Consider the following 57,671-nt stretch of genomic DNA (forward strand, 5'->3'; position numbering starts at 1 on the left):
GTTACCCATGTGAGAGTAAGTCATCGCCAGCATTTAATTCTAAAGCCTCCCAAACAGGGAGGCTTTTTTTATGCATGCAATAATATAATTAGAATTAGACCATTGAATTGTATAATTTATATAAATCTTATGATATAAAAAATAATAACGGCATAAAATTTGCTAGTACACTGAGGTTTGTTTATGAAGCTATCGCTTGGGCTAAAAGTAGCTAATTCTTTATCTTTGACACCTCAATTACAACAAGCAATACGCTTATTGCAGCTATCTAATCTCGAGTTAGAACAAGAAGTTCAGTTGCAGCTTGATAGTAATCCTTTGTTGGAGGCTGTTGATACGGCATCTGAAGAAAATACTATTGTTGAAAAACAGGAAGTAGATCTATCGGATCAATTACAGGTAACAGATATTCCTGAGGATTTACCTATAGATACTCAGTGGGATGATATTTATACGCATCAGCCAACAGCATTAGGTATAGCAGATCTAGATGAGAGAGAAGCGCAATATTCTAAAGAGATAACGCTACAGCAACATTTACAGAATCAAATTAATTTACTGAATTTCTCTAAGCTTGATAAGTTAATAGCAATTTGTATTGTAGATGCATTAGATGAAAAAGGTTTTTTAATCGCTGAGATTTCAGAAATTAAAGAGGCTGTTTTAGGCTTGTTGGAAAATATTAGTTTTAATGAAGAAGATATAGATGATGAAGAAATATTTGTTGTATTAAAACATATACAGCAACTTGATCCTATTGGTGTAGGTTCGCGGAACTTAGTTGAATGTTTGTCTATTCAATTAAAATCACTACCAGAGTCAGTACAGTATAAATCTGAAGCTTTAAAAGTCTTATCATATTATCAATTTCTAATAACGAATGATGTTCAGAAGTTACTGAAAGCAACAGGATTAAAGTTACCAGAGCTTAAAGAAACGCTAAATTTAATAAAAACGCTAAAACCATATCCTGGTAGTGATTTTGTAGAAGGTGAAACAGAGTACCAAATTCCAGATGTTGTTGTTCTTAAGAAGAATGATGTCTGGCAAGTAGGGCTAAATCCAGATGTTGCCCCAAAGCTAAAAGTAAATTCATATTATGCGAGTTTTATTAAGCGTGCAGATCAAAGCGAAGACAATCAATACTTGAAAAATCAATTATTAGAGGCAAAAAACTTTATAAAAAGTATTGATGAAAGGCATAAGACATTGCTAAAAGTTGCAACTTGTATCGTTAAATACCAACGTGATTTTTTAGAATATGGTGAAGAAGCGATGAAACCTCTAATACTGAGAGATGTTGCAGAGGAGGTTGAATTACATGAGTCAACGGTTTCACGTGTGACTACAAATAAGTATATCTTGACACCCAAAGGGTTGTTTGAATTGAAATACTTCTTTTCGAGCCATGTATCAACAACGACAGGCGGAGAGTGTTCCTCAACTGCTATTAGAGCAAGAATTAAAAAGTTAATCTCAGCTGAAAGTCCGCAGAAGCCTTTATCTGATAATAGTATTGCTAATCTATTAAAAGAGGAGGGAATAGATGTTGCGCGTAGAACAGTTGCAAAGTATAGGGAATCATTACATATTCCATCTTCTTCAGAGAGAAAAGTACTCCTTTAATATTATAATTTAGTTCCATTAATACTGAATAAAACCAAGTTGATTATTAAATAAGTGAATAGCATGTTTATATTAGAGATGAGATGTAGGTAACTTGTCTCAAGATCTCATTTTAAATAAAGCTTTTCATCTTTTTTGTTTCAAAATTATTTAGACTTAATGAATTATTTTTATGATTTATAGTAAAATATCCGACTTTTAGCCGTAGGTCCAAAGCGAGGTCTTTGATAATGAATAGCGAACAACTCACAGAAATTTTAAAACAAGCATTCCCAAATGCAGAAGTAGTTGTGAGTGGACAAGCAGGCAAGTTTGACCTACGAGTTGTTGATGATCAGTTTGAAGGGAAACGCCCTGTTGCACGTCAGCAGCTTGTATATGCACCACTAAATAGTTTTATTGCAAGTGGTGAAGTACATGCAGTAACAATTAAAGCAATGACAAAAGAAGAATGGCGTAAAGCCAGCATGTTCGGAGTATAAAATATAAATGGATAAATTTCTTATTCAAGGCGGTACGCAATTACGCGGTAAAGTGCGTATTTCGGGAGCTAAAAATGCAGCATTACCATTATTGGCTGCAACAATTTTAGCTGAAACGCCAATAACAATTACGAATGTACCTAATCTTAAAGATGTAAATACATTGGTTGAATTAATTGCTGGCTTAGGTGTCACGATTTGTTATGAAAATGGACATCTCGTTAAAGCAGATACATCAACATTAGATAACCAGTTTGCACCTTATGAACTTGTTAAGACTATGCGTGCATCTATTTTAGTTTTAGGTCCACTGTTGGCACGTTATGGTACAGCACGTGTTTCTTTACCTGGTGGTTGTGCAATAGGTTCTCGCCCAGTAGATCAACATTTAAAAGCTTTAGAAGCACTTGGCGCTACTATTGAAGTTGAAAACGGTTATGTAAATGCACAGGTTGATGGTCGCTTAAAGGGTGGCGAAGTCATTTTTGATATGGTAACTGTTGGTGGTACAGAAAACATTCTGATGGCAGCCGTACTTGCCGATGGCGTGACTACAATTCGTAATGCAGCAAAAGAGCCTGAAATTACCGACTTAGCCCAAATGCTTGTGAAAATGGGTGCGAAGATTGAAGGTATAGATACTGATACACTTATAGTGACGGGTGTTGATCATTTAAATGGTTGTGAGCATGCCGTTGTTGCTGACCGTATCGAAACAGGTTCATATTTAGCTGCAGCAGCAATTACAGGTGGATGTGTTAAAACAACACATACAGATCCAAAGTTACTAGAGGCAGTTTTAGAAAAGTTTGAAGAAATGGGTGCTGAAGTCACACGTGGTGATGACTGGATTGAATTAGATATGCAAGGGAAACGTCCTAAAGCCGTGAGTTTTAGAACACTTCCACATCCTGAATTTCCAACAGATATGCAAGCCCAAGTCATGGCAGTAAATACGATTGCGCAAGGTTTTGCAACTGTTTCAGAAACGATCTTTGAAAATAGATTTATGCATGTACCAGAGCTTTCTCGTATGGGAGCAAATATTCAGGTAGAGGGTAATGATGCTGTTGTTACTGGTGTTGATAAATTATCAGCAGCTCCAGTGATGGCGACAGATTTACGTGCATCTTTTTCTTTAGTTTTAGCTGCACTTGCGGCTGAAGGTGAAACTTTAGTGGATCGCATCTATCATATTGATCGTGGATATGAAAAAATTGAAGAGAAACTTCAAGGCCTTGGCGCACAAATTAAGCGAGTAAGTGAGTAAATCATGAATGACCTAAGAAACGATGATCCGAATTTTGATGTGATGGGGAATTTTGATCATGGTTTGACATTGGCATTAAGTAAAGGGCGTATTTTAAAGGAAACGCTCCCTTTACTCGAAACAGCAGGTATTAACTTATTAGAAGATCCTGAAAAGTCTCGTAAATTGATTTTCCCAACAACCCATAAGCATGTTCGTATTTTAATTTTACGTGCTTCAGATGTACCTACTTATGTTGAGAATGGTGCAGCAGATATTGGGGTGGCTGGGAAAGATGTGCTCATGGAACATGGTGCTCAAAATGTTTATGAACCATTAGACTTGAAAATTGCCAACTGCCGTCTAATGACAGCAGCAAAAGTAGGTATGGAGCGCCCGAAAGGTCGTTTGAAAATTGCGACAAAGTATGTCAATTTGACACGCCAATATTATGCAAGCCTTGGCGAACAAGTAGATGTCATTAAGCTTTATGGCTCTATGGAACTTGCACCATTGGTTGGTCTTGGTGATTATATTGTAGACGTAGTAGATACAGGAAATACCTTACGTGCAAATGGTTTAGAACCATTGGAAGAAATTTGCCAAGTATCTTCACGTTTAATCGTAAATAAGGCAAGTTTTAAGCGTAAGCAAACCTTGTTGAATCCGATTCTACAACAGCTAGAGCAGGCTGTAGCTGCAAAATAGTCGTAAAATTGATTAAATTTATGAGAGTAAGTCAAAAATATGATGAACTCTTGTAAATTGAATGAGATATCGTGCCCACAAGTGACTTTAAAAAGGTTAAACTTAAGCCTTAATTGTTTAACTTGTGGGTAAATTGATGCGACGTTTATCGACTCAAGACCAAAATTTCAAACAGGTCTTTGCGGATTTATTGGCTTTTGAAACTGTCAATGATCCTGAGCTTCTTTCAACTGTAGATAAAATTATTTCTGATGTTCGTCAGTTCGGTGATGAGCATGTTCTTAAATTAACTCAGCAGTTCGATCGACATCCCGCGCATCATTTTTCTGAACTCGAGTTGACTCAAGAGCAATTAAAAGCTGCATTTGATCATTTAGACTCTGATGTACGTAAGGCATTAGAGCTTGCCGCACAGCGTATCCGTACTTTCCATGAAGCACAGAAGCAAGATGGTTGGAGTTATATTGATGACCTTGGAAATACATTGGGTCAAAAAGTAACACCTCTTGATCGTGTAGGCATTTATGTGCCCGGTGGCTTGGCGTCCTATCCATCTTCTGTATTAATGAATGCTGTGCCTGCACATGTAGCAGGTGTTGCCGAAATCATTATGGTTGTGCCTGCACCAAAAGGCGATCTGAACCCACTTGTACTAGCTGCTGCTTATCTTGCAGGTGTAAGCCGTGTATTTACAATTGGTGGTGCACAGGCTGTGGCAGCATTAGCATATGGTACACAAACCATTCCACGTGTAGATAAAATTACAGGACCAGGCAACCGTTTTGTTGCGGCTGCAAAACGGGCTGTATTTGGGCAATGTGGCATTGATATGATTGCAGGGCCTTCAGAAATTTTAGTCTATGCTGAAGGCAATAATGATCCTAAATGGATCGCAATGGATGTGTTGTCTCAAGCAGAGCATGATACGGTTGCACAAGCTATTCTTATTACACCTGATGAGAAATTTTTAGAAGAGGTTGCGCAAGCAATCGAATCACATTTAGCTGAATTACCAAAAGCAGAAATAGCGCGTACTTCAATTGAGAATCGTGGTGCTTTAGTCCTTGTGAAAGATAGAGCAGAAGCGATTGAGCTGATTAATCAAGTCGCTCCTGAACATTTAGAGCTGTGTTTAGATGATGCTCAAGCAATGAGTGAAGAAATTCGTCATGCAGGTGCAATCTTTATGGGAAGGTATACACCTGAAGCAATTGGTGATTATTGTGCGGGGCCAAACCATGTTTTACCAACTTCAGGTACAGCACGTTTTTCTTCACCGTTAGGGGTGTATGATTTTCAGAAACGTTCTAGTCTGATTATGTGCTCGCAAGAAGGTGTGAAACCATTGGCAAAAGCTGCTGATATTTTGGCACAAGAAGAAAACTTAGATGCACATGCACGCTCTGCACGTTATCGCTATAAATAAGAAAAATAAGGTGGTCTGTAAGACCACCGCACTTTTGAGATAAGTAAATGACTATGACAAATGAAAAAATGCGCTTTTGGAGTCCAGAAGTTCGTGAGCTTGAGCCTTATGTGCCTGGTGAACAGCCCAAAATTCAAAATCTATTAAAGCTAAATACCAATGAAAACCCTTATCCACCTTCACCAAAGGTTGCACAAGCATTAGAAAAACAACTGTCGAATCAGGCTGATCTATTACGTTTGTATCCAGACCCTGATGCGAGTGTTTTGAAGGAAGCGATTGCAAAGCAGCAACATGTTACTGCAGATCATGTATTTGTTGGTAATGGTTCCGATGAAGTGTTAGCACACATTTTTAAAGCATTCTTTCAACAAGAAGAGCCTGTTTTATATTCAGATATTACTTACAGTTTTTATCCTGTATATAGTCAATTTTTCAAGACAAAAACAAAAATTGTACCTTTAAATGAGCAGTTTGAAATTGATATTAAGGACTATCAGCAACCTAATGGTGGGATTATCATTACGAATCCGAATGCACCAACAAGTATTGCATTGCCTTTAACAGAAATTGAAAAATTGTTATGTGATCATCCTGATCGTGTTGTAGTGATTGATGAAGCTTATGTCGATTTTGGTGCTGAGTCAGCAGTCGCTTTGGTCGACCGTTATGAAAATTTAGTGGTGTGCCAAACAACTTCTAAGTCGCGTTCACTTGCAGGGCTTCGAGTGGGTTATGCAATTGCACAACCGCATTTAATTGCTGCGCTAGAAACTGTAAAAAATAGCTTTAACTCTTATCCGATAGACCGCCTTGCAATTGCTGCTGCGGTTGCTTCTTTTGAGGATCAACCATATTTTGAAGAGCATTGCCAAAAAGTTATTGTGAGTCGTGAACAATTGATTACAGACTTAAAAGCTTTAGGTTTTAATGTATTGTCATCTAAAGCCAATTTTATATTTACTTCTCATCAGATTGAAAAGGCAAATGTATTGGCAGAAAAGCTGCGTGAACAAGGTGTTATTGTTCGTTATTTCAATAAGCCAAGAATTGATAACTTCCTGCGTATTACCATTGGTACAGATATTGAAAATAAACGACTTGTGCAAAGTTTGGAAAAAATTCTACATTAATTAAAATAGCTCTAAATTATAAATAGAAGAATAATATGAAAAAAATGACAATTTGTTTAAATATGATTGTCAAGAATGAGGCGAATATTATTGTAGAAACTCTCAATAATATTCGTTCATTTATTGAAATTGATTATATTGTAATTTGTGATACAGGCTCATCTGATGGTACACAAGAGATAATTAAAAGTTATTTAGACAGGTATCATCTGCAAGGTGAAGTCCTAGAGCATATTTGGAAGGACTTCGCCCATAATCGTAATTTAGCTTTAGACGCATGCAAAGGTAAGTCAGATTATATTTTAGTTTTTGATGCCGATGACCGCTTTTACGGAGATTTCATATTACCAAATCCATTATCGTATGATATTTATCATCTTACTTTTAAAAGTGCTGAGCGGGAATTTTTTTATAAACGTAAGTTACTTTTTCGAAATAATGGGCTTGTAAAGTGGGTTGGGGTGTTACATGAAAGTATTGTAAATATAGAGTCCAACCTATCTGAATTTGAGGTTCAAGGGCATTACTATATTCAAACAGGTCATTTTGGTGCAAGAAGCCAAGATCCTCAAAAATATTTAAAAGATGCAGAGGTACTTACGCAAGCATTTGAGAATGAGAAGGATGATCTTCTTTTAAAAGCAAGATATGCTTATTACGCAGCAACATCGTATTATAGTTATAACGATATTAATCAAGCGATTTTTTGGTTTAAGAAAAGAGTTGAGTGTATACCTTTAACACCTAATAAGTTTGAGAGCTATTTGGCTTGTCGCTATTTAGGTGCTATTTATAAAGAACAGCATTGCTTAGATCAAGCTATATTATTTTGGTTGAAAGGATGTAATATTGAACCTTTATATCTTGAGTGTTTTTATGAGTTAAGTTTGCTCTATTCTGAACAGGGTGAATATCAAATTTCTTATGATTTTATTTACTTAGCCAAACAGAAGAAAATACATAAACAGGCTACAGCATCAGAACTACCTATTCTAGATTACGGTATAGATTATCAGCTACTCACAATGGGGGTTAAAGTTGAAGAGTATGATTGGGCTTATCAGGCATGGAAAGATTTACTCAAACAACCTTTTTATTCGAAAGTGCTATCTGAAATAATCTTAAGCTATCATGAGGTATTTCAAGCTCAATTTATAAAGGAAAAAATGAGCGTTAAAACATCTCTACAAGAAAAACTAGAGCTACATAAAAGTTATGTTTGATACCAAGTATTAATAAGGTCAAGCATGGCATCGACCTTATCAAAGCATTCTTGGTATTCCGCTTCTTCTTCTGATGCAATGGTGATACCACCACCTGCCCAAATGGAAAGTTCATCTTGGTACTTTTGAATAGAACGTATCAGAATATTCCAACAACCTGTGCCATCTAAGTTGAAATATCCAAGTGAGCCACAGTATGCACCTCGTGGTTTTTGTTCTAATTCTTCAATAATTTCCATTGCCCGAATTTTAGGTGCGCCTGTAATTGAGCCACCCGGTAATGCTGTAAGTAGCATATGCAAGGGAGAAGTTTCGGCAGTAAGTGTTGCTTGAATTTCACTTACCATATGGTGTACTTGCTTAAAGCTTTCAATCTCAAAGAGTTTTGGGGTTTTTACTGATCCATTTTCAGCATATACACTTAGGTCATTACGTAGCAGGTCTACAATCATTAAATTTTCAGCTTGGTCTTTCTCAGAATCTTTTAATTTTTGTTTTGAAATCTCATCTTGGCTTTGATCTGAAAATCTTGGCATAGTGCCTTTAATTGGACGTGTGCGTATTTCCCGATTGTTATGGAACTCAATAAATAATTCTGGAGAGCAACTGAGTAACTCAAATTCATCTACCTTAAGATAACCCGCATAAGGTGCATTTGTGAGTTGCCAAAAAGCATCTGCTGTGGCAATCAATTGCCCTTGCGCCGTTGCTGAAAATTTTTGTGTAAGATTAATTTGGTAACAGTCTCCTGCACGTATATATTCTTGAATTTTTTGAAAATTTTGATTGTATTGTTGTTTTGACCATTCAGCTTGGCAAGATGTTTCGAGTTTGAATATTTGCTGAGAAAAAGATGCTGTAAGTTTTTTTACTACTAGATCATAGATTTCAGATGCTTTCGCTTCTGTACTATAAAAAATCCACTGGTGATTTTCATATTTTAAGTATGAGTGATATAGACCTAAATATGCAGCAGGTTGGCTATGCTGAGGATATGAGACACTTTGTTGGGTAGCATAGTCATATCCGATAAATCCCATCCATCCACCTGAAAAACCATGCGTATTTTTAGGAGGGTGCTGTAGCTGAATAAAATCAAGTGGACTTTGATTTTCTATCGATTGATAAGAAAAGTTATTTTGTCTTTTAAAGTAATGTGACTCATTTTGCACCAACCAATATCTTTCAGGTAAGAATGCAATCACAGGTTTACCATGGTCTTGTAAGTAGATAATGCCATGCAGTTCTTGTAGTTTTTGCAGTACCTGTGCAGGAGAGAGTGTTAAATCTGAGAGGTTTTTTTGCATAACAAAATCTTAGCCACATTGTAGATGCTATTTTACAAAGAATTGACAGCATAGGGCAACAGAAGTGATTAAAGCTTATGTGATTCAGAGCATATGGTTTCAAAATGCAGAGGGTATTGCTGGCGCTTTCTATCTTTGAAGTAATGGAGCAAGGTTTGTTTTACGCTTGGAAATGCCAATGCATCCCATGGTATATCTTCCTCTTTAAAGAGACGGGTTTCTATGGTTTCAGGCCCGGCCCCAAAAGTACCATTTTGAAGGTTTGCCTTAAACAGTGCGTAGATTTGTCCGATATGTGGAATATCGTACATACAATATAAACTTTCAATATCAATGTTTGCTTCGGCTTCTTCGAAGGTTTCACGTGCTGCACCTTCAGCCATCGTTTCTGCAAGCTCCATATATCCTGCAGGTAGTGTCCATAGCCCATAGCGAGGTTCGATGGCTCTTCTACAAAGTAGAACTTGATCTTGCCAAAGAACCAATGCCCCACAAATAACTTTGGGGTTTTCATAATGAATATTGCCACAAGACAGACAGACTTGACGTTTTTTACTGTCACCTAATGGGATTTTTTCTATTGTTTCATGTCCACATTTTTGGCAGTAGTGCATCATCGTATTTCTTCTATATGGGTAGGTGAATTTGCCGAATTTCATTATTTTGGCATGTCATCTTAAAAAAGTCAGCAATATTCCCGTTACAGTCATTGCTTTTAAAAGAATAAAGATATTTTTTTGATTTATATAAACGATTTATTTGTTGATTTATAGTTGGAATTTCGCTGTTTTCTCATGACTTACAAGGCTAATCGAAGTATCTTAAACACTAGAAAAGGAGAAAAATAATGATGTATAAATATAATGGTTATGTGCCAACAACTGCATGTATTCCTTGGGATGGTTGGATTGAAGAAACAGCAAATATTATTGGTGATGTTCATTTAGGGAGTAAAGTGAATATTTGGTTTGGTGCAATTGTAAGAGGGGATACAGGTAAAGTACGTATTGGGCATTATAGTAATGTTCAGGCTTATAGCATTTTAGATATGGGATGTGCAGATCGTTTAGATGTAGGTCAGTATGTGAGTATCGAGCATCATGTGACATTACGTGGTTGCAAAGTTGGTGACTATACATTAATTGGTATGCACAGTATTGTTTCAGAGCATGCTGTGGTTGGAAGCTATTGTGTGGTGGAAGCCAATACAGTGATAGAAGAAAATCAGATTATTCCTGATTATTCAGTTGTTGCAGGTGTACCTGCGAAAGTCATTTCAAATGTGACAGAAAAAGATGTACAAAAGATTAAGCATAAAGCATATGCATCTTTTGAACTGATTGAAAATTATAGAGAGCTAGAACCTTATTGGTTTAACGATAACGAATAATTATAAAGAGGGTATCGCAAAGCTTTTTAGAGTTGCGTATGATACCTTAAATTTTTAAGTTTCTTTCACAATAAGGGCATGCATGAAACTGCTAGCACTCGAAACCGCAAATGACCAATGTTCTGTTTGTTTGATGCGTGATCAAGATATTTTATTTAAAGTTTTAAGTGATCAAGCAAGAATGCAAACGCAAACCCTGCTACCTATGATTGAGCAAGGCTTACAAACGTGTAATTTAACGACTGAAGTATTGGATGTGATTGCATTTAGTCGTGGGCCAGGCTCCTTTAGCGGTGTTCGTATTAATGCGGCTGTTACACAAGCACTTGCTTGGGCAAATGACTTACCCGTAATTGGTGTGTCTACATTACAAGCATTGGCACAGGCAGCATATCGTGAGCATGGTTTGATGGCTGTTACTGCTGTGATTGATGCAAGAATGAAAGAAGTATATATCGCGAATTTTGAGTTAGATGATCGCGGTGTGATGCAAGCTGTTGATGCAGAACAACTGTTGAGTTATGCAGATGCAATGCAACATATTCAATTTACACCTGTAGGTTCTGGTGCAAATTTGTTGCAAGAAAGTGCAATGTTTACTCAAGTTAAAGCCTCTGCTGAAGATATTGCAAAAATTGCTATGTCGCTCGCTCAAGAAAAAAAATGGGTGAGTGCTGAAAATGCCTTGCCTGTATATTTACGTGATAATGCATGGAAAAAAATTTCTGAACAAGGCAAGTCTTAATTCATGGATCTTATTTTACTTTTTAAAGCCGCGATTATGGGTTTGGTGGAAGGTGTAACCGAATTCCTACCAATCTCTAGTACGGGGCATCTTATTTTAACTGGTCAGTTACTCGATTTTTGGACACCTGAAAAGCGAGATATGTTCTCTGTTGCTGTACAAATTGGTGCAATTGCAGCAGTCATTTATCAATATTGGAATAAGCTTTGGGGTGCACTTATTGGTGCAGTCACAGGTGATGAGCAGGGTCGCCGTCTAAGTATTAATTTAATTGTTGCAACAATTCCTATTATGGCGGTGGGTTTAACATTTGGTGAAACAGTAAAGTCATATTTGTTTAATGCGATTACGGTTGCTGTTGCTTTAATTATTGGTGGTTTTATTATTTTATGGGCTGAAAGAAGGCAACATAAAACAGTAAGCCATGAAGTAGAGCAGCTTACTTTTAAACAAGCTGCACTTATTGGCCTTATTCAATGTTTTGCACTTGTTCCAGGTACATCACGTTCAGGCTCTACAATTATTGGTTCTCTTTTTCTTGGTGTGTCACGTAAAGCAGCCGCAGAGTTCTCTTTCTTTTTAGGTATTCCTGTCCTTATGGGTGCGGGATTACTCGATATGTATAAAATGCGCCATGATTTGCATATTGAAGATATGGAAATTTTAGGTGCAGGCATTATTGTTGCTTTTATTTCAGCATTATTGGTAATTCGCGCATTGATTCGTTATGTATCTAAACATGACTTTAGTGTATTTGCTTACTACCGTATTGTGTTTGGTTTATTTATTTTAGTCACTTGGTGGACAGGCTGGGTAAATTGGTAATGCAATTTGTTTGTTGGTTTGAACAAGCGTATGAACAAAAAGCAAGTGAGATTGTAGGTCGTCTACAATCTCGTGGTGTAAATGTCGATTTGCAACTCGCTGAAAAAATTAATGCAAAATTTCTTCGTTTACACCCTGAACTTGCTTTAGTTATAGATCGTGATGGTTTGAGTATTGCAGCACAAGGCATGAAAATGCAGCCAGATTGGTATGCAGAAATTCCACGCTTAAAAAGAGCATCATTAAAAACAGAAATGCTAGCAAGAGCGACTCAGTCAAATGAACAGCCTACTCTGATTGATGCAACAGCAGGTTTAGGGCATGACTCATTGCTTATGGCAAAATTTGGTGCACAAGTCAGGCTTGTTGAGCGCCATCCTATTTTGTTTACACTGCTCGAAGAAGCTTATGAAAGTGCAAAAAAAGATATATTTTTAGCATCGATAACTGATAAAATTCAGTTAATATTTGCAGACTCGGCAAGCTATTTAGAACAGTTAGCACAGACAAAGCAAAGTGTTGATGTTGTTTATTTGGACCCCATGTTCCCACAAAGAGACCAAAACCAACAAGGACAAAAAAAACAAGCACAGGTCAAAAAACAAATGCAGCTTTTGCATATGCTATTGCCCGAACATGGTGAAATGGATTTAGGCGACCACCTACTTATAGAAGCAAGGAAAGTTGCAAAAAGAGTCATTGTAAAACGACCGCGTCATGCAGTATTTTTAAATAATGAAGAACCTAAACATCAATGGTTAGGGGATGCATGTCGTTTCGATGCCTATTTCAATATGGATACATAAACAAGTTGTTGTTCATTTTTGTAATGTAATGCTGTACTGCACGAGATATCGATTAGACTACATAAACAATAAATGAGCAATAACGTATAAAGCAACGAAATGTTGCTGGCCAGCAAAAATCCTATGATAGATCTTAAACCTTCTATTAACTTTTGGCATGATTTGAAAAGTAACCAAGTTGCAGGCCTATGGCTATTTCTTGGTTCACGTAAGTCATTGCAAATTGTACATCCATCTATTTTCCAACTCCTTTTTTGGGGAGCTGTTGCTGCAAGTGTAAATACACTTTATAGCTGGATGGTTGCGGGTCAGGTTGGGCACTTTAACTCACAAGGGCTTGTAAGCTATGCACTTTGGCCTTTTATTGCACTAATTGTTGGTATTTTCCTTTCACAACGAATGAATAACCAAAGGTTGATGCTTGTACCTGCTTTATTATGGTTGGTACTTGATAGTAATGTTTTACTTATTCAATGCTTTTTACAGTATTTAGGCGATAATAATTTACTCAACTTCTTGCCAGATAGTATTTATAACTTTCTACCAACACTTTTTATGGTGTTCTTTGTATGGCAAAGTTTAGCAGTCATTTGGGTATTTTCTCGGGAGCTAAAATGGCCATGGTGGGAAAGAGCACTGATTATGTTTGCTACAGTGTGCACTTTGGTTGTTTGGCAAATGTCGGTAAAACAACAGCCAATTTGGAAGGTTGATGATTCACCACCTACAATTTCAGAAGATGCATTATATGCCCAAGGGAATTTACTGCGCCAAACCCTAGAGCAAATACAGCTTGGTGATTTTTCACAAACACATTGGTACTTCTTAGGTGTTGCTGGTGATAGCTATGATTCTGTTTTTAGCTCTGAAGTACAACGAATTAAGTCACAATTTGATACGCGATTTGGAACACTAGGACGGTCTGTTCAATTAGTTAATGATCCTGATACACGCACAAAAATTCCTATTGCATCTGAAACAAGCATTCAATTGGCACTCAACCGAATTGGCCAACAAATGAATAAAGATACAGATGTTTTATTTATGTATTTAACATCCCACGGTTTAGCCAATCACTTTGAACTTGAAAATGCGCCAATTGATTTAAATCAAATCAACCCACAGTGGTTACGAAGTGCTTTAGACAAGTCGGGCATTAAATGGCGTGTTATTGTAATTTCTGCATGTTACTCAGGTAGTTTTATACCTGCATTACAGTCTGATAATACTTTAGTGATTACAGCTTCCGCCGCTGATCGTTCATCATTTGGCTGTAATAGTGAGTCTGATTATACTTATTTTGGTCGAGCATTCTTTGATCAAGCAATGAGAGAGAAAAGTACGCTACATGATGCCTTTACTGATGCCCAAGCAACTGTTTCAAAATGGGAGAATGCACAAGGTTTCGAACCTTCAGAACCACAATGGTCTTTAGGAAAAAATATGGAGCTGATGTTACCTCAGTTAGAAAAACATCTTTTCCCAAGCCCAACAGTAATACCAACAAGCCCTAATCCAATGCCATCACCGACAACGCCTTAGGAAGTGAAAATGAATTTATTACAGAAAAATTATTGTTTTGCTGGTGAGCAGCGTACTTATGAAATGTCATCTGTATATTTACAAGGAATAGCAAAATTTTCTGTATATATTCCACCACAAGCAGAAAAGGAAAAATGTCCTGCTATTTTTTTTCTAGCAGGATTAACCAGTAATGAGGAAACTTTTGCAATAAAAGCACATGCTCAAAATATGGCTTCTCAGCTCGGTTTAATACTTGTTATGCCAGATACATCACCACGTGGCGAAAGTGTGGCTGATGATGAGGCTTGGGATATTGGTCAGGGAGCAGGATTTTATATTAATACGCAACAAATGCCTTGGAAAACACACTTTCAAATGGAGAGTTATATTGTTGAAGAGCTATATGCACAATTAATTAAAAACTTTCCAATAGATGCGCGCCGTATAGGTATTATGGGGCATAGCATGGGTGGACATGGTGCGTTAACACTTGCATGGAAGTATCCGAATTTATTTAGATCGGTTTCTGCTTTTGCACCTATTTGTGCAGCAAGTGAGTGTCCTTGGGGAGAAAAGGTTTTTTCTGCTTACTTGGGCGAAGATAAAGATATTTGGAAAAACCATGATGCTGTCGCTTTGGTTGAGAAGCAAGGGGCACTATTTTCTGATGTTCTTATTGATCAGGGTTTGGCAGATCAATTCTATTCACAGCTTCAACCTGAAAAACTAAAAGCAGTGTGTGAAAAGAAAGGACAGCCTTTGACCCTTCGATTCCATGATCATTATGACCATGGGTATTATTTTGTGCAGTCATTTATTGATGATCATTTAAAATTTCACTTTAACCATCTGAATGCATAAAATTAATTTTCTGTATGTTGCCATGTCACATCAAACTCTTGGTGTGCCATACGGTTCAGATGATCAATGACAACTTGCTCTAAACGGGCAAAATCGACATCATTATTTCCTTCAATAGATACATCTAGAGTTGTTTCTTTCGGGTAAAGAAACACTTTTGCATTTGGAAATGGAATAAAAAAAGCATTTTCCGTTTCTTCTACTTCAAACTTATGTTTCCAATGATTGAATAGTCTTTTTGCAATACGTCGTCCTTCTTCTGTATGAACTTGGGTAATGCTTTTCATATCATATCCTTGTTTTAAACGAGAATTAATCTTAACAAGATAATAAGGATTGCGTGTAATAAAAATGTATTTAGGTGTTTTTATAAAAGATGCTGTCTAGATTTGTTATAATTGAACCATATCTGTTCACTGTTTGGGATTTCCATGTCTAAGCCATATCTTATTGCACCGTCTATTTTATCTGCTGATTTTGCTCGTTTAGGTGAAGAAGTTGAAAATGTTTTAAACGCAGGGGCAGATGTTGTTCATTTCGATGTTATGGATAACCATTATGTGCCGAATTTAACGTTTGGTGCAGGTGTATGTAAAGCACTTAAAAACTATGGTATTAAAGCACCAATCGATGTGCATTTAATGGTCTCTCCAGTCGATCGTATGATTGGTGATTTTTTAGATGCAGGTGCGGATATTATTACATTTCACCCTGAAGCTTCAGAACATATCGACCGTTCATTGCAGCTTATTAAATCTGGTGGTGCAAAAGCAGGTCTAGTATTTAATCCTGCAACGCCGTTGCACTATTTAGACTATGTTTTAGATAAAGTTGATCAAATTTTATTGATGAGTGTAAACCCTGGTTTTGGTGGTCAGAAGTTTATTCCAATGACATTGGATAAGTTACGTCAAGCACGTCAAATTATTGACGCCAGTGGTCAAGATATTCGACTTGAAGTAGATGGTGGTGTGACACCTGCAAATATTCGTGAAATTGCAGAAGCAGGTGCAGATATGTTTGTTGCAGGTTCTGCCATTTTTGGTAAACCTGATTATAAGTCTGTTATTGATGAAATGCGTGCAGAATTAAACCAAGTAAATAAAATTGAAGTTTAAAATATAATAAATATTATATCAGTCCTTATTTAATGGGCTGGTATAATAATATATTCTCTGTTTATAATTAAAATAAATATATAATGGTTTTTTGCCTCGGGGAAAATCCATGTTTTTATCTAAGCGTTATTCTATTTTTATAGTTTCAATTGTATGTTTGAGTCAGCATGTATCTGCAAGTGCGATAGAACAGCCTTCCATAGCTGGTTCATGGGTACTTGAAAGTTATAAAGTAGAAGATCAAGCAACGCATCATTTTATTCCTGCTATGGGTGAGCATCCGACAGGGCGCGTGATTTTTACACAAGATCATCGCATTAATTTTGTTCTTACAGGTGATAATAGAAGTAAAACAGCAACAACAGATACAGAAAAAGCAGCATTATTAGACTCTGTAATTGCATATACTGGAATGTGGTCATTAAAAGAAAATCAATGGTGTACAGATGTTGAGTCTGCATGGAACCCGAAGTGGGTAGGCACTCAGCAATGTAGAGAGTTTCATATACATGGCAATACATTAGATGTTTTAACGCCGTGGCGTCAAATGCCAAACTGGCCGGGAATAACACGTTCAATTATTACATTTAAGAAAGATATTTAAGACTTTATGGCATCGCCTTTGCTTATTGCATAGGCGATACTAAATAAATTATGTTTGAAATATAGTCATTTAAATCAATTTATAAATCATTAATTATTATATTGTCATAATTTTTACTAAGGTATAATCGCAATTTATTAAAATTAAAGTAAATATATTATAAATGTGTATTAATTTATATTTTTATAGATTTTAAAATAAATTAAAAATAGATGTAACAAGGAAGTATATATGTCGAAACCCTCTTTCACTAATGACCCTTATTCAGGCTATAAAGAATTGACATTACGTGGTGTTATTCTAGGCATTATTATTACTATTATTTTTACTGCATCAAATATTTATTTGGGTCTTAAAGTGGGTTTGACCTTTGCATCTTCAATACCTGCTGCTGTGTTGTCTATGGCATTATTGAAGTTTGCGAAAGGCTCTAATATTCTCGAAAACAATTTAGTACAGACACAAGCATCTGCGGCAGGAACTTTGTCTTCAGTTATTTTTGTTTTACCAGGGTTGTTAATGATTGGATATTGGCAACAGTTTCCATTTTGGCAAGTCTCTTTGCTGTGCCTAGGCGGTGGAATACTTGGAGTATTATTTACTATTCCGTTACGCCAAATTATGGTGGTACAAAGTGATTTACCTTACCCTGAGGGGATTGCCGCTGCTGAAATTTTAAAAGCGGGAACAGCAGGCACTGTTGTCAATGAGAAAGGGGTTGTACAGGAAAGTAAAGAAACAACACATGCCAAAGAAATTCTTTATGGTGGTGTTCTTGCTGCGATGGTAAGTTTCCTTAACAGTGGTTTGCGCGTAATCTCGGACAGTGCAAGTATTTGGTTAAAAGGTAGTCATGCAATATTTCAAATACCTATGGGGTTTTCTCTTGCACTTTTAGGTGCAGGTAGTTTAATTGGGATGTCAGCAGGTGTGGCAATACTTGTTGGTGTTTTTATTGCATGGGGTATTGCAGTACCGCTGCTATCGAGTTGGGCACCATTGCCTATTGGTGTTGAAATGACACAGTATGCACATCAACTTTGGGCATCAAAAGTCCGATTTATGGGGGTGGGTACAATCGGTGTTGCATCAATTTGGACTTTAATCATGCTGTTTAAGCCTATGGTTGAGGGAATCCGATTATCTATACGTGCATATCAACAACAAGATGAAAATGTAACGTACGTTCGTACGGAGCAAGATTTAGCGCCACGTCATATATTTGCTATTATGCTTGGAACAGTTTTCGTTCTTTTTGCAACCTTTTATTATTTTATTGCCCATGCTTATATTGCAGTGCCAATGGCATGGCTATTTGTGATTTTGGTTACGATTATCACATTTATTATTGGTTTTTTTATTGCTGCTGCTTGTGGTTATATGGCCGGTCTTGTGGGCTCATCTTCAAGTCCTATTTCAGGTATTGGTATTTTATCTGTCTTGGTGATTGCAACGGCATTATTTGGGCTAGGGCACGTAACACATGTTTTATCGACAGTAGATGGTGTAAAGTTTTTAACAGCATTAACATTATTTGCAACATCCGCAATTTTGGCGATTGCAACCATTTCCAATGACAATTTACAGGATTTAAAAACGGGTTATTTGGTTTCAGCAACGCCTGCAAAACAGCAAATTGCACTGATTATTGGGTCGATTACAGGTGCATTGGTCATTGCACCTGTGGTTGAGCTTTTATACCAAGCGTATGGCTTTACAGGCGCAATGCCTAGAACAGGTATGGATATAGCTCAAGCATTGGCTGCACCTCAGGCATTATTGATGACAACCATTAGCCAAGGTATTTTCTCGAAAAGTTTAGATTGGTCATCCATTGGTTTGGGTGCAGTGTTGGCAGTAGCATTGATTGTATTTGACTTTGTTCTAAAAAAGGCATCAAAACAAAAGTTATCACTCCCAGTTTTGGCTGTAGGTATGGGAATTTACTTACCTCCAAGTGTAAATATGCCACTTTTTATTGGTGCATTTATTTTTTGGGCAATGCAAAAATATATTGCTAAGAATAAAGGTGTAGATGCAGTTAAAAGAATAGAACAAAAGGGAACATTGTTTGCGGCAGGCCTTATTTTTGGAGAAAGCCTAATGGGTGTAATTCTCGCAGTTATAATAGTTGTTTCTGTGAGTACAGGTGGTTCGGATAGCCCATTGGCCATTCATATACCTGCATCATGGCAAAGTCTACAGGATATTTTAGGTTTTATTTCTTTTGCTGTCGTGAGTTTTATTTTTATTAAACGATCTTTAAAGTCTTAAACATTTATCGTTACGAAAAATGTTTGAATCATGCCTTGAGGTCTATTATGATCAAGGCATTGTTTTTCTCTTATTTTATATATGCGCATGTCAAATGTCTTTCAGCTTGCATTGAAGTTGCTTATTGCTTTTGCAATTGGCTGCTTTGGCATGGTGAATGCAAAAATGCAAGTTGCATATATTGATATCGAAAAAAATCATGAAATGTCGATGCAACATCATGAAATGATGCAAGCACATTGTGCAGATGAGGAAATGCCTCAGCAAATGATGAAGCAACCGCATAAGCATACGGTCGGTTGTATCGATTGTCAGATTTTACATTGTCAAAATATTAATTATGCCTTAGCAGATCATGAAGCAGTACTTCAACCGTTATCTACACATATAAAGATTTTAGAAAGTCCTCCAATTGAGTATTACTCAGCCACATTGAGTGGTCATTTACAAAAAATTCTTCGCCCTCCAAGAGTATAGCCTTTTTATAAATTTCTATTTTTTATTCAAAGGTTATGCTTATGTTACGTCAATTATTTCGCCTATCTATTATAGGTTTATGTGGTGTGCTGTCACAGTTTTCTGTTGCAGCAATTAAAGAATATCATTTAGATATTAATGAACAATCGGTCAATCTTACGGGTAAAGCTGTCCCTAAAATTACAGTCAATGGTCAATTTCCTGCGCCAAATCTAACCTTTACCGAAGGTGATGAGGCAGTGATTCATGTACATAATTCTTTAAAGAATGAGCCAACTTCGGTGCATTGGCATGGAATTTTATTGCCTAATGCGATGGATGGTGTACCAGGGCTAGGTGGTTTTAAAGAAATTCAACCAAATGGTGATTTTACATATCGTTTTAAACTACGCCAAAGTGGTACATATTGGTACCATGCGCATAGTGATGGGCAAGAACAAGATGGTTTGTATGGTGCTTTTGTGGTCTATCCAAAGGACAAAGAACCTTTAACGACAACTGAAAAAGTGCAACAAGATTATGTGGTGATGCTGTCAGATTTTCATACATCTTCAAGTAAAACGATTATGAAGAATCTTAAAAAATCGCCCGATTATTATCAAAATCAGCGTGAAACAATGACAGATGTACTTCATCAGGTACAGCAACAAGGCATTAAAGCGACTTGGCAAGACCGTAAAATGTGGAACCAAATGCGTATGCTCAAAACAGACTTGAGCGATGTGACAGGCTATACGTTTTTAATGAATGGTAAGACGCCTCAGCAAAATTGGACAGGGTTATTTGAACAAGGGAATCGTATTCGCTTACGTTTTATTAATGCTTCAGCAATGTCTTTTTTTGATGTGCGAATTCCAAACTTAAAAATGACGGTTGTGAGCGCAGATGGACAGCCTGTAAAACCTGTAAGTGTGGATGAGTTTCGTTTCGGCGCAGGTGAAACGTATGATGTGATTGTTGAACCAAAGGAAGACAATTATCAAATTCAAGCAGAGTCGATTGATCGGACAGGTTTTGCAATTGGTAATTTACATAATCAAGCATCGAAACCTGCTGACTTTGTGATGCCAAATCATCGACCCCGAGCATTATTGAACATGCAAGATATGGGGATGTCGCATGATGAAATGGACATGTCTCAGCAAAACATGGCAGGCATGGATCACTCAAAACATGACATGAAAGACATGGATATGTCTGAGCATAGTATGAAGGATATGGATATGGATATGCCAAATGATCCTATGGGGCAAATGGATATGTCTGAGCATCAGATGCACATGAGTCATATGAATATGTCGAGTCATGAGATGCAAGGCATGAATATGCCAGAGAATGCTTCATCGGATATGGTTAAATATGACCCTGCTGATGGTTGGGATAATGCGTCTACACCTAAAGGTTTGAAGATGTTGCAATATCAAGATTTACAATCTTTAATGCCTCAAAAAGATCAGCGTCCTGCGGACAAGACCATTGTCATGAATTTAGATGGCAATATGGAGCGTTATATTTGGGAAATTAATGGTAAGAAATATAGTCAAGCGACGCCATTTAAAGTGAAATATGGGGAGCGTGTTCGTCTAACCTTTGTTAATAATACAATGATGGCGCATCCTATGCATTTACATGGTATGTTTTTCCAGCTTGAAAATGGTCAGGCAATGCAAAATATGCCAAGTAAACATACGGTGATTGTTCCTCCTGGAAAAACGGTGAGTGTATTGCTTACAGCAGATGAAGCAGGTGAATGGGCATTACATTGTCACTTGTTGTATCACATGACTGCAGGCATGATGAGTACGCTCATTGTGGCTATGCCTGACAAATCATCACCATCACAAGTGATGGAGCCTCCTGTAAAGCTTGTACAAAAAGAACAGCATCAGCACCATGCAGATATGGACATGTCTGACATGATGTCTATGCCAATGGGAGGTCATCATGCACATCATTAAAGCATTCCAACTGTTAACTGTCGTGAGTCTTGTATTGGCTGCAATGCAAACATGGGCGAGTGATATGGAGATGATGGATCATCAACATGGTGGCGCGATCTATCAGGCGACAACGGTTGATAGTGAGTGGCTTATGAATCGCCGTGGAGAAGGGCAACTGAATACAGGGCTGAAAACTTGGGTTGGCACTGATGAAAATAAACTTTTCATTGAAGCTGAAATGAATAAGGATGAGTCAGAGCGTCATGCTTATCAAATCTCTGCTTTATATAGCCGTAATGTTGCAACTTTTTGGGATGCTCAAATTGGTGCAAGATATAGAAATGATCTCAATAAACGTGAGAACAAAAGTGCTGTAGATGGCGTGGTTGGCTTACACGGACTTGCACCTTATTTCTTTGAAACCGAAGCTTATTTGTATGTTGGTCAAGATAATTATGTTGCATTGTCTTTAAATAGTAGCCGTGATTTTTTACTTACACAAAAGTTGATTACTCAACCATATATCAATGCGACTGTGGTCGTGAGCGATAAAGCAAGAACTGCACAGAAAACTGGTTTATCTGAACTGGCTACGGGTATTCAAACACGCTATGAAATTACAAAAAATGTAATGCCTTTTATCGATTTAGCATATAAATATGATAAAGGTTTGAAGCAAACTGCTTGGCAAAGCTATACAGAAGCTGAGGAAGGCTTTTACTATGGTGCAGGGCTAACATTTAAGTTTTAATATTGCAAAGCATGGTCGTTTTTAATGACCATGCTATTTAGGATAGAAGGCAAATGGATTTATTTGAAATAGGTATGGATAGCCCTTTAGGTAAACTGAGACTGATTGCACACGATCAGGCTTTGGTCGCTGTATGTTGGCCAGATGACAATATCAGTATGTTTGCGAAACAACTATTTACGGTTCAAGAGGATCATCCCATATTGAGTTTAGCAAGACATCAACTCAATGAGTATTTTCATAAAAAACGCCAATATTTTGATATCCCAATAGATTTTGTAGGTGGAACACCATTTCAACAGGCTGTATGGCGTGCACTTATGCATATCCCTTTTGCAACCACATGGAGTTATTCGGATGTTGCATCTTATTTAAATAATCCTTTGGCGATTCGTGCAATTGGCGGGACAATTGGCAAAAATCCACTTTCAATTGTTATTCCTTGCCATCGTGTAATTGGTAAAAATGGCAAACTCACAGGCTTTGCGGGTGGCTTAAATCGTAAAAAATACTTATTAGAAATCGAAAATATTAGAATTGATGTATAATAACTCACTGAAAATTTTGGGTTAATTTATTCCGTGTTGTTTTATTTATTTATTGCTGTTCTTGTCTTTGTTGTTTTAGGATTTATTTCTTCTCCCAAATTTAAGGGAAAAGTCGGGGAAAGTATTGTCCACTTACATTATAAAAAGTATTTAGATAACGATAAGTACGTACTTATTAATAATTGTACATTGCCAACGAGTAATGGTGGAACAACTCAAATTGATCATATCTTATTAAGTCCTTATGGCATTTTTGTGCTTGAAACAAAGAATTATAAAGGATGGATTTTTGGAGATAAATTCCAAAAACAATGGACACAGTCTTTTCCTAAAAGTAAGCACCGCTTTCAAAACCCATTGCATCAAAACTATAAACATACCAAAGTATTGGGCGAATTATTAGAAAACCAGATGTCTTTCGATTTAAGCCATTTATATTCAGTGGTGGTTTTTGTTGGAGAGTGTGAGTTTAAGACTGAAATGCCTGAGAATGTTTTACATGGTAAGGCTTGGGTGAACTATGTTAAGCAATTTAATGTACCTGTTTTATCGACAGTAGCAGTCACAAAAGCGCAGTATTTAATTGAGCAGCATCGTTTAGAGCGTGGAAGAAAAACCGATAAATTGCATGTGAAAAATTTGAAGAGTGCCCATCAAAGTAAATGAAGCATAATAGAATTATGCTTCATAATTAATTAGAAACGCTTTGGTATTTTTTGTCCATTTACTACAGGTGTTTCAGCATTTTCAAGCACACCAAATAGCCAAGTTTCTGCATGGTGAACAGCCTGTTTGATCTGATCTCCCTGAGCTAAACGACCTGCAATAAAGCTTGCCAGAGAGCAACCCGAACCATGAAACTCGCCATCTAATCGTGGGCAACGTGTTTCAGATACAATTTCACCATGAACGTAGAGCGTGTTTAGAATATGGTCTGGAGTATCTTCATGTCCACCTTTTACAAGCACAGCCTGTGCACCCATTTGAAATAATGCTTGTGTTGCTTCATGGATGTCATTTAAACCTGTAAGGGCTCTGAGCTCGATGGTATTGGGTGTAATGACTGTTGCAAGTGGAATTAGTGACTTAAATGCTTGTACAAGTGTTGCTTGGTCACCTAATGAGCCACCACTGTTTGCAACTAAAACAGGATCAAGTACATATAAATAATCGGGGTGCTCGCCTAGAAACTGTGCAAGTGCTGAGATGTTATCTGTTGTACCTAACATCCCTGACTTTACACAGCGAATGGGTAAATCTTTAACAACAGCATTTGCTTGAGCAAGTAATAATTCTTTAGATGTTGCTTCAAAGCCAAACACTTGTTGAGAGTTTTGAATTGTGAGTGCTGTACATGCAATGGCTGCATGTGCACCACTTTGACCAATGGCTTCGATATCTGCTTGTAGTCCTGCACCGCCTGAGGGATCTAAACCTGAAAAACAAAGTACTGTAGAACGCACGTAGAGAACTCCTTATTTGTTACACTTATGGTTAGTATAGGGTAAGTTTTAGAAAACTTCCGCGTTCTTTTCATAGAGTAAAAGGTGAGTCATGGATCAGGTCAAGTATATATTATTGGATTTAGATGGAACACTTACAGACCCCAAGCAAGGGATTCATGCTTGTATTCATTACGCAATGAATAAATTGGGTATGCCTTTACCTGAAAACACCGATTTGGATTGGACAATTGGCCCACCACTGAAGCAGTCCTTTGAAATTTTATTAGAAAAAATGGGTAGAAAAGCAGATGCTGAACAAGCATTGATTTTTTATAGAGAACGTTTTGCTGATGTAGGATTATTTGAAAATCAGGTTTATCCTCAAGTGAAGGAAACATTACAAATACTCAAAAATAAAGGCTATGTACTTTATTTGGCAACTGCAAAACCACAAATATATGCACAGCGTATTTTGGCACACTTTGAATTGTTGGAATATTTTCAATATGCGTATGGCAGTGAGTTAAATGGCGACCTTACCAATAAAGCAGACCTGATTGCTTATATATTAGAAGAAGAAAAGATTGATGCACGTGAATGTATAATGGTGGGTGATCGCCAGTATGATATTTTGGGTGCAAGACATCATCAAATAGAGACTATAGCAGTACGTTATGGTTATGGTACAGCACAAGAGTTAGATGATGCCTCGCCAAAGTATCGCGTGCAAAGTTTCAATGAGATTATAGATATTCTATGATTCTCTTTCTGAGTCATTGCCTTTTTTTCTTTTAAAGAAAGAAGGCTTTAACTCACTGAGTAGTACGCCTAAGATAACTAGAATACTTCCAAAAATTGCATACTCAGACAATCTTTCTCCCGCAACACGTCCAATAATTCCTGCCCACACAGGCTCACCTGCATAAATGACTGTTGCACGAGCTGGGTCGACGAATTGTTGTGCCCAATTCATTGTAAATTGAATGATTGCACTGGCTAATCCAATGCCGATAATAATAAAGACAAGTGTCCATGAAAAAGCAGGTAAGTGGTGTTCACCCACAAGAGGCATACTTATAAACGCAGCCAGTGATGCAAAAATGAGTTGAATTATGGTTACTCGTTGTGGATTCACTCTATTTGCAAACAACCCAATAAAAATGATCTCAAAAACGATGGCGACGGCACTGAGTAGGGTGAATAATTGCCCTGTATTGAATGAAATATTTAAAGAGTGGTTACCTGTAAGTAAAATTAAACCGATAAAAGCACAAATAATACCAATCCATGTCATAAATCTTGGTGCTTTTTTAAAAATAATCCATTGAAATAACGGTACCATTGGAACATAAAGCGCTGTTAGAAAAGCAGACTCTGTACTGAGAATCGTTTGTAAGCCGAGGGTTTGTGCTCCATATCCAACAGCCATCATTAGTCCAATACACGCGCCTGCAAGAAAGTCGAGCCATGTCACTTCTTTTAATGTTTTCCATGAGATGAGGCAAATGGCAATGGAGGCAGCGGCAAAACGGCAACCGACAAAAAACATGGGACTACTTAGGGTGAGTGCATATTGAACGGTTAAAAATGTACCACCCCAAATAAAGGTGATAAAGATAAGTGTAAGTTCGGGAAAGTGTGAATGTTGCGTAATACGACGCATTAAAGCGATCTCAATTAAAATTTAAATCTTGAAAGTATTATATCGTTTTTATAGTTCGTGTGGAGAGTTGGTTTATGAAGCCACTGACCGTTTGAGTGGCTTCATAAGAGAAAAATTATAAGAACATATTAGGTTCTTTAGCTGCTTTTGCACGTGCTTCATGAAGCTTCTTATAGCTATCAATCAGGCGGAGATGACGGTCTAAACCTTCAAGTTTCATACTTGTTGGTGTAAGGCCATAAAAACGAACATCACCTGAAATAGAGCCAAGAGCGGCATCCATTTTTTCATCACCAAACATTTTACGGAAGTTGGTTTCGTAGTGGCTTAGTTCCAACTCATCATCTAATGTTACCTCTAGGGAAACATTGAGTGCTTGGTAGAAGAGACCTCGGTCTACCGTATTGGTGTTGTATTGTAAAAAGGCTTCTACTAAATCTTTTGCAGTTTCAAAGTCTTGTAATGCTAAATAAATAAGTAGTTTGAGCTCTAAAATAGTAAGCTGACCCCAAACCGTATTGTCATCAAATTCAATACCAATAAGCGTTGTGATGTCTATATAGTCATCAAGCTCACTTTCTTCAAGACGTTCAACCAATGCCTCAAGCTGTTCGTTGTCTAAACGGTGTAAGTTTAGAATATCTGAGCGGAATGCTAAGGCTTGGTTAGTGTTGTCCCAAATAAGGTCTTCTACCAAATACACTTCAGAATAACCCGGTACTAAAATACGGCAAGCGATTGCACCTAAGTTATCATAAACAGCCATATACACTTCTTTGCCAAGATCTTTTAAAATTGCAAATAGCTTTTCTGCCTCTTCTACATTTGATGCTTCACCTTGGTTGGAGAAGTCCCATTCGACAAACTCAAAGTCAGATTTTGAGCTAAAGAAACGCCAAGAAACGACACCGCTTGAGTCGATGAAGTGTTCTACAAAGTTATTTGGCTCGGTAACTGCATGGCTTCTAAATGTAGGTTGTGGTAAGTCATTTAAACCTTCAAAGCTACGACCTTGTAGTAACTCTGTAAGACTGCGCTCTATGGCAACTTCTAGGCTTGGATGTGCACCAAAAGATGCAAATACACCACCTGTACGTGGGTTCATAAGCGTGACACACATGACAGGGAATTGACCACCTAAAGATGCATCTTTAACGAGTATAGGAAAACCTTGTTCTTCTAAGGCTTTTATACCTGCTTGAATACTTGGGTATCTCGCTAGAACATGTTCAGGAACATCCGGTAAGCTGATTTCTTTCTCTAAAATTTCGCGTTTCACAGCACGTTCAAAAATCTCAGATAAACATTGTACTTGTGCTTCTGCTAATGAGTTTCCTGCACTCATTCCATTACTTAGGAATAAGTTTTCAATGAGGTTGGATGGGAAGTAAACAGTTTTACCATCAGACAGACGGGTATAAGGTAATGAGCAGATACCGCGCGCCGTATTTCCTGAGTTTGTGTCGTATAGGTGTGAGCCGCGAAGTTCACCCTCAGGGTTATAAATATTTAAGCAGTGTGCATCTAAAATTTCTTCCGGCAATTCATCATCATGACCGGGTTTAAACCAGTGTTCATTTGGATAGTGCACAAATTCTGCATTGGCAATATCCTCACCCCAAAATTGATCATTATAAAAGAAGTTACAGTTTAGACGTTCAATAAATTCGCCAAGTGCAGAAGCAAGCGCACTTTCTTTTGTTGCGCCTTTACCATTGGTAAAACACATCGATGAATGAGCATCTCGAATGTGTAACGACCATACATTCGGTACGATATTACGCCATGACGCAATTTCAATTTTCATGCCGAGGTTTTCTAAAATACCTGACATATTTGCAATGGTTTTTTCTAAAGGTAGGTCTTTACCTAAAATATATGTGCCATCATTATTGTCTGCATTTGGAATAAGTAGTGCTTGAGCATCGGCATCTAAGTTATCGACTTCTTCAATAATGAACTCAGGGCCATTTTGAACAACACGTTTTACTGTGCAACGATCAATCGATCTTAAAATACCTTGACGGTCTTTTGCTGAAATATCGGCAGGTAATTCAACTTGAATTTTAAAGATCTGCTGATAGCGGTTTTCAGGGTCTACAATATTATTTTGTGAGAGGCGAATATTTTCAGTGGGAATATCTCGAGTTTGACAATAAAGCTTTACAAAGTAGGCAGCGCATAAAGCAGAAGATGCAAGAAAGTAGTCGAAAGGTCCCGGCGCTGAACCATCTCCCTTGTAACGGATGGGTTGATCGGCAACAACTGTGAAGTCATCAAATTTGGCTTCAAGTCGAAGGTTGTCGAGAAAATTGACCTTAATTTCCATACTGGCACCTAATATTTCTTCACCAAATAATGGTTTAGTGAAAAAGTTAATTTTATAAGGAGAAGATAAGCGTAAGTTTTGTCATGAAAATGACAGCCTCAAGTATAAAAGGAACTGAAGAAATTATCATGGATAGATGAGGGTTATTCATCTTGTTTGTGTTACTTATGGTTAATAAATAGACATTATTCAAGGTGTTTGATGAAATGTGTTATAAAAAAATTATATTAACGTGAATCCTGTTTAAGCTTTTATTTTAAAATCATTCGCTTATGGTATTTTTATCAAGTATTGAAATTATATAGCATACACTTTTAGTCACTCAGAGCTATTTTTTTTAAAGGGAAATCAGTCTATTCGTTATACTAGATCGTAAAGCCAAGTATTTATTTTATATATAAATATATAAAACAGTAACTTAGTTTAAGTCCTTAAACAGGATTTGGGTTATATTATTTATTTTAAGTGCCAACGCTGAATGACGAGAGCACTTCTATCTATAGGTTAAGCAGTCAAAGGTGTGGGGATTTAGTCAATAAGTAAGCCATTTTCATCATAAAATGGATAAGTTCGACCTTGATGACCAATATTTAAATAATGTGTTGTAAAGCCAATATTTTTATACCAATGATGTAATAGCATGCCCGCAGGTTCTAAGTTGAAATGTGCAGGTGCATTTTTTCTAAAGTCAGGCGCAACTTGGTGAGATGTACCGGGGGCGCTACAGACAGTTGCACCTGCAAGTTGTGTGGTAACAAAACGATGTAAATGTCCACATAATATAAGCTTTGTCTGCTTATGCTTTTCTATAATTTTAGAGAGTCGCTCAATACCTCGTAGGTTTTGCTTATCCATGTGAGCAATACCACTTTGAAATGGGTGATGATGTAATAGAACAACAGTGTCTTTATTTGGCTGTTGTGCGAGGGTTTCATCTAGCCAAGCCATTCTTTTTGGGCATATTTCACCCCATGGTTTGAAGGGCACGGTAGAGTCTAAACCAACAATATGAATAGGTAATTCGGATAAAGACCAACTTAGAAATTCACTTTTAGGTGGCAGCCAAGATTCATCAGAAAATGCTTCCCGAAAGGTTTCAGGATTGTCATGGTTTCCCGGAATAGCAACCCATGGCATATGTAGCTCTGAAATAACATCTTTGAGAACTGCATATTCTTCTGTTGTCCCAAAATCTGTTAAATCGCCAGTCATGACCACAAGGTTTGGACGAGGTGTCAGTTGGTTTAATGTGTGAATACATTTTTTAAGTGCATTTAGGGTATCCACTTTTTTATAAGACAATTTACCCTGTGCTTTAATATGAAAATCGCTAATTTGAGCAATCACAAAATCAGGTCGCAAAATGAATAGCTCCTTTATTAAATTTGGAATAGTCGGTCTGAGTGAATATGTAAAGTGACATTTTGCCCAATTTGCAATGGCTCATGTGCAGAGCATGTAACTTTAATTGTTTCACCATTTGATGGTGCAATAGAAATTTGTTGTGTTTGACCTAAAAAGGTCTTTTCAATTACAGTGCCATGACTAAATGGTGTAGAAGATTGATTAATATGAATATCTTCAGGGCGGCAGCAATAGGTTTGACCTTGAATTTCAACTTGATTGGTTGTACCAATAAAGTTAGCAACAAAGGCTGTTTTAGGTTGGTGGTAAATTTCTTGCGCCGTGCCGATTTGCTCTATTTTCCCTTGGTTCATGACTGCAATACGGTCACCCAAAGCCATAGCTTCTTGTTGATCGTGTGTGACGTAAATTGCAGTAATATTTAACTTTTTAAGTAGTCTAGAAATATCTTCACGTAGTTTATCTTTTAGTTTTACATCGAGTGCTGCAAGAGGTTCATCGAATAATAAAATTTGTGGGCGTGCTGCAAGTGCACGAGCCAATGAAACCCGTTGTTTTTGCCCGCCTGATAAAGTTTCAATAGGTCTGTCATAATGGTCGGCTAAGTCAACCATATCAAGCATTTCACGTACACGGCTTTCAATCTCTGCTTTTGGAAGTTTTTGAATTTTAAGTGAATATGCAATGTTTTCAGCAACATTAAAGTTAGGGAATAAAGCATAGTGTTGGAATACCATTCCTACATTTCTTTTTTCAATAGGGAGGTGTGTAACGTTTTTCGAATCGAACCAAATTTCTCCACCAACATTAGGACTTTCTAAGCCACTAATAATACGCAGTGTTGTTGTTTTTCCGCATCCTGAAGGACCTAGTAAAACTAATGTTTCTCCACGATAAATATCTAAATCGAGTGGTTTAAGTACTTGCGTATGAGTAAATGTACGTGAACATTGGCGAAGTTGAATATGAATTGGTGAAGTCATTTTTTAGTCTCATATTGGGGGCTAATGAGGTTGCGAATGAAATGCATAATAAGAAGTAGGGGAACAATCATAATTAGAAATAATGTGGTATATGCTGATCCAACTTCTAAACGCATAGAGGCATAGCTATCGGCTAAACCGACAGGCAGCGTTTTTGTGAGGGGTGTATGAAGCATCCAAGTAATATTAAATTCACCAATAGAAAGCGTAATGACTGTAAATGCACCTGCGAGAATGCCTGTGATACAGTTTGGAATAATAATATTGATAAATCTTTGAAATGGCGTTGCACCTAGGCTCGCGGCAGCTTCTTCTAACGTAAGTAATTGAGATGATCTCATGACGGATAGAATAGATCGGATCATGAAAGGAAGTGTAAATAACACATGCCCTATAAGAATAAAAACCCAACTACTGCGTAGCTCCTTAAATCCACCATAGAGTAAAAGTAGTCCGAGTGCAGTTGCCATACCAGGAATGGCAACAGGAAGCATTAAGCACTCTTCAATCCAACTTGACCATTTTGAACGACTTTTGAGTAGCCCCCATGCGGTAGGTACACCAAGTAAAATAGTACAAAACAAGCAACTGACCGCAATAAGTAAAGAGAGCCAAAAAGTTCCAGAATAGAGTTCCCAAACTTGCTGTACCCAACGCAGTGTAAAACCACTTTTTATGCCTATAAAATAGTTTTCTGTGAAACTTGCTAAAATAGACATGCCAATAGGAATAAGTAAAAAAGCACAAACCAATATGGTAAAACTCAGTTGCATTAAAAAGATAGGGCGACTATTTTTCATAGTAGATTCTTCCATTGCTGTCCTGCTAACTTACGTGTGAGCACTAGAGCAAGCCAACACAAGAGCCCCATCAATACAGAAAGTGCTGCTGAAACAGCAAAGTTTGCATAGTTTGTAAATTCGTTATAAATCGTGAGTGGAAGTACATTAAGGTCTGTGCCAAGCGTAAAGGCTGTACCAAAAGCCCCAATACTTGTTGCAAAGCAAATGGACATACTTGAAAAAATGGTTGGAGAAAGGCTTGGTATGGTGACATCACAGAGAATACGCCAGCGACTTGCACCCAGTGAGCGGGCAGCTTCTTCTAAACGAATATCAATTTTTTCACATGCTGCAACGAGTGTCATAATTACACGTGGAATAGAAAAATAGAGATAACCTAAAAATAGTCCAACAAGACTATAAGCAAAAATGAGTTTACTCATACCCATAGACTGACTAATGGTTGCAAATAGACCTTGTCGTCCACCAAGCATAATAATAAAGAAACCTACTACAGCACCGGGGAAGGCTTGAGGAAATGTAAGGAGACTAAGTAGTAGTTTTTTTCCAACAAAATGCTGACGAGCAAGAAAATATGCCACGATAGTTGAAATGATTACCGTGCTTAGTGCCACAAGTGCTGCAATGAAGAATGTTGTAATAAAACTTGTGAGGTATTGGCTTTGTGAGATGATAGACCAATAAGCAACTTTATGGGTGTTTTGGTCGGGAGAGGCACCTAGAATAACTAGGTACCCAAACGGAATAAGCCAAAAGGCAATAAATAGAATAATTGTTGGAATAAACCAAACAATTTGATTCTTCATCATTTGGCTTTTAGACCGTATTTTTCCAGTCATTACTTAACCTCATGAATATACTGTTGTGAAAATACTTTTTGTGCGTCTGCCATTTCTTGGTAGTTGACAGTATGTGCACGTGCATACTCATGGTCTGGTAAAAATTGTGCTTTTGCTTTTGTAGAAATGGCTTTTTCATTGACAGGTCTTAACCAACTGTCTGCCCAAATTTGTTGACCTTTGTCCGAAAGTACATAGTCGATAACTTTCTTCGCATTTTCTGCGTGTGGTGCGTTTTTAACAAGGCCGATAACGTAAGGAACTTTAATTGTTCCCTCTTTAGGAATAACAAAAACAACATTGGCTTTATCTTTATATTTTGCACGATAAGCATTGAAGTCGTAGTCTAAAAGAATTGGAATTTCGCCTGAAAGTACACGAGGGTAGGCTGTTTGCTTAGGTACAATTGGGCTATTTGTATTGAGTTGTTTAAAGTAGTTCATTGCAGGTTTGAAGTTGTGCAGTGAGCCTCCTTTTGCAAGGTTGACAGCAGTTGCAACAGCATAACCAGCAAAAGCGCTTGATGGGTCTAAATAACCAACCATGCCTTTATAGGCAGGTTTGAGTAGGTCATCCCAACTCTTTGGTACAGGTGCGCCGTTCAGAGCATCGACATTTACCATAAAACCGACAGTGCCTGAATGAATTGCTGTCCATTTTCCATTGGGGTCTTTTAAGTCATTTGGGATTTTGTCCCAACCTTTAGGTTTGTATGATGTAAGAACATCTGACTTATCTGCTTGCATACCAAAAGTAATGCCTAGATAGGTGAAGTCCGCAACAGGGTTGGCTTTTTCTGCAACAAGTTGAGCTAGTGCTTGACCTGAATTCTTATTGTCTTCAGGAACTTTCACACCAATATCTTTTGCAATGGCTTGAATTTGTGTGCCCCAATTTGCCCATTCGGGTGGGCAGTTATAGCAAATGGCAGTATTGTCTTGTGCAAAAGTTGCCATTGAGGATGTACTTAATAAGAGCGCTGTAAGTAATGACTTTTTCATCATATTTCCTAAAAATAGCCTTATATAGAGTGTGTAGATGATGGAGAGGCAATACTCTCCCCAAGATGAAGGTGTGTTGGTAATACTTGCGAAGAAACAGTTTCTTCCGCAATAATTTTTAAAAGTGTTTGAATAGCTACTTCACCTAGTGCTTTGCAGGGCTGTACAACAGATGAAAGAGAGGGATAAACAATATTTCCTAAACCAATACCATCGAAACCAACAACGGAAACCTGTTGCGGAACGTGATAACCGAGTCGTTGTAGGCTACCAATAGTGTTTAAAGCTAAGAGATCATTGGAGCAAAGAAAGGCACTAATTGGATTGCCTTGTTGCATAAGACAGGGCACAAGGGCATGTGGGTCAACTTGAGTATGATGTGGTAGCTCAATAACAGGTAAAGCATTTAAGTTCGCTTTTCGCATCGCATCGACATAGCCTTGGTAACGCAAAACTGAACGATCAGACTGTAAAAAGGGCCCTGTAATCATGGCAATATTTTGATGACCATACTCAATGAGCTTTTCAGTGGCTTTATACATGCCTGCGTAGTTATCTACACTAATGCTTGTGATGGGGTTATTTTCATGTGTAGGGTTGTGTGTGAGTACGGTAGGAATGGACTCATTTTCTAATATACGAAGACATTCACTGTCTTTTGCATCTGCAACAGTTAAAATTAAACCATCTACACGTTGTCTGAGCATATTTTCTAAGACTTCTAATTCTGCTTTAACACTGTACTCTGTGGTTGCAACCATAAGTGCATAGCCATTTTCTCGTGCCATCTTTTCCATGGCTTCAAATTGTTCGCTAAAAATTGGATTGGTGAGAGTAGGTAACATGACACCAATAATTTTGGTTGTTTGTGTTCTAAGTTGGCGCGCAATGTAATTTGGACGAAAATCTAGTTCAGTTGCAGCTTTAAATATCTTTTCTCGAGTTTCTATTTTTACAAGTTCAGGCGTGGAAAATGCACGTGCAGCCGTTGCACGTGAAACACCTGCAAGTTTTGCAACACTTAATAAATCTGCCATACCATGCCTCTAAATTGTTTATGAGATCGATCTCATTTGTAGCTATAGTGAGGTCTTCTCGTTGCAAAAAAGTGACAGTTTTATGATTATTTTATGTAATGATCGCGCTAAAATACGCGCAGAAATCCTATTTCTTTTGAAAGGTCATTTTTAGTTAAATCGAAATGATTGTTTAGTAAAATGAAGAATAAATACGCCAATATTGAATATTTATTCGGCTTAAGAACTATTTAAGCGTTATATTATAACATTTTCAATATGTGTTTATGCGCCCTAAATATGACTTTTGGAAAAACTAAATAGCCTAGTCATAAAATACTTAATTATGAATGGAAACCGTATGCTTACTCGTTTTTTAGGTTCAGTCGTTGCAGGCTGTGTCAGTCTGGCTATGCTGGGTCTATCACCTTCTATATATGCAGCCAAGAAACCCCATATAAGCCCAACGACACTGACAGTGATTGGGTACCATGAAGTGACCAACCAAGCGAATGACGCATTAATTCCATTTTATGCGGTGAGCACTGAAAACTTTGAAAAACAAGTGAAGTGGTTACAGCAAAACGGATTTCACTTTATATCTGTGAATGAATTGCTTAAAGCGCATGCAGGCAAAATGACCCTTCCTGCCAAGCCTGTACTTCTTACAGTTGATGATGGCTATGAATCTTTTTATAGCAACATCTATCCATTTGTAAAAGAAAATAAAATACCTGTTGTACTTGCTGTTGTTGGTTCATGGGTAGATACACCTGCCAATCAAGAAGTTCACTTTGGTGATGATGAAATTACACGTAACAAAATCTTAACGTGGCAACAAATTAAAGAAATGAGTGATAGTGGTTATGTTGAAATTGCTAACCACAGCTATAACTTACACCATGGTGTAATAGGTAACCCACAAGGGAACTCAGAGCCTGCTGCAACTACACGTATTTATAATGCAACCACGAAAAAATATGAAGGTGATGGTGAATACAACCGACGTATTTACAATGACCTGAAGAAAAACAATGAGGCATTTAAAGCCAATGGTGTTCCTGTACCGCGTGTAATGGTTTGGCCATATGGTCGCTACAACATGGAAACAGTACGCATTGCTAAACAACTTGGTATGCCAATTACCATTACCTTAGATGATGGCCCTGCGTATTTGAAAAAATCATTAGGTGCACTCAACCGTATTTTAGTTGAACATGACATGAGTCTTGATGACTTAGGGCATGAAATTGAAAGCCGAGAAAAGAATCTTGGAGATAACTATCGTCCACAAAAAATCATGCATGTAGACTTAGACTACATTTATGATAAAGACGAAAAGCAAGAAGAGAAGAACCTAGGTGCTTTACTCGATCGCATTCAAAAAATGAATGTGAACACAGTTTACTTGCAAGCATTCTCAGACCCTGATGCCAATGGTTCAGCGGATATGGTTTACTTCCCGAACCGTTACATTCCAATGCGTCAAGACTTATTTAACCGCGTTGCTTGGCAAATTGCATCACGTACCCAAGTACAACGTGTATATGCATGGATGCCATTACTTGCATGGGAGCTTCCAAAATCTAACCCTGTTTCTAAAGACTTAGTAGTTACACAACAACCGAAACATAGTGACCATTTAAATATGGGTTATATTCGTTTGTCGCCATTTTCAGCGCCTGCACGTAAAGTCATTGAAGGTATTTATCAAGACTTAGGAAAGTCGGCAACGATTGACGGTATCTTATTTCATGATGATGCGACTTTGTCTGACTATGAAGATGCCAGTCCTGAAGCATTACAAGCATATAAAAAAGCAGGATTACCAACAGATTTAGAAGCGATACGCAAAGATGACAAGACGCTACAAAAATGGGCAGCATTTAAAACAGACTACTTAGATAACTTTGCGTTACAATTAGCAGCAGAGGTTAGACAATATCAACCTGCATTACACACAGCGCGGAATATGTATGCGCAAGTTGTATTAAACCCGAATGCAGAGACGTGGTATTCGCAATCACTTGAACGGTCATTAAATCGTTATGACTTCACAGCTATCATGGCTATGCCTTATATGGAGCAAGCCACAGATAAAACTAAATTCTATTCAGATATTGTTAAACGCTTAAAGCAGTATCCAAATGGGATTCGCAAATCTGTCGTTGAATTACAAGCGGTTGATTGGAGACAAAACAGTAAGCCAATTCCATCACAGGAGTTAGCGGATACGATTAAGTCTTTATATCAGCAAGGTGTTATGCATGTTGCATATTATCCAGATGATCCAATTACAGGTCATCCCGATCCAACGATTATGCGCCAAGCATTTGATTTTAAACACAGTGATATGCCTTAAAACTTAATTAAAAAACTCTAAAAAAGATAGCCCTGCTTATAGTGGGGCTATCTTTTTTTATTATCTTATTTTTTTATAAAATATATAAATATCAATAATTTAATGTAAAAAATACGCTTACAAAACCATTTTTCTCATGTTATATTGATAACAATTATCATTATTTTTATGGTTTCAGTATGATGAAAAATCGATTGTTACTGAGCATTGCGGTATTGGTAAGTAGTTTTTCAATTGCGATGGCTGTGAGTGCGGCTGATCGTGAAAATATAAAACTCACACTTACAGATAAAGGTTTTATTCCCAATAAAATTACTGTTCATCAAGGGCAAAAGCTCTTAATTCAAATGACGAATACTACGCAAAAAGTTGCAGAGCTTGAAAGTTACGATATGAAGTTCGAAAAGATCGCAACGCCAGGCGGAACCATTACTGTATTTGCAGGCCCATTGAATGTTGGTACATATACTTTCTTCGATGACTATAGTTCAACGGGTGTAAAAGGCACTCTACAGGCCACTCCGTGAGGTATCTCCATGTTTGCAACACTGTTAATTGTTTTTAGAGAAGCTTTTGAAGCAGGACTTGTAATCTCCGTCATTTTGTCTGCTTGTAAAGGTATAGATATTAAGTGGCAGGTTATTTCAGGAATAGTTCTAGGGCTAGTTTTTGCCTGTATTCTTGCAGGATTCACCAACACCATCGAAAATCTTTTATCTGGTCGTGGTTTGGAAGTTTTTAATGCGTGTTTACTTTCCCTAACTGCGATTATGCTGACATGGCAAATTACATGGATGTCGACGCATGGTAAGGAAATTGCAGAGAAAAGCTCTAGCCAAGCCATAGATATTATAAAGAATCAGAGTAATAAGTTTTCAATAGCCGTTATTGTCATGGTTGCTGTAATGCGTGAGGGTTCAGAGGTTGTTATGTTCCTCTATAGCATTATGGTTTCATCGGGTACAGGGGTGAAAAGTATTGTCATTGGTGGTCTGCTTGGCATATTACTTGGCGCTATTGTTTCTTGGATTACGTATAAAGGTTTAGTCCTAATCTCCATTCGTAAAATATTTTTATATAGCAATATTTTACTTTCACTTATTGCTGCAGGTCTTGTTTCACAAGCAACAGGTATCTTGGCATCAATCGACCTATTGCCTGCGCTAGGTTACAACATTTGGGATACTTCAAATGTGCTGTCCGATAATGGATGGTTTGGTAACGTGATGCGTGCAATTTTTGGTTATACATCAACTCCGATGGGGATACAGTTATTGTCATGGGTAATAACTCTCCTTGTCATTATTTCACTTACTAAAATATTTAAGAGGGCGGCTGCAAATGCAAGTTAAAAGTTTATTGGCAATTGGGGCATTGGTTATTGCAGGACCTACTTTTGCAAAAGAATATCCTGTTGGTGGGCCTGTACATGTAAATGGTATGGAAATCGCATCATCTTATCTTTTGGATATTGAAACTGATCCTATGCCGATGTCTATGGATATGGGTAAGGATGTTATCCATCTTGAAACTGATGTGCATGCAACAGCTGACAATAAGTGGGGCTTTCCTGCAGATGCATGGATTCCTTATTTAAGTGTTGATTATGTTGTTCAGAAAGTCGGTGATAGTAACTTTTTAGAGTTCGGTCAAATGTTACCTATGTCTGCGGCAGATGGTTCACACTACGCGCACAGTGTAAAAATGGGTGGGCCGGGAACATATAAAGTGACACTGAAATATACAGCACCAGATGAAAAAGGCTATGAGCGTCATGTAGATAAAGCAACAGCTTTACCGCAATGGTTCAAGCCATTTACAGAAACATTCACATTTAAATACCCACAATAAGGGGTTGTTTTGTGGGTAAGACTTTGCAGCTTGCCCACAATAGACTATAAGTTTTGCATAGCATATTGCTTCATTTTACCCATAATAAATTCGATAAAAATTTGTATGCGCTTTGAGTTCTTACTAGCTTTTAAATAATATAAATATACAGGTGGATATTTCATCCAATAGGGCTTAAGAATAGGGATAAACTGATCTGCATCTACCTCTTGTAAAAGGTTGATGAGGAATAGTCGCCCAATGCCTGTACCTTGCCGAATAGCATCCATTGCCACATCAATATCATTCACAATGAGAGAGACAGGCATATCTACTGTAATTTTATGTCCATTTTCTTGAAGAAAAAATGGTGATATACGGTTTGCAGTTGCAAAGCGAAATCCTATAAGTTTATGATTTTTTAAATCATGTGGTGATTTAGGTTTACCATAATGATGAATATAGTGCTTTGATGCAAATACGCCTTGTGTGAGTGATGGTAGTAATTGGCGTGCAATGACATGTTCATCGATTCGGTCTTCAAAGCGAATCCCTAAATCAAAGCTATCTTTTAAAATATCGACCATACCATTATCAACTGATATTTCTAACTGAATATCAGGATATGCATGATGAAACTCTCCAATATACGGCTTGAGTATCGTTAAATAAGCATATCTTGCGGTTGTAATACGGATAATGCCTGAAATATCTTGCCCAAAATTTTTAACACGTTCAAGCGTATGCTCTAACTCAGACATGGGTTTCTGTGTGTTGTGAAGTAGATACAGCCCCGCCTCAGTAAGTTCTAAACGGCGTGTGGTTCTATTTACGAGAGAAACACCAAAATAGTTTTCTAAAAGTTTAAGTGATTTGCTAACTGAAGGGGAGGTGGTTTCTAATTTTCGTGCAGCACCAGCAATGCTTTTTTGTTCAGCAATGGCATGAAAGACACTTAAATATGTATAGATTGAGCCATTCAGCATCTGAGTATTCTTATCTTTTGGTTAATAATATATTAGCGTTTGGGGTGCTTATCAGCAATGCTTCAATCAAATAAGATGTTATGTAAATAAAGCGAATTTTAGCATTAATCTGATATGAATTAGGAGGATATGATGAAGAATGTATTGATAGTTTCGGGTCATCCAGATTTAGCACAGTCTATTGCAAATGTAACTATTTTAGATGAAGTTAAAAAACAGCTTCCTCAAGCACATATACACAAGCTTGATGAGCTTTATCCAAATGATTTATTTAATATTCAAGATGAACAGCAGGCTTTACTGGCTGCAGATATTATTGTTTGGCAGTTTCCATTCCATTGGTATGCCTTGCCTGCGAAAATGAAGAAATGGTTAGATGATGTGTTTTTACATGGTTTTTCACATGGCTCTAAAGCACAACTTGGTGGAAAAAAGCTAATTTTGTCTTTTACTACGGGCGCACCTGCCATGCTCTATCATGAAAATGCAGCAATGAAACATTCTATAGAAGCATTACTCGTACCATTTGAGAGTCTCGCTGCACTTTGTAATTTAGAGTTGCAAGAGCCTATTTATACGACTGGCGTGAGTTATTTGGCACGAGAGAATGAAGAAGAGCTAAAGCAGCAGTATACAAATGCTAAAAATCATGCAGAAAAACTAGTGAAGCTAATTAAATCACTCAATGCTTAATGAAAGATTGGGTAAGTAAGCCTCTTCTAGTACATCTACATCTTAATTTGATCAAGGTAACTTTTACAGCATATAAGTTTTTAAAAAAGAAGCATGATAATCATATATGCCTAGGTATTTAATAGCTGCTCAGATATAAAATGCATCTGAATAATAAGATGCTGATATTTGTGATGGCTCTGCAAACTGTGAAATTAAATAAATTTAGTCCTGTAAAAGTCTTGATTCATTTTAATAAAGTGGTCTAAGTAATTATTAATCAATATCAATAAGATGTAGGTGTTTTTGTTAGTAGGCTGATATATACACATTACACTGGTAGGTATTATTGTTTTCAACAACTTTCTATTGAAACATTCAGAATAAAAAAGATTTATACAGAATAAATATTTGTACACAAATTGGTCACACAAACATACTCAATAATTGCATAAAAAGCTCAGAATAAAAATAAGAAGCGAATACACCATAAAAAGTGAAAACGAAAATAATACTTTCAAAGGAGTTTGAAAATGTCAAAAAAAGTATCTGATATTATTGTAGAAATACTCCAAGATGCAGGCGTTGAGCGCTGTTATGGGATTGTTGGCGATACGCTGAATCATATTACAAACTCAATTGCAAAAAGTCATATAGAGTGGATACATGTAAGGCACGAAGAAGTAGGTGGGTTTGCCGCAGGTGCAGATAGCTTGATGTCTGGTAAGCTAACAGCGTGTGCAGGCTCTTGTGGTCCGGGTAGCCTACATTTTATTAATGGACTTTATGAGTCTCATCGTAATCGTGCACCTGTTGTACTTATTGCAAGTCAACTTTCAACAGACATTGCGGGTTTTGTAGATTTTCCTCAATATGTCGATTTTAAATCTGTTTATAAAAGTTGTAGTGTATTTTGTGAAGAGATTACACAGCCTTCGCAAGTACGACGAATATTTACATTAGCTTGTCAGGCAGCACTCAATGATAGAGGTGTTGCAGTAGTTATTGTGCCATCGAATATCAGTGAGGCATATATAGATGATGACTATAATATAAAAACATATGTTGCAACGCCTCAGGTTTTACCTGCTTTAGATGAGTTATATCAAATTAAAGAGCTGATAAATCAGCATCGCAAGATTGCGATTTATGCAGGAGCAGGAGCTGAACATGCACATAGTCAATTGATAACGTTAGCTGAAAAAATTAAAGCACCGATTGCACATACATCACGCGCTAAAGATTTTATAGAATATGATAATCCCTATAATGTAGGTATGACGGGGGTATTTGGTGCAAAAGCAGGCTATCATGCTTTAATGGATTGTGATTTGCTTTTATTGCTCGGGGCAGATTTTGCTTGGGGGCAGTACTATCCGTCACATGCTAAAATTATACAAATAGATATTAATCCAAATCATTTAGGACGACGTCATCCAATCACAATTGGTGCAGTTGGTCAGATTAATACAACTTTAGATGCCTTATTGCCTTTATTAGATGAAAAGCAAGATCAGTCTTTTCTAACACACATTTTAGATTTAAGAAAACAAGATATACAAACACGCTATAAAGAGGAGCGAGTTGGTAAAGATGGGCTGATTCATCCTCAATATTTAGTATCGCTTTTAAATAAGTATGCAACTGAAGATGCCATATTTACAGCAGACGGTGGTTCACCTATGGTTTGGATCCTACGCCATATTGATGTGAATGGTTACCGTAGAACGCTAACCAGTTTACTGCATGGCACAATGGCAAATGCAATGCCCCAAGCTTTAGGTATACAAAAAGCATTTCCATCGAGGCAGGTAATTGCAATGAGTGGAGATGGTGGTATTGCAATGTTGTTGGGGGATTTACTCACAGCAGTTCAAGAGAAACTATCCATTAAAATTGTTGTTTTAAACAATAGCTCTTTAAACTTTGTTGAATTAGAACAAAAAGTTGAGGGATTGTTAGATCATTATACTGATTTATTAAACCCTGATTTTGGTAAATTGGCTGAAGTCATCGGTCTTTATGGTAAAACTGTAAAAACAGGAGATGGTCTAGAACAAGCGGTTAAAGACTTTTTAAATCATGATGGCCCTGCATTACTTGACGTACATACCAATCCTGTTGAACTTGTCATGCCACCTGATCCGCATTTGAGCCAAGTTGCTTCTACATCTTTGTATGCGGTTAAAGCAATATTATCTGGTCGAGGAGAGGCGGTATCACATCTCTTACTGAATAATTTTGTGAAATGATTTGTCCTTAAATGTATGTAAACAACACATCTACAATATTTCCATTAACTATAAATTCAGTTAAAGTACATGCAGAAATATGATTATTTAATTTGGAATAGATATGGCAATAAAATCTGATCGTTGGATTCGGGAAATGAGCCGTGAACATGGCATGATTGAACCTTATGCAGAAAATCAGGTTCGTTTTAATGATCAAGGTGAAAAACTCATTTCATATGGTGTTTCTAGCTATGGTTATGATGTGCGCTGTGCACCTGAATTTAAGGTATTTACAAATGTGCACTCTGCAATTGTCGATCCTAAAAACTTTGATGATAAAAGCTTCATCAATATCGAGTCAGATGTTTGTATCATTCCACCGAACTCGTTTGCTTTGGCTCGTACAGTAGAGTATTTCCGTATTCCACGAAATGTATTGACGGTATGCTTGGGCAAGTCAACTTATGCACGTTGTGGAATTATTGTGAATGTGACACCGCTTGAGCCAGAGTGGGAAGGTCATGTCACTTTAGAGTTTTCTAATACAACGAATTTACCTGCTCGAATTTATGCTGGTGAAGGCGTTGCGCAAATGCTCTTTTTTGAAAGTGATGAGGTGTGTGAAACATCATATAAAGATCGTGGTGGGAAATACCAAGGTCAGACAGGTGTGACATTGCCTAAAGCATAAAAAAACCGCTCATTTTGAGCGGTTTTTTCTGATTATGCTTTTAGTTTTTCTAAAAGTTCATCTTTATTTAGGTTTGTAACGCTTTCATCTCTACGACCTTTATATTCAAAGGTACCAGCATCCAAGCCCTTTTCACCAATAACAATGCGGTGAGGAATACCTGTAAGTTCTAGATCTGAAAACTTAACACCAGGACGCTCATTACGGTCATCAAATAAAACGTCATAACCGAGTTCAAGTAACTCTTTATAAAGTGCTTCGGCAGCTTCTAAAGTACGTGGTGATTTATGTGCATTCATTGGCACAATAGCAACCTCAAAAGGTGCTAGCGCTTTTGGCCAAATAATACCTTTATCATCGTAGTTTTGTTCTATAGCAGCAGCCAATACGCGTGTAACTCCGATACCATAGCAACCCATAGATACCGTTGCAGGTTTGCCATCTTCGCCTAGAACCGTACAATTTAAAGCTTCTGAATATTTTTGACCTAATTGGAAAATATGGCCAACTTCAATACCGCGTTTAATTTGTAATGTACCTTGACCATCTGGCGATGGGTCACCATCTACAACATTACGCAAGTCATATGTTTCAGAGAAGTGAGCATCTCTTTCCCAGTTTAAACCGATCGTATGTTTATCAGAAATATTTGCACCTGCAACAAAGTCAGAAAGAACAGATGCTGCTCTATCTACAATGACAGTAATGCCTTTTTCTTTTAGACCTTGTGGGCCAATAAAGCCAGCAGGCAACTCAAGAGCTTTTAATTGCTCTTCAGTGGCAAATGTGAGTGGGGTCGCAATAAGTGGATGTGACTCAGCTTTAATCGTATTGAGTTCATGGTCACCACGTAAAAAGAGTGCCACAACTGGAATATCTGAATTTTCCTCAGTTGTCGTACCTTGTACCAGTAATGCTTTTACAGTTTGGTCAGCAGATACTTTAAGGTACTCAGAAACTTTAGCAATCGTATTTTGTGCAGGGGTTTCAACAACTTGCATATCTTGTTGTGGTGCAGTTTTTTCCCCAACCCAAATTGCTTCAGCTTTTTCAACATTCGCTGCAAAATTTGATTCTGTAGAAAAAACAATAGCGTCTTCACCACTTGATGCCAATACATGAAATTCATGTGATGCAGAGCCACCAATAGAACCTGTATCTGCCTGCACTGGTCTAAAGTCTAACCCTAGACGAGTGAAGATACGACAATATGTGTCATACATTACATCATAAGTTTCTTGTAGTGATGTTTGATTAATATGAAAGGAATAAGCATCTTTCATAATGAATTCACGTGATCTCATCACACCAAAACGAGGTCTAACTTCATCTCTAAACTTAGTTTGAACTTGATAGAAGTTTAAAGGAAGCTGCTTGTAGCTTTTAAGCTCATTACGCACTAGATCTGTAATGACTTCTTCATGTGTTGGTCCAAGAACAAAGTCATTTTGATGGCGGTCTTTGAAACGTGTGAGTTCTGGGCCATATTGTTCAAAACGACCTGATTCTTGCCATAAGCTCGCAGGCTGTACGACAGGCATAAATACTTCTAATGCACCAGAGCGATCCATTTCTTCTTTAATGATTTTCTCAATTTTATTCAGGACACGTTTACCCGTGGGCAACCATGTATATAGTCCTGATGCAAGTTTACGAATCATCCCTGCTCGAAGCATAAGCTGATGTGAAATGATTTCAGCATCGCTCGGGTTCTCTCTGAGTGTTGCAAACAAAAAGCGACTCGCGCGCATTTGAAGTTGTCCTAATACCAAAAATTAAATACACACTTTACTTTACATGATTAAAAGTAAGGCGACTGTTAAACCATCTAAGTCTAAGCGTGCAGTGTGGTAGAAAATGACACAGAAGTAAATAACTTCGTGTCAGTGTTCTTCTAGTTTTTTTAATCGAGCAATAATCTTGTCATATTGTTGCTCAGTTTGTTGATACTGGGCTTGTAGATCGGTCACTTTTTTCTGTGATCGAGCTATTTTATAGTTTGTATCTTCAATAGAATCTTTTAAGGATTTTGGAACAGTCTTCTTATCATATAAAATAGAAAACTCCTCTCCACGAAGGTCTCTTAAATAGTCTTGTAAAGAATCATACTGTTTTCGTTGAAGAGAAATTTGATCTTGGATACCACGTAATAGATTTCTTTTTCTTTTTTGTGCAATACTACTGTGTGTATAAATCTGTTGCATGCGATTATCTATCGCTTCTTGCTCTGCTTCTTTTTCTTTCTTTTGCCGTGCAATTTCAGTATTTTGTAATGCTGGGACTTGGCGAATGGTTTCCATATTATTATTAATGACGTCATAGCCATAGCGAATATGTTCAGGTGAAATAGATGTACTAATAGTGGGTACACCTTGACGGTCATAATATCTATACCAAATTGTCGCAGAGCTCATTTGATTAAAACTAAAGAAAAAAAATGAAACAAAAAAAGAAGACAAAATGGTTTTGCTTAAATGACGACGACTTTTTTTTAATGAAAAAACGTGTTTTAAGTACATTACACAGTCTCAAAAAGGATAAATAGAGCAATAAAGGAGCTATTATCCACTGAATGCTTTTTAATGCTCAAGTGTTATTTTAAAATAAGTAAAAATAGTTTAAGTTGTAAAAAAATATTAATTTAGAAATGATATGCTTAGAGAATATGTATAAATTTATTTGTTGAAAATTCAACTAAATGAAGGTTTAATATTAGTTTAATAAGCCCTAAAGTTGTTGGCTGAATAGAGTAATTGATCAGATGAGCAACGGCATCATTTAATTTAAGGGGATAAGATGAGCAGTCTAAAAGTAATGGTCATTGATGATTCAAAAACAATTCGCCGTACAGCCGAAACGCTGTTACAACGAGAGGGTTTTGAGGTAATTACAGCTGTTGATGGCTTTGAAGCGCTATCTAAAATCACAGAAACAAAACCAGATATTATTTTTATTGATATTATGATGCCTCGTCTAGATGGCTATCAAACTTGTGCTTTGATTAAAAACTCAGAGCAATATAAAGATACACCGATTATTATGTTATCAAGTAAAGATGGTTTATTTGATCGTGCTAAAGGTCAGATCGTTGGTTCAGATGAGTATCTGACAAAGCCTTTTAGTAAAGATGAGTTAGTGAATGCTATTCACACTTATGTGAAGTAATAGCAGTTTAGTTTTTTGGGGGAACAAATGAAACGTATTTTAATTATTGATGACTCGCCAACTGAAGTATTCCGTTTTAGAGAAATCCTAACAAAGCATGGCTTTCATGTAATGGAAGCAAATAATGGTGCTGATGGTGTGACCGCAGCAGCAGCAGAGAAGCCTGATCTTATTTTAATGGATGTTGTTATGCCGGGTGTTAATGGCTTCCAAGCAACACGCCAAATTTCACGCTCTGAGCATACAAAAGATATTCCCGTGATTATTGTAAGCACAAAAGATCAGGAAACTGACCGTGTTTGGGGTAAACGTCAAGGTGCAAAAGATTACTTAACAAAGCCTGTAGATGAGCAAGCTTTGATTGATGCAATTCATGCAAACATCTTGTAAAGGCTAAATCATGGCAGCAAGAGGCTTTCTTGAATTACTACGCCTTGCAAGACAAGGCGATAAACATCAGCAAGCAATTGCTGACAGTGTAAATAGATGGTCTGGTATTGCTTTTGAAATACAAGGGCAATCCTTTGTTGTTCCTTTGGGTGAAGTGGCAGAGGTCATTTATTGTCCTAGTTTAACACCTATACCTAATGGAGAGCCTTGGTTGGAAGGTTTGGCAAATATTCGTGGACAGTTATTAACTGTGATTGATCTGCAAGAGTATTTGTTAAAAATACCTACAAAAAGGACACGACAACAAAAACTTTTGTGCTTACAACATCAAGACCACTATCTTGGTCTGATGGTGGATCAAGTATTGGGTATTCAGCATTTTAATAAGCAAAGTTTTTTCTCATCTGCATCAGATTTAAATCAATCTTTAGAGAAATACTGTTCTGGTTACTTTAATTATGACCAAAAGCATTGGCATGTATTTTTATTTAGCCAGTTGATTAAAGACTTTAAACACGTTAATGCGGTACTAAGTTAGAAATTTATCATTTGTTTTATACATATTTGTGATTTCAGGGGGAGCCAATGGGCTTTAAAAATCTGGTGAGTAGTAATAGCACCTTTAAGAAAGTAGATGCATACTTAGATGAACTAAGTCGTGGTTTTGGAACACAGAAGAAAGTTAAGCCACTTATTTTACTAACCTTCTTTAGTATTCTTTTTACAGTAATTGTTTTGCTATCTATTTTCTATAGTACAACAAAGCATAATGCTGTTACGCAAAGCCTTTCAGATTTGAAGCTCATATCTCAAGTTGTTTCTCGTCAGGTTGCTGATGTGAATTCCTCTGGGGCAGATGCATCATTTGCTAAACTAAAAGAAAGTAATGACGACTTCTATCGTAATTTAAAAGTAGTTGAAGGCTCATCACAAATTGTGGGTGATGTTAATAAAATTGCACAGCAATGGTATGAAATTTCTCAAAAGATTGAGACCATTACAAGTAATAAAACTATTTTAAATGAATTGCGTGCAACAACAATTCAAATGGACCAAATTATTCCTGGTTTACAGTCACAGTATAATGCTGTGGTTGATGACATGGTGAAGCGTCGTTTACCAACGAATCAGGTTGCTGTTGCTAAAGACCAAGTCGTTGTCGCTGAACGTATCTTACGTTCAATGCATGATATTTCTGCAATTACAAAATCTGAAAATACAGATGCTGCAAATGAGTTCAAAGATAATACTGAAACATTTGGTACATATTTAGATGCTCAGCTTAATGGTGACCCAGATTTTGGTGTTGATAAAGTCGTTGATCCTGATTTACGTAGCAAGCTAATAGATATTAAAAAAGAATATGATCAAGTTGTAAAAGCAAGTGCAACAATTGTTTTTAATAACTCAAATAAAGTAACTGCCGTGCAAAAAGCATCGGTATCTATTTTCCAAGATTCAGATGTGTTATTGCAAAATTTAGATAACTTATCTGTTTCATCAGTTGTAACTGTTTACTTGCCTCGACTTCTATTGGTTATTGGTTTTGTAGTTTTCTTAGTGTCTTTCTATAAGCTTGTTGGGCTACGTGGTGAAGAAGATAAAAAGCGTATTCGTGAGTTACAAGATGAATATGACCGTAACCAAGGCGCGATTTTACGATTACTTGATGAAATTGCTGACTTAGCAGATGGTGATTTACGTAGTTATGCAACAGTATCAGAAGATTTCACAGGGGCTATTGCCGACTCGATTAACTTTGCGATTGACCAATTACGTGACCTTGTTTCGCGTATTCATACAACATCGCAAGAGGTTGCACGCTATACTCAAGATACACAAAATGTAACCAATGGTTTGGCAGAATCATCGAAACAACAGTCAGATGAAATTTCAAGTGCTTCTAAGGCAATTAATGAGATTGTGGTTTCGATTGGTGAAGTATCAACGAACGCTACAGAATCTACAGAGGTTGCGAAGCGTTCAGTTGAAATCGCATCTAGTGGTGCTGATGTCGTAAACCGTTCTATGCATGGTATGGATACGATTCGTGAACAGATTCAGGAAACATCTAAACGTATTAAGCGTCTTGGTGAATCTTCTCAAGAAATTGGTAACATTGTCTCGCTTATTAACGATATTGCAGACCAAACAAACATCTTGGCATTGAATGCAGCGATTCAGGCATCTATGGCAGGTGAAGCTGGTCGAGGCTTCGCAGTTGTTGCCGACGAGGTTCAGCGTCTTGCGGAGAGATCTGCATCTGCAACAAAACAGATTGAAGGTCTTGTACGTACCATTCAGGCCGATACAAATGAAGCCGTGATTTCAATGGAACATACAACATCTGAGGTTGTACGTGGTGCAAACTTAGCAAAAGATGCGGGTGTTGCCTTAGGTGAGATTCAAACCGTATCTACATCACTTGCACAGTTAATTGGTAACATTTCTAGTGCTGCACAGCTACAGTCTGTTTCTGCAACTCAGATTGCTGATACGATGAATGTTGTACAAGAGATTACAGTTCAAACAACTTCCGCGACCTTTGACACAGCAAGATCTGTCTCTGAGCTTGCAAACATGGCAGAGTCATTAAGAGAGTCAGTGAGTGACTTTAAACTACCTGAATAAGTAGCTTCTTATATTCTCTAGTTATCTTATAAATTTTAGCCGCTACATTGATCTATGTGTTCATAGGTCAATGTCTAGTGAGCAAAGGCTAAACAGATAAAGTTTGAGCGAGCGATGAACGAATTAGTGCAAAAGCTAATAGCTGATGTTCCTGTACCAATAGACAGCTATTTAGATCAAGATGCAGAAATAATCGATATTTTTATTGAAGAAGCTGCAGAAATCATTGTAGAGCTTAAAAGCCTGTTTGTAACTTGGCAGGAAGACCTACATGATATTGAAACCATAAAAACAATACGCCGTCATTTTCATACCTTAAAAGGTTCGGGAAGAATGGTAGGTGCAAATCAAGCAGGTGAACTTGCTTGGTGTGTAGAAGATTTATTCAATAGTATTCTTCATGATACTGCTAGAATTACGTTAGAGATTCAACAATATTGTGCTCAATGCTTTAAATTCTATACGTTTGAAATATACCCGCATATTGAAAAACATCAGACATTAGATAGTGTCGATATTCGACCTTTACTGCTTATTGGAAAACAGCTGAAAGAGCAGAAAGAGATAGAACCTTCTCTACAAGCATTGTATCTTGATCATGTTAAAAGTAATAATCAAGAGCTTGAAGCGTCTATTGAAGTTCCTAGTGCCGATAGCAATACTGTTGATGTAGAAAGTGTTTCTATCTATGGAATGAATATATCTCCAGAAACGCTTGCGATTTATTTAGATGAAGCATATGAGCATCTTACAACAATCACTACATATCTCAATGAATCAGCACATACTGAAAAGCAAACAGCATCTCTAGTCCGCAGCATACATACATTAAAGGGTAGTTCTGGCATGGCTCAGATTGAACCTTTATGTGAGACAAGTGCAAATGTTGAACTCTCATTGAATCAAGAGTTACAAGAAAAAGGTGAATTGCACCTAAGTCTTGATTTATTGAAACAGTTCTCTGAGTTTTTAACCCATTATTTAGATGGTCTAAAAAACAATAATGAGGCTTTACGAGAAGAGTGCTTAAATCAGTTTACACTAATTTGGGACAGCTATTCGCAGTATATTAAGGTTGTTGATGATGAGAAGCCTTTAATTAATGAAATTGTTGATTTAGGTATTGATCACTTATTAGATGTAAGTGAAGACTTTACTCAAATTGTGTGGGATTCAGCCGAAGATTATTTAACTCACTTAATTGATGAAAGTGAAACACTGATTAAATGGGCAAAAGATAAACAGCTTTTTGATATAGAAGATTATCTTGTTAAGTTGAGAGAAGGCTATATTCTCTTATTGACCATTGCCTTTGCAGATTATGATTTGCTGAAAAAAGTATCGCCACTTTTAAATGATTTTCATGACAGCTTAATTATATATTTCGACTATATTGCATCGGGGCAAATTAGCCAAATTCTCCTGCATAAGAAAGATGAGCTACAGCAGGCCATTGAAGAAATCAGTCGTTTATATACAGAATCTGAATATTTCGAAGATAAATCTAAAATAGCTTCATCTATTAAAGATGAAAATGTAACGCAGTATGTTGTTCAAAAATTAAGCTTAGATGAGCAGACCATATCTAATGTTAAACCAAATGTATTAGATGATGCAGAGCTTATTGATATTTTCTTAGATGAAGCAGAAGAGCTGGTTGAACAAATTGAAATTGATTTGTCTGCGTTCCAAAGTAATTTTGAAAATATTGATGCATTAAAGAATTTGATGCGTTATTTGCATACCTTAAAAGGCAGTGCAAATATGATTCAAGCCGAAAATTTTGGTTTGATTGCCCATCATCTAGAGTCTGTTTATGAGCGTTTAATTTATCAAAAGATTACAGCAAATGAGTCAATGTTGAATATTATTCGACTTGTCCAAGACCAGTTTGCAGAAAGAATTGATGTTATTCGTCATTCAAAGGTAGATTACTCATCTGTACATGCTGTGAGTGTTATTGATAGTCTGAAAAATGGTACATATGTCTATGATACTCATTTTGACAGTGTTAATACTCCGCAATTAGAAGCTGTTACCGAACAGACTCTAAGTGAAGATATTATTTCTGATGAAGTATTTGATCTTTATGAAAATGTTACATCAGAGTTTAAAGCACACGCTTTAGGTCAGCTTAATAACTTAACGAAAGCATTTGATGTATGGTGTGAAGAACGTCAGAACCGAAGTTTATTACTTGCACTTCAGCGTGTTGCACATATTTTATATGATGATGCAAAAGCAATTGAAAAAGGAATTGTTTTTGAATTATCAGAATTGCTTGTTGATACATTTGAAAAATTTGCTTTATATCAAGTTAAAACAGATATTTATGATGGTCTAGTTCAAACTAACTTTGCGACTATAGAACGTATTCTTACTGGAGAAAAACCAGCTAGAGAAGAAGTCGATAAAGTTATTAATGATCTAAAATATCTGCAATTTAATGTTGAAAGTGCAGATAGTATTGATGAGTCATTTATTGGCTTACAGTATGTTGTTGGAGATGGTACAGAGCCACCACCAATGATGGGTCAGTGGGATGATAGTTCGGAACAATCTCAGTCTAATGAGATGATTCGTGTGTCATCTACATTAGTTGAAAAAGTATCTAACCTTACTGCTGAAAGCTCAATTAACCGTTCACGTGTAGAAATGGGACTGAACCAGTTTACTTCTACACTTTCGGAAATGGAGCTTGCAATTAAACGTCTGTCAGATCAGCTACGCCGAATGGAAGGTGAGCTTGAAACGCAGATTCTAGCAAAGCATAGTATTGAAGGCGCTCAATATGAAGAGTTTGACCCATTAGAAATGGATCAATACTCATCACTGAATCAATTGTCTAAATCTCTTGCCGAATCAGCTTCCGATTTACTCGATTTTAAAGCTACTTTGGCTGATAAAGTGCGAGATTCAGAGTCTCTTTTATTAGAGCAAGCACGTATTCAAACAGATGTTCAAGATCAATTAACACGAGTAAAATTGGTTACATTCTCATTGATTGAATCGCGTTTACAACGTTTGGTTAGACAAACTTCAACGACTGTAAATAGATCGGTTAATTTTGAGATTGTTAATTCGCGTTTGGAAATTGATAGAAGTATCTTAGATAAATTAGTTGCGCCATTAGAGCATATGATTCGTAATGCAATTGATCATGGTATTGAAAGCGTACGTGAGCGTCGTCAAAGTGGAAAAGCGAGTGATGGTAATCTTAAAATATCATTATCACGTCAAGGTACAGATATTTTAATTGATATCACAGATGATGGTCGAGGCATTGATGTTGCTCGGGTTAGACGTAAAGCAGAGTCTTTAGGTTTAATTTCAGAATCTGATAATTTGACTGATGAAGATGTATTACAGTATATTTTCCATTCAGGATTCTCCACAGCGCGAGAAGTAACGCAAGTTTCTGGGCGTGGTGTTGGTCTAGATGTTGTACGAAGTGATATTCGTGCTATGGGTGGAAGTATCTCTGTTATTTCGGTTGCGAATGAAGGAACTAAGTTCTCTCTTCGGATACCAACGATTGTTGCAGTAACCGATGCACTAATGGTTAAAGCAGGTGAGCAGCAATTTGCATTGCCATTGTCTCAGATTGAACGTATTGTTCGAGTAGAACCTCAGGTATTACAAAGATATTTCTCTAGTATTTCTGAATTCTGTCAGATCGAAGGTGGTAGATACCGTTTACGCTATATTTCAGACTTCTTAGGATATGCCAAAGAGCCTAACTTAAATACAACAGAGTCATTGCCAGTCTTAATTATTAAAGACCATAATAATCAGTCAGTTGCATTGCTTGTCGATCAGCTTATTGGTTCTCGTGTTGAAATTGTAGTAAAACCATTGAATAGCCACTTGAAAGATATCGAAATTTTAAGTGGTGCAACAATTTTGGGTGATGGTAAAGTTTGTCTCATTCTTGATGGTCAAACGATCGCACGTACAGCACAAAATAGCCAACGTCGCTTTAACCTTCCAACAAGTGCAAATATAGAACGTCAGAATACAGATGTTCGACATGTAGCCATGATTGTGGATGACTCAGTAACGGTGAGAAAAGTAACTTCACGTCTACTTGAGCGTGAAGGCTATGAGGTTGTGACTGCTAAAGATGGTATTGATGCAATTGAGAAGCTAGAGAATATTCGTCCTGATATTATGTTACTTGATATTGAAATGCCACGAATGGATGGTTTTGAGGTTGCAAACCAAGTACGCCATCATGCAATCCATAAAGATCTCCCTATTATCATGATTACATCTAGAACAGGTGAAAAACACCGAGAGCGGGCACTAAGTCTAGGTGTGAACTACTATATGGGTAAACCTTTCCAAGAAGATGCATTGCTTGAGCAGATTGAGGTTGCTTTGAAGGTATCTAGAGGTAAAACAAATGAGTAATAAGTCGAACGTGCAAAATGACTTGAACATTGCATCTGCGCAAGGACTCAGTGATCTAATTGCTGTTTCAACAGGCTTTGTAGATGTTTTTAAAATTCAATGCTATGAGCAGCCTGATATTTTACTTCCACAAAACTTAGTTTTATCTGTACAGGTGCATCTGACAGGTACAAAAGTCATGAAATGGCATGATTTAGAACTACCTGTTTATGCTGTGCATCAACCCGATTTAGATGAAGTGACTGCTTTAATCATTGAAGGTGAAATGCCAAGTCGACGTTTTGCTCTTTTGTGTGATGAAATGCCCGAAGCTTTACGTTTACGTATCTCTGAGGTTGTAGATGTCGATCAGGAGGTTAAAGAAAACACTGGGATTTTCCAATACGTCAGTATTCGAGAGGAACTTTGTCAAATTCCTAATCTAGATGATATTTACGAAACTATAATTCAAGATTAAAAAAAGGGCTTAAAGCCCTTTTTTTATGTTAATAGCTGAACTAAGATTTCTTCATAAATTTCAGATAATGGCTCAAGGTCTGCAACATTTACATGTTCATTGACTTGATGGATAGTCGCATTTAATACGCCAAGTTCTATTACCTGTGCACCAGTTGGTGCGATAAATCGTCCATCAGATGTACCGCCACTGGTTGAAAGTTCTGTTTCATAACCGCAAACTTTCTGAATAGCTATCTGAGTTGCTTTTACCAAATCGCCTACAGGCGTAATAAAAGGTAGTCCTGAGAGATTCCAAGTAATGTCGTAGTCTAATTGATTTTTTTCTAAAATATCAATGACACGTGCTTTTAACTCATCTGCTGTGACTTCGGTAGAAAATCTGAAATTACATGTGATTTCTAATGTATTTGGAATAACGTTAGTTGCGCCAGTCCCTGCATGAATATTTGAGATTTGAAATGATGTTGCAGGGAAATATTCATTTCCTTCATCCCAAGTAGTTGAGCATAAAGTTTCTATTGCAGTTGCTGCCAAATGAATAGGGTTTTTTGCAAGATGAGGATAGGCAACATGTCCTTGCTTACCTTGTACAATGATTTTTGCATTTAATGACCCACGACGACCATTTTTTACAATATCACCTAATTTAGTTGTGCTTGAAGGTTCTCCAACTAAACACCATTGCATTTTTTCATTACGTGCTTCTAGTGTTTCAATAACTTTTACTGTTCCATTTTTTGCAGGGCCTTCTTCATCTGATGTAATGAGATAGGCAATAGAACCGTTATGATTTGGGTGTCTTTCTACAAATCGTTCAGTTGCAACAATCATAGCAGCAATCGCAGTTTTCATATCTGCGCTACCACGACCATAGAGCTTATTATCACGAATTTCAGGTGCAAATGGTGCAGAATCCCATGCATCTAGGCTACCAGTTGGTACAACATCTGTATGACCTGCGAAACAAAAAACAGGTCCTTCCGAACCACGGCGTGCCCAAATATTATCTACTTCTTCAAACTTCATCTTCTCTATTTTAAAACCAACTTGAGAAAGTCTTTTAGAAATAATATCTTGGCAAGTATGGTCATCTGGTGTAACTGAAGGCTGTTTTAAAAGCTCTAAGCTCAAATCGAGTGTTGCTGAAGGCTGCATAGAATTAATAAAGTATAAAAAATAGTTAACTTATTATAATAAAGAAGAATTTAAAAGAGGCAATGGCAAAATAAAAAAGCCCCACTTTATCAGTAGGGCTTACTCAGTCTATTTATATGAGTTTATTTCATTTGAGACTGAGCTTTTGTTGCAGTATTTGTTACAGCATGTCCTGCGCTTGATACATCTTGTCCAACCCCACGGAATGTATTACAGCCAGTTAAAATAAGGGCAACTGCAATTGATGCAAAAATAACTTTTTTCATGATTTTCTCCAAGGTATGTCATTTATTTTAGTTAACTTCCAATGTAAGAATAGCGAAATAAAAAACAAAGTAATGTTCATTTTTTATAACTTAATTGTGGTTAAAATGTAATCTATCTATAGCTGTGAGAGGAGATGAACGAAACATGTAAAATATTTCTTCATTCATATGATGATATAAACCATTATGCCACCATTTAGATTTTGGATGAGATATAGGACTTAAATAAGGAGCAATCCATTCATGCCGCTCAAGTCTATAAAATTGAGGTAGCATAGTACTTCCCCAAAAACCTATTCTTCTATTTTGATTAACCCAGTGGGGCAATGCAGATAAGTTTGAATCACTTATAGAGGAAGGAATGAAGAGTTGTCCTTTTAATACCGCAAACTTATGGTCAATTTTGTAATTTAGAGCATGGTTAAACTGAAACTGCCTATTTGTAAAATAAGAAAGCTTCTTTTCTAAGCGATCACTTCTATTAAGCCCAAACCATTGCCCAAGTTGATATTGGTCTTCAGCTAAATAATATTTTAAAGCAACTTCCCAGTGTTCAACTGCTTGAGTCTTTTTATTCAATATTAAAAAATCGAGCTCACCGAGAGTAATTGGCCCTTCAATTTTTTGTATGCTGTGACCTAAAAGTTTAAAATGGTGAAACTCTTCATCTAATAGCCAAAACCATAAAAACATTTCAAAACGTAAGCCCAAACGTGTACTTTTAAGTTGGGCTAAAAAGTCAATTAGCGGTTGTGGATTGGTTTCTAACTCATTTAGTCGCGGTTGGTATCTAAAAAATAAATCTTGCCACTCCTGATCGCTATGTAGCATAAAATGATTTGATAGTGTCATTTCAGGGGGGAGACTTTGAATTGTATTTGGACTTGCTATACAAAAAGCAAGTTGTCGAACTGCGGGGTGATGATATGATCGCCAAGGCTCGAAAAGGTGATGTTGTATTGTAAAATTAAGCATGATTTTAAGGATGGGCTTGATTTTAAGTATAGATAGATCATGAAAGCATAAAAGGATTAATCTTGTCATGAAAATATTATTTTGGCGTATATTGGTCGTATTTTTTATATTATTGGGTGTAATAGGGGCTATTTTACCTGGTATGCCTACTACAGTTTTTCTTATATTGGCAGCGTGGGCAGCTTCAAAAGGGTGGCCGCAAGTTGATGAATGGCTAATGAATCATCCTAAATATGGTCAGTCACTAAGAAATTGGCGCGCAACAGGAAGTGTCGCTAGAAAGGTGAAATGGATAGCATGTTCAATGATGCTATGTAGTGGCATTATTATGTTTTTCACATCAGCACCAATATGGGTAAAATTTTTTACTGATATTATAATGTTCATCGTTGCGATATGGCTCTGTTTAAGGCCTGAACCAAAAGATAATATAGAGATAGGTATGCAATACAATCAAAAAGAAGTTGATATTTTTATTGACCTGAAAAATCAGTTATTAATGCTTCCTAAGCTCGGAAAAAAATTTTCTATTTCAACTGCATTGAATGGTATTGGTGAAGCTGAAAATAGTGGAAAAACACCAAGAGGTTGGCATGTTATTGCAGAAAAAATTGGTAATGATGCGCAAAAGAATAGTGTTTTTGTAGGAAGACAACCGACTGGAGAAGTTTATTCTTCAGAATATGCAGAAAAACATCCTAATCGAGATTGGATATTAACCCGAATTCTATGGTTAAAAGGGCTAGAGTCTGGCTTTAACTTAGGAGAGGGGGTTGATACATATAATCGCTATATTTATATACATGGAACACCCGATAAGAATCCAATGGGAATACCTCTTTCACATGGCTGTGTTCGTATGCATAACGATGACTTAATAGAATTATTTAATCTTGTAGATGAAAATTCATTGGTATATATCTCTGAAAATAGCGAAAAAACAAATAATATTGTATAGATAATCAACTATGACTTATTTTT

53 protein-coding genes and 2 pseudogenes are annotated in these 57,671 nt (G+C 37.0%); 37 read left to right on the forward strand and 18 right to left on the reverse strand.

Annotation, left to right across the window (positions count from 1 at the left end):
- The first annotated feature begins 183 nt into the window (after window positions 1-183).
- From P256_RS10320 to P256_RS13005, 7 genes are all read left to right on the forward strand, one after another.
- Entirely contained in the window at window positions 184-1,626 is a 1,443-nt protein-coding gene (locus P256_RS10320) for an RNA polymerase factor sigma-54 (protein ID WP_023273627.1), read from the forward strand.
- A 230-nt stretch (window positions 1,627-1,856) separates the two neighbouring features.
- A complete protein-coding gene (ibaG, locus tag P256_RS10325) occupies window positions 1,857-2,108 on the forward strand; it encodes a BolA family iron metabolism protein IbaG (RefSeq protein WP_023273628.1) in 252 nt (83 codons plus the stop codon).
- Window positions 2,109-2,115: 7 nt separating this feature from the next.
- Complete coding sequence (murA, locus tag P256_RS10330) at window positions 2,116-3,378, forward strand: UDP-N-acetylglucosamine 1-carboxyvinyltransferase (RefSeq protein ID WP_023273629.1); 1,263 nt, start codon at window positions 2,116-2,118, stop codon at window positions 3,376-3,378.
- Window positions 3,379-3,381: 3 nt separating this feature from the next.
- A complete protein-coding gene (gene hisG, locus P256_RS10335; RefSeq protein ID WP_023273630.1) occupies window positions 3,382-4,065 on the forward strand; it encodes an ATP phosphoribosyltransferase in 684 nt (227 codons plus the stop codon).
- A gap of 124 nt (window positions 4,066-4,189) precedes the next feature.
- A complete protein-coding gene (hisD, locus tag P256_RS10340; RefSeq protein ID WP_171068524.1) occupies window positions 4,190-5,491 on the forward strand; it encodes a histidinol dehydrogenase in 1,302 nt (433 codons plus the stop codon).
- A 47-nt stretch (window positions 5,492-5,538) separates the two neighbouring features.
- Complete coding sequence (gene hisC / locus P256_RS10345) at window positions 5,539-6,624, forward strand: histidinol-phosphate transaminase (RefSeq protein WP_023273632.1); 1,086 nt, start codon at window positions 5,539-5,541, stop codon at window positions 6,622-6,624.
- Between the two features lie 35 nt (window positions 6,625-6,659).
- On the forward strand, window positions 6,660-7,847 hold the full coding sequence (locus tag P256_RS13005) for a glycosyltransferase (RefSeq protein WP_023273633.1): 1,188 nt from the start codon (window positions 6,660-6,662) through the stop codon (window positions 7,845-7,847).
- Here P256_RS13005 and pabB read toward each other — a convergent pair.
- The gene (gene pabB / locus P256_RS10355; protein WP_023273634.1) at window positions 7,838-9,154 is read right to left on the reverse strand and encodes an aminodeoxychorismate synthase component I; all 1,317 of its coding nucleotides are present in this window, start codon (window positions 9,152-9,154) and stop codon (window positions 7,838-7,840) included. The genes P256_RS13005 and pabB overlap by 10 nt on opposite strands.
- 68 nt (window positions 9,155-9,222) lie before the next feature.
- Window positions 9,223-9,768 carry an NUDIX hydrolase gene (locus P256_RS10360; protein ID WP_023273635.1) on the reverse strand — a complete coding sequence of 182 codons (546 nt, stop codon included), beginning with the start codon at window positions 9,766-9,768 and terminating at the stop codon, window positions 9,223-9,225.
- Between the two features lie 233 nt (window positions 9,769-10,001).
- Between P256_RS10360 and P256_RS10365 the strand changes: the two genes are divergently transcribed.
- From P256_RS10365 to fghA, 6 genes are all read left to right on the forward strand, one after another.
- The gene (locus P256_RS10365) at window positions 10,002-10,544 is read left to right on the forward strand and encodes a gamma carbonic anhydrase family protein (RefSeq protein WP_023273636.1); all 543 of its coding nucleotides are present in this window, start codon (window positions 10,002-10,004) and stop codon (window positions 10,542-10,544) included.
- An 82-nt stretch (window positions 10,545-10,626) separates the two neighbouring features.
- Window positions 10,627-11,289 (forward strand): tRNA (adenosine(37)-N6)-threonylcarbamoyltransferase complex dimerization subunit type 1 TsaB, encoded by a 663-nt coding sequence (gene tsaB / locus P256_RS10370; protein WP_023273637.1) that lies wholly within the window; start codon window positions 10,627-10,629, stop codon window positions 11,287-11,289.
- A gap of 3 nt (window positions 11,290-11,292) precedes the next feature.
- Complete coding sequence (locus P256_RS10375) at window positions 11,293-12,114, forward strand: undecaprenyl-diphosphate phosphatase (RefSeq protein ID WP_023273638.1); 822 nt, start codon at window positions 11,293-11,295, stop codon at window positions 12,112-12,114.
- Window positions 12,114-12,920 (forward strand): class I SAM-dependent methyltransferase, encoded by an 807-nt coding sequence (locus tag P256_RS10380; RefSeq protein ID WP_023273639.1) that lies wholly within the window; start codon window positions 12,114-12,116, stop codon window positions 12,918-12,920. Before P256_RS10375 ends, P256_RS10380 begins: the two co-directional genes overlap by 1 nt.
- Before the next feature lie 123 nt (window positions 12,921-13,043).
- Window positions 13,044-14,462, forward strand: a complete 1,419-nt coding sequence (locus P256_RS10385) for a C13 family peptidase (protein WP_023273640.1) — start codon at window positions 13,044-13,046, stop codon at window positions 14,460-14,462.
- 9 nt (window positions 14,463-14,471) lie between these two features.
- Window positions 14,472-15,305 (forward strand): S-formylglutathione hydrolase, encoded by an 834-nt coding sequence (fghA, locus tag P256_RS10390; protein ID WP_023273641.1) that lies wholly within the window; start codon window positions 14,472-14,474, stop codon window positions 15,303-15,305.
- 2 nt (window positions 15,306-15,307) lie between these two features.
- Here fghA and P256_RS10395 read toward each other — a convergent pair whose 3' ends face one another.
- Window positions 15,308-15,592 carry a DUF2218 domain-containing protein gene (locus P256_RS10395; RefSeq protein ID WP_023273642.1) on the reverse strand — a complete coding sequence of 95 codons (285 nt, stop codon included), beginning with the start codon at window positions 15,590-15,592 and terminating at the stop codon, window positions 15,308-15,310.
- Between the two features lie 144 nt (window positions 15,593-15,736).
- Here P256_RS10395 and rpe point away from each other — a divergent pair, with 144 nt between their 5' ends.
- The 8 genes and pseudogenes from rpe to P256_RS10435 all read left to right on the forward strand — a co-directional run bounded on the left by rpe (window position 15,737) and on the right by P256_RS10435 (window position 23,683).
- Window positions 15,737-16,423: a ribulose-phosphate 3-epimerase gene (gene rpe, locus P256_RS10400; RefSeq protein WP_023273643.1), complete on the forward strand. Its 687-nt coding sequence runs from the start codon at window positions 15,737-15,739 to the stop codon at window positions 16,421-16,423.
- Between the two features lie 109 nt (window positions 16,424-16,532).
- Window positions 16,533-17,027, forward strand: coding sequence for a lipocalin-like domain-containing protein (locus tag P256_RS10405; protein ID WP_023273644.1), 495 nt, complete (start codon window positions 16,533-16,535; stop codon window positions 17,025-17,027).
- Between the two features lie 231 nt (window positions 17,028-17,258).
- Window positions 17,259-19,301: an OPT family oligopeptide transporter gene (locus P256_RS10410; RefSeq protein ID WP_023273645.1), complete on the forward strand. Its 2,043-nt coding sequence runs from the start codon at window positions 17,259-17,261 to the stop codon at window positions 19,299-19,301.
- Between the two features lie 87 nt (window positions 19,302-19,388).
- Window positions 19,389-19,778, forward strand: coding sequence for a hypothetical protein (locus P256_RS10415; RefSeq protein WP_155756761.1), 390 nt, complete (start codon window positions 19,389-19,391; stop codon window positions 19,776-19,778).
- A 41-nt stretch (window positions 19,779-19,819) separates the two neighbouring features.
- Window positions 19,820-21,673: pseudogene (locus P256_RS10420) on the forward strand (copper resistance system multicopper oxidase); the annotation flags it as partial.
- A 49-nt stretch (window positions 21,674-21,722) separates the two neighbouring features.
- Window positions 21,723-22,469, forward strand: coding sequence for a copper resistance protein B (locus P256_RS10425; protein ID WP_023273648.1), 747 nt, complete (start codon window positions 21,723-21,725; stop codon window positions 22,467-22,469).
- A gap of 53 nt (window positions 22,470-22,522) precedes the next feature.
- Window positions 22,523-23,017, forward strand: coding sequence for a methylated-DNA--[protein]-cysteine S-methyltransferase (locus P256_RS10430; RefSeq protein ID WP_023273649.1), 495 nt, complete (start codon window positions 22,523-22,525; stop codon window positions 23,015-23,017).
- A gap of 33 nt (window positions 23,018-23,050) precedes the next feature.
- The gene (locus P256_RS10435) at window positions 23,051-23,683 is read left to right on the forward strand and encodes a nuclease-related domain-containing protein (RefSeq protein ID WP_023273650.1); all 633 of its coding nucleotides are present in this window, start codon (window positions 23,051-23,053) and stop codon (window positions 23,681-23,683) included.
- Window positions 23,684-23,712: 29 nt separating this feature from the next.
- Here the strand turns inward: P256_RS10435 and P256_RS10440 are convergent, their stop codons facing one another.
- Window positions 23,713-24,480: a hydroxymethylpyrimidine/phosphomethylpyrimidine kinase gene (locus P256_RS10440; protein ID WP_023273651.1), complete on the reverse strand. Its 768-nt coding sequence runs from the start codon at window positions 24,478-24,480 to the stop codon at window positions 23,713-23,715.
- A 91-nt stretch (window positions 24,481-24,571) separates the two neighbouring features.
- Here P256_RS10440 and P256_RS10445 point away from each other — a divergent pair, with 91 nt between their 5' ends.
- A complete protein-coding gene (locus P256_RS10445) occupies window positions 24,572-25,222 on the forward strand; it encodes an HAD-IA family hydrolase (RefSeq protein WP_023273652.1) in 651 nt (216 codons plus the stop codon).
- Here the strand turns inward: P256_RS10445 and P256_RS10450 are convergent.
- The 8 genes from P256_RS10450 to P256_RS10485 form a co-directional block, all read right to left on the reverse strand.
- A complete protein-coding gene (locus P256_RS10450; RefSeq protein ID WP_023273653.1) occupies window positions 25,217-26,125 on the reverse strand; it encodes a DMT family transporter in 909 nt (302 codons plus the stop codon). The two genes, P256_RS10445 and P256_RS10450, sit on opposite strands and share 6 nt — an antisense overlap.
- Before the next feature lie 115 nt (window positions 26,126-26,240).
- Window positions 26,241-28,454, reverse strand: a complete 2,214-nt coding sequence (locus P256_RS10455; RefSeq protein ID WP_023273654.1) for an OsmC domain/YcaO domain-containing protein — start codon at window positions 28,452-28,454, stop codon at window positions 26,241-26,243.
- A gap of 528 nt (window positions 28,455-28,982) precedes the next feature.
- Complete coding sequence (locus P256_RS10460) at window positions 28,983-29,816, reverse strand: phosphodiesterase (RefSeq protein ID WP_023273655.1); 834 nt, start codon at window positions 29,814-29,816, stop codon at window positions 28,983-28,985.
- A gap of 17 nt (window positions 29,817-29,833) precedes the next feature.
- Window positions 29,834-30,802 carry an ABC transporter ATP-binding protein gene (locus P256_RS10465; protein ID WP_023273656.1) on the reverse strand — a complete coding sequence of 323 codons (969 nt, stop codon included), beginning with the start codon at window positions 30,800-30,802 and terminating at the stop codon, window positions 29,834-29,836.
- Window positions 30,799-31,617: an ABC transporter permease gene (locus P256_RS10470; protein ID WP_023273657.1), complete on the reverse strand. Its 819-nt coding sequence runs from the start codon at window positions 31,615-31,617 to the stop codon at window positions 30,799-30,801. The genes P256_RS10465 and P256_RS10470 overlap by 4 nt, the downstream gene beginning before the upstream one ends.
- A complete protein-coding gene (locus P256_RS10475) occupies window positions 31,599-32,444 on the reverse strand; it encodes an ABC transporter permease (RefSeq protein ID WP_023273658.1) in 846 nt (281 codons plus the stop codon). The genes P256_RS10470 and P256_RS10475 overlap by 19 nt, the downstream gene beginning before the upstream one ends.
- Window positions 32,444-33,445 carry an ABC transporter substrate-binding protein gene (locus P256_RS10480; RefSeq protein WP_023273659.1) on the reverse strand — a complete coding sequence of 334 codons (1,002 nt, stop codon included), beginning with the start codon at window positions 33,443-33,445 and terminating at the stop codon, window positions 32,444-32,446. The genes P256_RS10475 and P256_RS10480 overlap by 1 nt, the downstream gene beginning before the upstream one ends.
- Window positions 33,446-33,465: 20 nt before the next feature.
- Complete coding sequence (locus P256_RS10485; RefSeq protein WP_023273660.1) at window positions 33,466-34,482, reverse strand: LacI family DNA-binding transcriptional regulator; 1,017 nt, start codon at window positions 34,480-34,482, stop codon at window positions 33,466-33,468.
- A gap of 340 nt (window positions 34,483-34,822) precedes the next feature.
- On the opposite strand from P256_RS10485, the gene pgaB reads away from it, so the two are divergent.
- The 4 genes from pgaB (at window position 34,823) to P256_RS10505 (ending at window position 38,674) form a co-directional block, all read left to right on the forward strand.
- Window positions 34,823-36,823, forward strand: coding sequence for a poly-beta-1,6-N-acetyl-D-glucosamine N-deacetylase PgaB (pgaB, locus tag P256_RS10490; protein WP_023273661.1), 2,001 nt, complete (start codon window positions 34,823-34,825; stop codon window positions 36,821-36,823).
- A gap of 179 nt (window positions 36,824-37,002) precedes the next feature.
- Complete coding sequence (locus P256_RS10495; RefSeq protein ID WP_023273662.1) at window positions 37,003-37,350, forward strand: cupredoxin domain-containing protein; 348 nt, start codon at window positions 37,003-37,005, stop codon at window positions 37,348-37,350.
- A 9-nt stretch (window positions 37,351-37,359) separates the two neighbouring features.
- Window positions 37,360-38,175, forward strand: a complete 816-nt coding sequence (locus tag P256_RS10500) for an FTR1 family iron permease (protein ID WP_023273663.1) — start codon at window positions 37,360-37,362, stop codon at window positions 38,173-38,175.
- Window positions 38,165-38,674, forward strand: a complete 510-nt coding sequence (locus tag P256_RS10505) for an iron transporter (RefSeq protein ID WP_023273664.1) — start codon at window positions 38,165-38,167, stop codon at window positions 38,672-38,674. Before P256_RS10500 ends, P256_RS10505 begins: the two co-directional genes overlap by 11 nt.
- A 44-nt stretch (window positions 38,675-38,718) precedes the next feature.
- Here the strand turns inward: P256_RS10505 and P256_RS10510 are convergent, their stop codons facing one another.
- Window positions 38,719-39,639 (reverse strand): LysR family transcriptional regulator, encoded by a 921-nt coding sequence (locus P256_RS10510; protein WP_023273665.1) that lies wholly within the window; start codon window positions 39,637-39,639, stop codon window positions 38,719-38,721.
- 132 nt (window positions 39,640-39,771) lie between these two features.
- Here P256_RS10510 and P256_RS10515 point away from each other — a divergent pair, with 132 nt between their 5' ends.
- The 3 genes from P256_RS10515 (at window position 39,772) to dcd (ending at window position 43,236) form a co-directional block, all read left to right on the forward strand.
- Window positions 39,772-40,332, forward strand: coding sequence for an NAD(P)H-dependent oxidoreductase (locus tag P256_RS10515; RefSeq protein WP_023273666.1), 561 nt, complete (start codon window positions 39,772-39,774; stop codon window positions 40,330-40,332).
- Between the two features lie 512 nt (window positions 40,333-40,844).
- Window positions 40,845-42,563: a thiamine pyrophosphate-dependent enzyme gene (locus tag P256_RS10520; protein WP_023273667.1), complete on the forward strand. Its 1,719-nt coding sequence runs from the start codon at window positions 40,845-40,847 to the stop codon at window positions 42,561-42,563.
- Window positions 42,564-42,666: 103 nt separating this feature from the next.
- Window positions 42,667-43,236 (forward strand): dCTP deaminase, encoded by a 570-nt coding sequence (gene dcd / locus P256_RS10525; protein WP_023273668.1) that lies wholly within the window; start codon window positions 42,667-42,669, stop codon window positions 43,234-43,236.
- Window positions 43,237-43,268: 32 nt separating this feature from the next.
- On the opposite strand, the gene P256_RS10530 is transcribed toward dcd, so the two are convergent.
- Both P256_RS10530 and P256_RS10535 read right to left on the reverse strand, forming a co-directional pair.
- Window positions 43,269-44,987, reverse strand: a complete 1,719-nt coding sequence (locus tag P256_RS10530; RefSeq protein WP_023273669.1) for a proline--tRNA ligase — start codon at window positions 44,985-44,987, stop codon at window positions 43,269-43,271.
- Between the two features lie 132 nt (window positions 44,988-45,119).
- A complete protein-coding gene (locus P256_RS10535) occupies window positions 45,120-45,650 on the reverse strand; it encodes a hypothetical protein (RefSeq protein WP_155756762.1) in 531 nt (176 codons plus the stop codon).
- A 382-nt stretch (window positions 45,651-46,032) separates the two neighbouring features.
- On the opposite strand from P256_RS10535, the gene pilG reads away from it, so the two are divergent.
- The 6 genes from pilG to P256_RS10565 all read left to right on the forward strand — a co-directional run bounded on the left by pilG (window position 46,033) and on the right by P256_RS10565 (window position 54,292).
- Window positions 46,033-46,401, forward strand: a complete 369-nt coding sequence (gene pilG / locus P256_RS10540; protein WP_023273671.1) for a twitching motility response regulator PilG — start codon at window positions 46,033-46,035, stop codon at window positions 46,399-46,401.
- Between the two features lie 27 nt (window positions 46,402-46,428).
- Window positions 46,429-46,791 (forward strand): response regulator, encoded by a 363-nt coding sequence (locus P256_RS10545; RefSeq protein ID WP_023273672.1) that lies wholly within the window; start codon window positions 46,429-46,431, stop codon window positions 46,789-46,791.
- Between the two features lie 10 nt (window positions 46,792-46,801).
- Window positions 46,802-47,329: a chemotaxis protein CheW gene (locus tag P256_RS10550; RefSeq protein WP_023273673.1), complete on the forward strand. Its 528-nt coding sequence runs from the start codon at window positions 46,802-46,804 to the stop codon at window positions 47,327-47,329.
- A 47-nt stretch (window positions 47,330-47,376) separates the two neighbouring features.
- The gene (locus P256_RS10555; RefSeq protein WP_023273674.1) at window positions 47,377-49,422 is read left to right on the forward strand and encodes a methyl-accepting chemotaxis protein; all 2,046 of its coding nucleotides are present in this window, start codon (window positions 47,377-47,379) and stop codon (window positions 49,420-49,422) included.
- A gap of 114 nt (window positions 49,423-49,536) precedes the next feature.
- A complete protein-coding gene (locus P256_RS10560) occupies window positions 49,537-53,835 on the forward strand; it encodes a hybrid sensor histidine kinase/response regulator (protein ID WP_023273675.1) in 4,299 nt (1,432 codons plus the stop codon).
- The gene (locus P256_RS10565; RefSeq protein WP_023273676.1) at window positions 53,828-54,292 is read left to right on the forward strand and encodes a hypothetical protein; all 465 of its coding nucleotides are present in this window, start codon (window positions 53,828-53,830) and stop codon (window positions 54,290-54,292) included. The genes P256_RS10560 and P256_RS10565 overlap by 8 nt, the downstream gene beginning before the upstream one ends.
- A 23-nt stretch (window positions 54,293-54,315) precedes the next feature.
- Here P256_RS10565 and dapE read toward each other — a convergent pair whose 3' ends face one another.
- From dapE to P256_RS10580, 3 genes are all read right to left on the reverse strand, one after another.
- On the reverse strand, window positions 54,316-55,449 hold the full coding sequence (dapE, locus tag P256_RS10570; RefSeq protein ID WP_023273677.1) for a succinyl-diaminopimelate desuccinylase: 1,134 nt from the start codon (window positions 55,447-55,449) through the stop codon (window positions 54,316-54,318).
- Between the two features lie 122 nt (window positions 55,450-55,571).
- The gene (locus P256_RS10575) at window positions 55,572-55,718 is read right to left on the reverse strand and encodes an entericidin A/B family lipoprotein (RefSeq protein ID WP_228130241.1); all 147 of its coding nucleotides are present in this window, start codon (window positions 55,716-55,718) and stop codon (window positions 55,572-55,574) included.
- A gap of 87 nt (window positions 55,719-55,805) precedes the next feature.
- Entirely contained in the window at window positions 55,806-56,690 is an 885-nt protein-coding gene (locus P256_RS10580) for a DUF1853 family protein (protein WP_023273679.1), read from the reverse strand.
- 67 nt (window positions 56,691-56,757) lie between these two features.
- On the opposite strand from P256_RS10580, the pseudogene P256_RS13400 reads away from it, so the two are divergent.
- Together P256_RS13400 and elsL are read left to right on the forward strand one after the other, a co-directional pair.
- Window positions 56,758-57,093 (forward strand): annotated as a pseudogene (locus P256_RS13400) (YbaN family protein); the annotation flags it as partial.
- A 39-nt stretch (window positions 57,094-57,132) separates the two neighbouring features.
- The gene (gene elsL, locus P256_RS13405) at window positions 57,133-57,648 is read left to right on the forward strand and encodes a cell wall-recycling L,D-carboxypeptidase ElsL (protein WP_040332204.1); all 516 of its coding nucleotides are present in this window, start codon (window positions 57,133-57,135) and stop codon (window positions 57,646-57,648) included.
- Window positions 57,649-57,671: the final 23 nt, after the last annotated feature.

Source organism: Acinetobacter nectaris CIP 110549 (genome assembly GCF_000488215.1).
GTDB lineage: Bacteria > Pseudomonadota > Gammaproteobacteria > Pseudomonadales > Moraxellaceae > Acinetobacter > Acinetobacter nectaris.

Bases quoted from the DNA above. Each gene is read 5' to 3' on its own strand.
- P256_RS10320 (WP_023273627.1), top strand. From the start codon at position 184: ATGAAGCTATCGCTTGGGCTAAAAGTAGCTAATTCTTTATCTTTGACA.
- ibaG (WP_023273628.1), top strand. From the start codon at position 1,857: ATGAATAGCGAACAACTCACAGAAATTTTAAAACAAGCATTCCCAAAT.
- murA (WP_023273629.1), top strand. From the start codon at position 2,116: ATGGATAAATTTCTTATTCAAGGCGGTACGCAATTACGCGGTAAAGTG.
- hisG (WP_023273630.1), top strand. From the start codon at position 3,382: ATGAATGACCTAAGAAACGATGATCCGAATTTTGATGTGATGGGGAAT.
- hisC (WP_023273632.1), top strand. From the start codon at position 5,539: ATGACTATGACAAATGAAAAAATGCGCTTTTGGAGTCCAGAAGTTCGT.
- P256_RS13005 (WP_023273633.1), top strand. From the start codon at position 6,660: ATGAAAAAAATGACAATTTGTTTAAATATGATTGTCAAGAATGAGGCG.
- pabB (WP_023273634.1), bottom strand. From the start codon at position 9,154: ATGCAAAAAAACCTCTCAGATTTAACACTCTCTCCTGCACAGGTACTG.
- P256_RS10360 (WP_023273635.1), bottom strand. From the start codon at position 9,768: ATGCACTACTGCCAAAAATGTGGACATGAAACAATAGAAAAAATCCCA.
- P256_RS10365 (WP_023273636.1), top strand. From the start codon at position 10,002: ATGATGTATAAATATAATGGTTATGTGCCAACAACTGCATGTATTCCT.
- tsaB (WP_023273637.1), top strand. From the start codon at position 10,627: ATGAAACTGCTAGCACTCGAAACCGCAAATGACCAATGTTCTGTTTGT.
- P256_RS10375 (WP_023273638.1), top strand. From the start codon at position 11,293: ATGGATCTTATTTTACTTTTTAAAGCCGCGATTATGGGTTTGGTGGAA.
- P256_RS10380 (WP_023273639.1), top strand. From the start codon at position 12,114: ATGCAATTTGTTTGTTGGTTTGAACAAGCGTATGAACAAAAAGCAAGT.
- P256_RS10385 (WP_023273640.1), top strand. From the start codon at position 13,044: ATGATAGATCTTAAACCTTCTATTAACTTTTGGCATGATTTGAAAAGT.
- fghA (WP_023273641.1), top strand. From the start codon at position 14,472: ATGAATTTATTACAGAAAAATTATTGTTTTGCTGGTGAGCAGCGTACT.
- P256_RS10395 (WP_023273642.1), bottom strand. From the start codon at position 15,592: ATGAAAAGCATTACCCAAGTTCATACAGAAGAAGGACGACGTATTGCA.
- rpe (WP_023273643.1), top strand. From the start codon at position 15,737: ATGTCTAAGCCATATCTTATTGCACCGTCTATTTTATCTGCTGATTTT.
- P256_RS10405 (WP_023273644.1), top strand. From the start codon at position 16,533: ATGTTTTTATCTAAGCGTTATTCTATTTTTATAGTTTCAATTGTATGT.
- P256_RS10410 (WP_023273645.1), top strand. From the start codon at position 17,259: ATGTCGAAACCCTCTTTCACTAATGACCCTTATTCAGGCTATAAAGAA.
- P256_RS10415 (WP_155756761.1), top strand. From the start codon at position 19,389: ATGTCAAATGTCTTTCAGCTTGCATTGAAGTTGCTTATTGCTTTTGCA.
- P256_RS10425 (WP_023273648.1), top strand. From the start codon at position 21,723: ATGCACATCATTAAAGCATTCCAACTGTTAACTGTCGTGAGTCTTGTA.
- P256_RS10430 (WP_023273649.1), top strand. From the start codon at position 22,523: ATGGATTTATTTGAAATAGGTATGGATAGCCCTTTAGGTAAACTGAGA.
- P256_RS10445 (WP_023273652.1), top strand. From the start codon at position 24,572: ATGGATCAGGTCAAGTATATATTATTGGATTTAGATGGAACACTTACA.
- P256_RS10450 (WP_023273653.1), bottom strand. From the start codon at position 26,125: ATGCGTCGTATTACGCAACATTCACACTTTCCCGAACTTACACTTATC.
- P256_RS10455 (WP_023273654.1), bottom strand. From the start codon at position 28,454: ATGGAAATTAAGGTCAATTTTCTCGACAACCTTCGACTTGAAGCCAAA.
- P256_RS10465 (WP_023273656.1), bottom strand. From the start codon at position 30,802: ATGACTTCACCAATTCATATTCAACTTCGCCAATGTTCACGTACATTT.
- P256_RS10470 (WP_023273657.1), bottom strand. From the start codon at position 31,617: ATGGAAGAATCTACTATGAAAAATAGTCGCCCTATCTTTTTAATGCAA.
- P256_RS10475 (WP_023273658.1), bottom strand. From the start codon at position 32,444: ATGACTGGAAAAATACGGTCTAAAAGCCAAATGATGAAGAATCAAATT.
- P256_RS10480 (WP_023273659.1), bottom strand. From the start codon at position 33,445: ATGAAAAAGTCATTACTTACAGCGCTCTTATTAAGTACATCCTCAATG.
- P256_RS10485 (WP_023273660.1), bottom strand. From the start codon at position 34,482: ATGGCAGATTTATTAAGTGTTGCAAAACTTGCAGGTGTTTCACGTGCA.
- pgaB (WP_023273661.1), top strand. From the start codon at position 34,823: ATGCTTACTCGTTTTTTAGGTTCAGTCGTTGCAGGCTGTGTCAGTCTG.
- P256_RS10495 (WP_023273662.1), top strand. From the start codon at position 37,003: ATGATGAAAAATCGATTGTTACTGAGCATTGCGGTATTGGTAAGTAGT.
- P256_RS10500 (WP_023273663.1), top strand. From the start codon at position 37,360: ATGTTTGCAACACTGTTAATTGTTTTTAGAGAAGCTTTTGAAGCAGGA.
- P256_RS10505 (WP_023273664.1), top strand. From the start codon at position 38,165: ATGCAAGTTAAAAGTTTATTGGCAATTGGGGCATTGGTTATTGCAGGA.
- P256_RS10510 (WP_023273665.1), bottom strand. From the start codon at position 39,639: ATGCTGAATGGCTCAATCTATACATATTTAAGTGTCTTTCATGCCATT.
- P256_RS10515 (WP_023273666.1), top strand. From the start codon at position 39,772: ATGAAGAATGTATTGATAGTTTCGGGTCATCCAGATTTAGCACAGTCT.
- P256_RS10520 (WP_023273667.1), top strand. From the start codon at position 40,845: ATGTCAAAAAAAGTATCTGATATTATTGTAGAAATACTCCAAGATGCA.
- dcd (WP_023273668.1), top strand. From the start codon at position 42,667: ATGGCAATAAAATCTGATCGTTGGATTCGGGAAATGAGCCGTGAACAT.
- P256_RS10530 (WP_023273669.1), bottom strand. From the start codon at position 44,987: ATGCGCGCGAGTCGCTTTTTGTTTGCAACACTCAGAGAGAACCCGAGC.
- P256_RS10535 (WP_155756762.1), bottom strand. From the start codon at position 45,650: ATGAGCTCTGCGACAATTTGGTATAGATATTATGACCGTCAAGGTGTA.
- pilG (WP_023273671.1), top strand. From the start codon at position 46,033: ATGAGCAGTCTAAAAGTAATGGTCATTGATGATTCAAAAACAATTCGC.
- P256_RS10545 (WP_023273672.1), top strand. From the start codon at position 46,429: ATGAAACGTATTTTAATTATTGATGACTCGCCAACTGAAGTATTCCGT.
- P256_RS10550 (WP_023273673.1), top strand. From the start codon at position 46,802: ATGGCAGCAAGAGGCTTTCTTGAATTACTACGCCTTGCAAGACAAGGC.
- P256_RS10555 (WP_023273674.1), top strand. From the start codon at position 47,377: ATGGGCTTTAAAAATCTGGTGAGTAGTAATAGCACCTTTAAGAAAGTA.
- P256_RS10560 (WP_023273675.1), top strand. From the start codon at position 49,537: ATGAACGAATTAGTGCAAAAGCTAATAGCTGATGTTCCTGTACCAATA.
- P256_RS10565 (WP_023273676.1), top strand. From the start codon at position 53,828: ATGAGTAATAAGTCGAACGTGCAAAATGACTTGAACATTGCATCTGCG.
- dapE (WP_023273677.1), bottom strand. From the start codon at position 55,449: ATGCAGCCTTCAGCAACACTCGATTTGAGCTTAGAGCTTTTAAAACAG.
- P256_RS10580 (WP_023273679.1), bottom strand. From the start codon at position 56,690: ATGCTTAATTTTACAATACAACATCACCTTTTCGAGCCTTGGCGATCA.
- elsL (WP_040332204.1), top strand. From the start codon at position 57,133: ATGCAATACAATCAAAAAGAAGTTGATATTTTTATTGACCTGAAAAAT.